This is a genomic window from Neorhizobium sp. SHOUNA12A (assembly GCF_023006505.1).
Taxonomy (GTDB): Bacteria; Pseudomonadota; Alphaproteobacteria; order Rhizobiales; family Rhizobiaceae; genus Neorhizobium.
The window spans coordinates 1-56,469 of the sequence record NZ_JALBGV010000035.1; the positions used below are offsets into that span (position 1 = coordinate 1).

Here is a 56,469-nt window from a genome sequence, read left to right on the forward strand (position 1 = left end):
GGACCAGGCGAAGCCGGGCAGCGAGGGGATCACGACGTCGAACGCGTCCTCAGCGCGAGCGCCGTGTGCGGTTGGGTCGGTCAGCGGCCCGATCACGTCCAAGAACTCGGCGACCGACCCCGGCCAGCCATGCGTCAGGATCATCGGCAGCGCGCCCGGATGCTTCGACCGTACATGTATGAAATGAAACCCGAGCCCATCGATCTCGGTGCGGAACTGCGGGATCGTGTTGATCCGACGCTCAAAGCGCCTCCAGTCGTAATGGTCACGCCAATGGGCGATCAGCGCCTTGGCCTTGGCCAGCGGGACGCCCTGCGACCAGTCGGCCACTGTCTCCCGCTCGGGAAGGCGTGCTGTGACCAAGCGCCGCTTCAGGTCGTCTAGCGCAGCCTGCGGGACGGCCACCCGGAAGGGTATGATCGCGGAGCTGGCAGGAGCGAGAACGGGCGTCGCATCTTCAGCAAACGCTTCGGTCGACAAGTCCCCAAGCGTTGCGACTGTCATGCCTTTGACCAGGCCGCGCAGAACCAGCCTGCGCGACGGCGATTTCAGATTATTGAAAGACGATTGCCGGATCATCGGATGGCTTCTTCGAAATAAAGCAGCGTTCGCGGAACGGTCGGGATTCGGACCATTGGGCTAGCTCGCGATCTGGCCGCCACTCCAACGGAGCTCTTCCGAGTTCTCGTCGAGGAAGACGTAGAGGGCCGTGATCCCGCCATCGCGGACGGTTATCACATCGCATCCCGTGTATGCCGGCGCTTCGCCGCGCGGCCCCGAACCCCAGGCGAGCCGACCTGCGTTGTGGAGCACCTGCGGCGCGCCACGCGGCGTGTAGGCGAAGTGTGGTTGTTTCTTGCGGAGATCGCCAGCAAACTTGTCGATCGCCTCTCGTCCGACGATCACGCCCGGCGGGACATAGAGGACGCCGTCCTTCGCCCAGAGTTCGCCGATCGCCGCGCGGCGGCGCTCATCGTTGTTCTCGCCGAAAACCTCCTGCAGGTTCCGGTCGAGCAGCTCACGAATCCGGTCTGCGGACTCAGATGACTTTTTCATAATGAGATCTCCTCGGAAGATGGCCCAGGGGGCTGGCCGCACCTAGGTTTACCCGGCGGCGAATTCGTCCGTCCGTTGTTGCCTTCAGCGAAGCCCGAGTTGCTGCATGACAACGGTGCCCGAGGGGTAGCAGTTGAACGACTGGATCTTGCCGTCCCGGATTTGGAAGACATCGCAGCAAGGTGCGTCCATTCGCTTGCCCGTCGGCTGAACGGTTCCCGACGGGAGGTCGAGTGGCCCCTTGTGGGTGCCCTGTAGCGCCAGCTCCACAACGATCGTGTCGCCGACCTCGAACATGCGAAACAGTTCGCGATGCATGTCGGGAAAGGCCTTCGCATAGACTGCTACCGTCTTGGCCACATCACGGCCTTGGTAGGTGACAGCGATGGATTGGTCAGTCAGCGTACCATCGGGTGTGAAACAGTTGATAAATGCCTCAAGATCCTGGCGCTCGGCGGTCTCGTAGGCCGCGCGGACAATCTTCTCATTCTCAGTCATGTGCTTATCTCCTCTACTGCTCTTCAGACGAGATAGGACTGCACCAGACTGATGTTCAGGCCTCCAATTGCAATGGATTTTTGCTCCCAGTAGAATAATGACCATCATGCGATCCGTCACCGACCTCAATGATCTCTACTATTTTGCCCGGGTCGTGGACTCGGGTTCCTATACGGCTGCGGCAAAAGCATTGGATCTTCAGACTTCGAAACTCAGCCGGCGGGTTACCCGGCTTGAGGAAGAACTGGGCGTGCGCCTGATCAATCGCACGACCCGTCATTTGTCGCTGACCGAAGCCGGTCAGATCTTCCACCGACACTGTGTGGCACTGCTCCAAGAAGCGCAGGCGGCAAGGGATGCGATCGACCACATCCTTGCCAGGCCTCAGGGGCTGGTGCGGATGTCTTGCCCGATCGGGTTGCTGCAGGGGGGGCTCGGCGCCTTGCTCGGTCGTTTCCTGGGCGATTATCCTGAGGTACGCATTGCGCTTAATGCGACCAACCGGCGCGTGGATGTAATCGAAGAAGGTCTCGACCTTGCCATCCGCGTGAGATTGCCGCCGATCGAGGATACCGAACTGGCCATGCGCCAGTTTGGAATTTCAGAGATGATCCTGGTCGCCACGCCCGACCTGGTTCGCACCTATGGGGAACCTGCGGCTATTGGAGACATGGCGGGCATGCCATTGCTGTCAATGGCGGCGCCGGATGGCAGGACCATGTGGCGGCTGACCCACCTGTCCGGGCAGAAGTCAGAACTCGCCATCATGCCCCGGCTTGCGACAGATGATCTTCTGACCCTAAAGGGCGCGGCTTTGGACGGCCTCGGCGCCGCGCTCATACCGGCCCACCTGGTCGCCATGGAAGTCGAGGCCGGAGCCCTCACTTGGCTGCTGCCAGAATGGAAGACGCCCGGCGGCGTCGTGCATGCGGTATTCCCATCCAGACGTGGGATGATACCGGCCGTCCGCGCCCTGCTCGATTACCTGGTGGCTGGCTTCGCGTTACCAAAAGTCGGGACAAGTCCATGAACCGACCTGGCGCGCATCCGAGCTTCGCTATCAGATGCAGTCAGTTTTGGCCACGGTTCGACGTCGCTGGGTCGCCTTCGGTCAGGCGAACCCAGTTGCCATAGGCGAACGCGGCCTGATCGGTTTCGTCCAGCCCGCAGTCCGCCAGAAATCGCCGCGCATCGCCGCCCGGACGATATTGGTAGGGCAAGTCCGTGGAAAACAGCAGCCGGTCCGCTCCGACGATCGCGGCGGCCCTCGTCAGATAGTCGGGCAGGAACATGCCGCTCGCAGTGACGTATAAGTTGCGGCGCAGGTAAGTCGCAATAGGGTGATTCAGTCCCGAGAAGCGGTCCAATGCCGCCAGCCGTTCCGCATAGAACCGCACGACCTCGCCCCAATGGCCGAGGATCACTTGCAAGCCGGGCAACCGATCGAACGTGCCGCTCAGCACCAGACGCAGGAACTGGATGCCCGCATCATAATGCCAGCCGAGACCGAACATGGCGAATACGGCATCGACCTCTACTGAGAAGCCGGAATAATAGGCGGCTCGAACCTCTGGGGCGGGCGTGCGGGGATGAAGCAGCAAAGGAACGTTCAGCGCGGCTGCGCTCTCGAATACAGGGCGAAGTTCCGGATGGTCGAGATTTCGATGTCCGACCCGACCGCACAGGATAGCTCCCTTGAAGCCAAGGGTTCGGACGCAGCGCTCTAGCTCCAGCGCGGCCTCGTCCGGCATCGCGACCGGCAGCGTCGCCAATGCCTGCAGACGATCGGGTCGCTGCGCGACCGCCTCAGCTGCTGCGTCGTTGGCGCTTCGTGCGAGACCGACGCTTTCCAGCCCCAGATCGTGCAGCGCCGGCGTGGTCAGCGACAGAACCTGAACGTCGAGCCCGGTCTCGTCCATCAGGGCGATGCGTCTGTCGGCAAGATCAAGCAAGCGCCGTTCGAACTCTCCTGAGTGAATGGAAACGCAAGGATCCGCCGAAGCCAGATCAATCGCATTCCAGGCCTCGCGCACTTCCGCCGTCAGATAGTGTTCCTCAATGCCGATTAGCTTCATAGGTCTCTTCCCGTCTCTTGAGCGATCACCACGGCACGGTCTCGCCAAACCGATCGATGAAGCGCAGCCGCGGTTTCCCCCGCTGCGCGAGCAGCGTTTCGACCAGGATTGGAACGGTTTCCTCGATGCTAAACGGTGCGTTTGGTCCGCCCAGCGCGGTGCGAATCCAGCCTGGCGCCATCAACACCATCGCGCGCGGATCGTCGGCATGGCGGGCGGCATAGCTCCGCATGAGTTGATTGAGGGCGGCCTTGCTTGCGCGATAGACCTCGAAGCCGCCATTGGTGTTGTTGGCGATGCTGCCCTGTCCGGACGACATGACTCCGATGAGACCATCGGCGGTTACCAGATCCTGGAGGCTCTCGACGGCGCGCATCACCCCCAGCGCATTGGTCAGCATCACTTGCATGAATTCGTCGGTCGAAGCTTGGGCGATCGGCGCGGATGCGTGTCTATTGGCTATGCCAGAGTTGACAAACAGGATGTCCAAGACGCGGTTTGATAGTTGCTCGTGCAACGCAGAAATCTGCTCAGGCTCGGTGATGTCGAGCGGCGCGATCGTTACCTGATCTGGATGGGCATCGGCGAGCGTGTGTAAATCGGTCCGGCCGCTTTCGCGGACCGTGCCCACGACCTGCCATCCCTTCTTGACGAACTCGATCGCCATCGCGTGTCCGAGGCCGCGCGATGCGCCGACAAGCAGTATTGTCCTGGTATGCTCACCCGAAAATCTGTTCATGTGGCCGGCCTTTCATCGTTGCCACCCAATTATGCGTTTGACCACGGGATGCACCAGGCGCATCAAACACAAACTATCGTTGCACCAAACGCTATACATCATGGGGCGCCGCGGTATGATCCAGCTATGACTCCTATCGACCTGAACTTGCTTACGGCACTGGACGCATTGCTGACGGAGCGCAGCGTGACATCCGCTGCCAGACGTCTCGGCCTCAGCCCTTCCGCTATGAGTCGGACGCTGGCGCGGCTGCGTTCGGCCACGGGCGACCCGCTGTTGGTACAGGCCGGGCGCTCACTCGTCCCCACCCCCTATGCCGAGCAACTGGTAGAGCGCGTTCACGTCCTCGCCCGCGACGCGCGTGCGGTGCTGACTCCAACCGTAGAGTCACTGGACCTGGCTTCGCTCGACCGAACCTTCACGATCCGCGCCAACGAAGGTTTCGTAACGCTATTCGCTGCGGCGATCGTCACGGCGATTACGCGCGAGGCCCCGCTTGTCCGCCTTCGCTTCGCGCCTAAACCCGACAAGGATGCGACCCCGTTACGGGAGGGAACGATCGACGTCGAAGTTGGCACTCAGGGTGTGTCCGCGCCCGAGGTGCGCACCCTGCTGCTCTTTCGCGACCGCTTCATCGGCGTGGCCCGCCTTGGACACCCCTTGCTCGACGGAGCGATGACGCCGCAGCGTTACGCCGCTTGTGGGCATGTCGTCGCATCGCGCCGCGGGGCGTTAACGGGCCCAGTGGACGACGCGCTTCAGGAACTGGGCCTGGAACGCAGGGTCGTCGCGGTTGTCCCGGGTTTCCTCGATGCGTTGACGATCGCGCGTCAGTCCGACCTCATCGCACTGGCGCCGCGCTCCTGTCTTCGCGACGAGGAAGTGGCAGCGCAGGGCCTGGAAGGCTTCGACCTTCCCGTGTCCACGCCCGAACTGGCAATCAGCGTGATGTGGCACCCCCGCCTCGATGCAGACCCGGCCCACCGATGGTTCCGTCAGAAGTTCGCAGCGCTTTGTCAGACGATGCCCTGACGCGAGCCAGACGCAGGCTGCGATTTCAACACGGGCATGGGCATCATCGTCCGGAAAGGCGGAAACCATTTGAGCTTACGAGGGAAGGCGTCTCCGTAGCGATGTTCGTACTAAAACCGACATTGCTTTCGGACCGTACCGCAAGGTAGCAGGCTTCGATAGGCTCTGTTTTTCCGCTGGCCTGGCAGCCTGGGGGTTGGTCCATCAGCTATCCTCACCCAGTACTGTAGACGATGATCCGAATGTCGGGCCTGTCTTCATAAACGAGCACGCTGAGGTGAAAGGTCCGCCAGCCAAAGTTTGCCGAATGCAATTCCTTTCGGCTGTCGCCAATTCGGACGATTTCCGGGTCGCTCCACCATTTCTTCGCAAGCGGAAACGCATCCACTATCTCATCCAGCAAACCGCGAAGGATCGGATCCGAGCCGCCGGTAAGGTAGTCATGACGGGCTTTGAGGAACATAAGTCGGGCTGTCGATTGCCAGTCACGCACGCTTTTCCGGTAAGCGTCGGAAAAAAACACGATGCGAAGAATGTTCGGGTTTTGCTCACCGAACATCGGAAACTGCTCAGACGCCGCCTTGTTGAAGGCCAAGACATCCCACCTTTTGTCGAGAATGTAGGCGGGGTCGGAAAGAGCGTTGATCATGGTCAAAAGCCCGGCGGGCAACTCTGAAACCTGCGCTTGAGACCGCCGGGCCACCCGACCCGCCAAAGCGTAAAGATGCTCCTGCTCGGCACGGTCGAGCCGAAGACCGCGGACCAGGCGATTGAGGAAATCATCGGAAACCTTGATATCGCGCCCTTGCTCGAACCACGTGTACCAAGTGATGCCAACGCCAGCTAAGGTCGCGACCTCCTCGCGGCGAAGACCCTTTGTCCGTCTGCGGGGACCGGGGCTTATGCCAAGTTCTTCGGGTGAGGCTTGCTCGCGACAATACCGAACGAACTCCGACAGCTCGTTTCGCGCCGCTGGTCGTGCCAATCGCTCCGCCGTCATCCAAGCATCCCCAGCTATTGCTTTAGTAACAGGATAAAAGTCATATGGTAACAGCATAGTTCTCCCGATATTGTCTTGGCAACAGGGAGAAGTTCATGTCAGTTTCCGTTGTCGGCCTTGGGAGAATCGGGACGGCCGTTGTCCCCCACCTTCTCATTCTCGGCGAAGAGGTGAGGGTTTGGAACCGGTCGCCTGCCGCCGTCGAAAAGATGGTGGCGTTGGGCGCCACTCCGCTGAATGACGTCCGTGATGCGTTCGCTTCTGAGCTAGTCCTGTCCATCCTGTTCGACGATGCCGCCGTTCGCGAGGTCATCACGCACGAGGCAATTGCTTCGGCGACCGGTCGAGAGACTCTGCACGTCTGCCTGTCAACGCTAAGCCCAAATCTCGCCGATGAGCTTACCTTGGTGCATCAGACTGCAGGCATCGGCTATCTCTCTGCTCCGCTATTCGGCCGACCCGAGGCCGTCGAGCAAAAGGCCGCCAATATATGCGTCGCCGGTGACCCCGGGCTGCTTGAAAAGGCGCGTCCTTATCTCGAGAGTTTTGGTCGCGTCTGGGCACTAGGCAATGAGCCTCGTCAAGCGAACGTAGCAAAGCTCTGCGGCAACTTCCTGATCGGCGCCGCGGTCGCAGCCATGGCGGAAACGACGGGCATCCTGAAGGCTGAGAAAGCAGATGCCGACGCCTTCATGACCCTGATGACAGACACCCTGTTCGCTTCGCCGATCTACAAAAGCTATGCGCCATCGGTCACCGGTGCGCGACCGCTTCCTGCGAGCGGACTTGCGATGCCGATCAAGGATATGGGGCTACTGGCGGCGATCTCCGCAGAAAATCAATTGAGCAACCGAGTTCTGAAGGCCCTCCGCGAAAGCCTGTCTCGAGCGCAAGACATGGGCTTTGGAGCAGAGGACTGGTCTACCGCATTGGGGCGTCCAGCTCGAATGGCCAGCGCGGTTGCATAGATGACAATCCCTAGAAGTGAGTGCACACCATGCTAGCAGCCTACTATGATCGGCAAGGGACCGCCGACGACGTTCTTGTGGTTGGGGAACTTGCCGATCCCGAACCCGGTTTCGGCGAGGTCCGCGTGAAGGTCGCGATCTCCGGTGTCAATCCGACCGATATCAAGGCCAGGACTGGCTTTGCCGGTGCGCCGATGGCGTTCCCCCGCATCGTTCCCCATCACGATGGCGCAGGCACGATCGACAAGATCGGCCCCGGTGTCCCCGAAGCACGGCTCGGAGAACGGGTTTGGCTTTACCGCGCGCAATACGGCCGGCCCTATGGAACCGCTGCAGAGTTCGTGGTGCTTCCAAGCAACCTGGCAGTCCGTTTGCCGGACAACACCTCGTTCGAGACCGGCGCCTGTTTGGGCGTGGCAGCGATTACCGCGCATCGATGCCTGTTTGCCGATGGGGATGTCCGCGGGCGGCGAGTTCTTGTCCAGGGCGGCGGCGGCGCTGTCGGCACTGCCTCGATCCTTCTCGCCAAATGGGCAGGGGCATGGGTGGCGGCGACCGTCAGTCGCCCGGAACAGGAGAAGGTGGCACTCGACGCTGGCGCTGATCTCATCATCAACAGGCATTCTGAACACGTCGCCGCGGCAATCAGGAACGCTACCGGAGATGCCGGCGTCGATCGGATTGTCGACGTTGATCTCGCCAACAATGTCGACGTCGACATCGCATGTCTGGCGCCAGGCGGGGTTGTCACGGCCTATGCGACAGAAGATCCCACAGCCAAGCTGACGATGCCGTTCCGGACAGCGATGTTCGGGAGCTATGTGTTTCGCTTCGTGTTTTTCACCACCATTCCCGACGCGGCCTTTCAGTTGGCCGTTAAGGAGGTGACGGCATGCGTTGCGGCAGGTCGCTATCGGCCTCACATCGGCCTCGAAGTTCCAATGCAGCACATTGCCCAAGCGCATGCAGCCCAGGAATCCGGAAAGATCGTCGGCAAAATTCTTGTCCGGGTCGGTGATTGAAAGTGCGCCGGGCAAGAATGCGCTCATCGGCAGTCAACCGGTCAGGACAATTCCGGTCGGCGTGGTCGCGGTAGGCAGCCCCCGCAATCAAATAACTTCTAAACATCGGGGAGAAAACATGGACCATTCTATCGCTGCCTGGCAGCCCGATCTCGGTCAACCACTTCAGTTGGCCCCCATTGAAGCGCCGCAACCCGGTCCGAACGAAATCCTTGTCCGAAACAGGGCAATCGCCATCAATCCAGTGGACTGGTTGCTGCAGGACACCGCGCTGTTCCCATGGCTGGACTATCCCGCGATCCTCGGCAGCGATGTCGCAGGAGATGTCGTTGCGGTCGGCACCAATGTCGTGAGATTCAAGGTTGGCGACCGCGTCCTTGGGCAAGCGGTTGGGGCGACCACAAATCGGCCTGCGCACGGCGCTTTTCAGAGCTTTACCCTAGTCCTCTCAAACATGGCTTCGAAAATACCGTCGAATATTTCCTATGTGAATGCCGCCGTCCTGCCTCTCGGCCTCGGTACCGCGGCTTGCGGCTTGTTCGAAAAGAACCACCTTGGCTTGGAACACCCGTCGTTGACGCCGAAAGCGACCGGAAAGACCATCTTGGTCTGGGGCGGCTCATCGAGTGTCGGGTGCAATGCAATCCAGCTCGCTGTTGCTGCAGGCTACGAATGCATCACTACAGCATCGCCGCATAACATGGACATGGTGAAGAGCCTGGGCGCTACGCTCATGTTCGACCATGCCGATAAGTACGTGGTAGATCAGGTGGTGGAAGCTCTGCGCGGAAGAGAGTTCGTTGGCGCCCTCCATGCGACAGGAAATATCCAGGATTGCTTTTCTGCAATCAGCGTTTGCGACGGGAGACGGTTCGTGTCGACAACGCTGCCTCCTCCAACGGACTTAGCTGCCGGCGTTGAAACCAGACTGATCTTTGGGACCAGCCTCAAAGATAACGAGGTCAGCAAAATCGTGTATGTCGACTTTCTCGCCGATGCGCTTGCCGGAGGTAAATTCCAGCCCGCGCCACCGGCGCAGATCGCTGGCCACGGCTTGGAAAGCCTCCAGACCGCCCTGCACACTCAGAAAAGTGGGATGTCAGGCGCAAAAGTAGTGGTGAGTCTGGAGGCATAGGCGAACGGCTCCGGCATACGATGGAAATGCCGCGTGAGCTAGTTCCGGCATGGGCGCCATCCCGTTGAATCAGGGCATACTTGAATCGCGGGGCCAACGTCAGACGCAGTTGAAATGATGCAGTAGCTCGTCAGATTTTCCAAACCCGCCGTTCGTGGGCACCTTCATCAAGCCGCATACAAGAGATGTCTCTTTCAAGAACGGGCCGATCAATCGCCCAACAATGAATGAGATTGATCGTGCCACGGATCGAAGCCACGAAAATTGAAAGAACGATCCGGAACCGCCAGCTTCGAGAGATTGTGCCTCTGGCCGGCAGCATATCGAGATGGAGGCACGTGGCGAGTTCCCCGCCGGTCCGTGACCTGTCCAGTTCTGCAGTGCCACGGCCTCAAAATATCAGCTTCCCCCGAGTGATGATCTCGGTAGCCTTCATGACAATTCCCTCAATGAATACCCCCCATTGAGTAGGCGGTGCCGTCCTGGCATTCCTCTTCTCTGCCGCCTCACCAAGGATGCGGGCCTCCTGACCTCGGGTTCTCTGGAATTCCTCCTTGTTATTTTCGGTAAAGCCGTGCGCGATGACGTCGCACAGCGCCCTGGCATCCTTCAGCGCCATGCTGATTCCTTGTCCGCCAGGTCCATAGGGATGTGCGGCATCCCCGCATAAGATAGTCCGGTCGCTGAACCATCGGACCGGGGACGTTCCATTATAGACAGGGCCGTAGGCCAATATGGCGTCGGCGTCCTTGGTGAACTGGTCGAATTTGCTGCGAAGCTCAGGGCTCCATCGTTCAGCGCGTCTCGCCAGTTCTGCCTCGACACCCGCTCGCGTTGCCAGGCCGGCCTCCGCTTCGGGCATGGGAATATGCGTCCACAGGAATACGCTCGGCTTCGTGGCTGTCTCGTGCGCCTTCCCGCAGGAGGCGATTCCGACCTGTTGGCCGGGATAGTGGTAGAGCGTCATTTCGACGTTGGCATCGTCACGGGTAATGAGCCCGACCTCCAGATATCCGGCATAGGTCTTGGTTGACCCCTGGCCGGGGTTCAGGAACTGCCGGACCGTTGAACCCACGCCATCTGCCCCGACGAGCAGGGTGCCAGTAACGGTTTCCCGCGAGTGCGACGTCACTTCGACCCCGCCGTCCCGTTCGGTTAGACTGGCGACCTTGAACCCGGTTGTCACCGGAATGCCGAGGGCCTGTGCGCGCTTCATCAGTTTTTCATGGAGCGCCAGCCGCGTGACGATGATTGCGGAGGGAGCAATCTCCCGAGCGGAGAAGCTGGCGGACAGGCAGCCAAAGCGCATGTCCACTCTCTTTGTGGCCTCGCCCACAGGGGTCAGTTTTATCAGGTTCAGGATGGCGACACCCTCGGCGGATACGCGCACGCCGCTCGTCGGCCCATCGAACCGTTCCCTCGCTTCGAGAACCTGACAATCGATATTCTGTTCGGCAAGCATGATGGCGAGGCTGAGACCAGCCACCCCCGCGCCGATGATGATCACTTTTGGACTGTGCATTTGAATTCCGGACAGGAGGGACGATTTTCGAGGCTATCCAATAGCAGAGCCCGGCCGAAGAATCGATACATTGTATCGTTCGATGCAATGTATCGAAACATACGTCGCATTGGTCCAATTTGGATGCTATCCTGCCGGTATGTCGAAGAATGCATCCAGCATGCCCTGGGAGCGTCCGGAGCCCCGGCCGCGTCCCGCCCCTGTGCCGCTCAGCCGCGACGCCATAGTCCGTACCGCCATCGTGTTGGCCGATGCCGAAGGGCTTTCGGCAGTGACGCTGCGCAACGTGGCAACCGCGCTGGGTGCGGGTCCCATGCGGCTTTATGGCTACATCGCCACCAAGGAGGATCTGCTTGCGCTAATGATCGACGCGGTCTACGCGGAAATGCTCGCCGAAAAAGAGACACCCGCGGATGAATGGCGCCTGCAAATCGCTACACTTGCATGTGCCTTGCGGGGTGCCGCATTCCGCCACCCCTGGTTCATCGCCTTGTTGGGCGGAAGGCCGCATCAAGGCCCCAATGCCCTGGCGTTCACCGAGGCTATGTTGGCAGCAGTCGCAGATGCGCCTGGCCTCGACGGGATTGATGCGATTTTCCAGGCGGCGAAGGTTATCGGCGCCTATGTCCTCGGTGCGGTCCGCGACGAGACTGCCGAAGCGGTCGCAGTTTTGGAAAGCGAGATGACCAAAGCGGAATGGCAAGCCGAAAACTGGCCGTATATGCAAAGAATGATCGCGACTGGACGCTTCCCGATGCTCGCCAGGGTCATCAGTGAAATGGATCATCCCACGCCTGAGGCAGTTTTTTACGAGGGCCTCGAGTGCGTCCTCGACGGGATTGCGCGAAGATCTCCGAACTAGGTCGGATCGACATTCAGGATTCCCAAATCACCTGACCGCTGATTCATGGGACACCGTGTTGAACTACGGGGGTCGTTATGGCGGCTAAGCGTTATGAACTGAGTGATGGGCAGTGGACGAAGATTGTGTCCTTGTTGCCGGGCAGGTGGGCGATCCGGGGCGTACAGGCTCGGATAATCGTTTGTTTATCAATGGTTGCCTCTGGGTTTTGCGCTCCGGCGCACATTGGCGCGATCTGCCGGAGCGGTATGGCAAGTGGAAGACGGTGCATAAGCGCTTCAGCCGCTGGTGCCATGCTGGCATCTGGGAGCAGGTGTTCGAGACGCTGACGGCCGATCGTGACAACCAATACCTGATGATCGCCAGCACGATCGTCCGTGCCCATCAGCAGGCAGCTTCCGGAAAGGGGGGCCAAGGATCAGGCGTTGGGGCGCCGTGCTGGCTGACAAAGCCTATGACAGCAATGCCTTGCGGGAACGATTGCCGACATGGGAGCCGAGGCGGTGATCCCGTCAAACCGCTCGCGCAAGATTATTATTCCGCACGATGAACTCCTCTACAAACAGCGCAACCGCATCGAGCGGCGCTTCAACCGAATGAAGCACTTCCGCCGCTTCGCCACCCGCTACGACCGCAGAACCATTCACTTGTCGCGGATCAGCCGGTCGGCAGCTTTGTACCAATAGTGGCATTTCCAGTCCGGCATCACGGTGGAAGACACCGAGCTGGAATAGGTCTCCCCGCAATATCGACCTGCTTGCCCTCGATCGTTCAGGTCGAGGGCAATTCGCGTCAGATCTGCCGGTTTTGGGGCGGCATCAGCCGTCAGTTTGCAGCGCTGGAATCAACGGCAATGACGGCGAGGTGCATCAACCGATTTTCGCGGCATCGTCCTGGAGAACCGCGCCGCTATCCTCAAGCTCCGGCGGTGCCCCTATCGATTGTCGTTTGATGAGCGTGGTTGCGAGTACCCGGCAGCGTGGCGTATCGCCCATACCGGTAATACGCCGGACAAGGATCTGCGCGCTTTCAAATCCCAGTTCGTAGACCGGCTGAGCGATGACCGTAATCGGCGGGCTGGTCACGCTTGTCCAGTCGGCATCGTGGAAAGCGACGAGCGACAGATCGCCGGGGATGGACATTCCCAATCTGCGGAGGGTTTTGAACACTTCAAGCGCCACCACGGTATCAGACGCCAGTATGGCAGTCGGCCTGTCGGCGCCCTGAAGCAATTCGGCAATGATCTTGTCACCCAGACCGCGACGGTGGGCACCGAGCCGGATATAACGTTCCGGATGCTGGATGCCGGCTGAGCGGCTTGCCGCGACGACGCCCTCTATTCTCTCCATCACCGTGCTGAGGTTGATCTGGTGCGGTCCCCGGTAGATCGGGTCCTCCGATTCCGTGGCAGAGATGTAGGCGATACGGCGATGGCCAGCCTCGATCAAGGCTCGGGTAGCGGCCTCCGCCGCCTGCCGGTCGTCCGTGACGACGGCATCGACCGCAAGATCCGGGATGGTCCGGTCCAGAAGGACGAGAGGTCGGCCGGATCGTTGGACCTCGTGCAGATGCTGGGTCTCGAATACCGAAGCTGGAGTGACGATCAATCCGTCCACCCGCTTGCCCATCAGCACGCGTACGGCAGCCTTTTCCTTGGCGGCATCCTCGCCGGAATTGGACAGGATGACATCGAATCCGGCAGCGTGCGCGGCATCGCTAATTCCGCGCACGGCCTGACCGAAATACGGGTTTTCGATATCGCCGACGACGACGCCTATCGTCTTCGACTTTCCAGTCGTCATGCTGCGCGCAAGCTCGTTGGCCTGATAACCGAGCCTCTTTGCGGCTTCGCGAACCTTCTCCTTCACGACCGGGCTTGCCGTGCCGTAGCTGCCCAGGACACGTGCGGCCGTCGCCTTGGACACGCCCGCGCTCTGGGCAACGTCCGAGATGGTTACCAGCCGCTTTGATGCCGTTCTCTTCATCATAGGTCCGTGACATAGGCTGAGAAAAAAACGGCGTCAAGAAAATCACACCATTGACATGTGAGACCGGTCTCAAATACGGTTGATACCGGTCTCATTTGGAAATACCGGCGCTTTTACGCCTTGGATAGACGAAGCCCTGCGGCAATCAAAGACGAAGGAATATGCATTTGACAGCCCCATCCTCAGCCAAGCGGGTCGCCGTCATCGGCGGCGGTATTTTTGGTGTTTCTTCGGCGTTTCACCTGGCCCGGCTCGGCGTGCACGTCACTCTTGTCACGGAAGGGGCGCTCGCCAGCGGCGCGTCCGGTCGGTCCCTTGCATGGCTCAATTCGGCACGTTTCCGCTCCGCCGAATATCACCGTCTTCGGGTTATCGGCATCGATCGCTACCGGACGCTGGCAAGCCGCAATGAAGGAGCTGCGTGGCTTCGCTTCGACGGCGGCCTGACATGGGATGCGGACGACGCGTCGAACCGGATTGCCGAAGCCTACGCTCACGAGCAGGCAATTGGTTATGACTGCCAGCTTCTTGACGCAGCAGACGTGGCGAAGGTCACGCCCGGCATCAACGCGGCCGCGATTTCGCGTCAGGGCGCGATTTTCAATCCGGGTGAGGGCTGGGTGGATCTACCTTCCCTGATCGACATCCTGGTGCAGGAATTCAAAACCCTCGGCGGCCAGGTGGTAACCCATGCCGGCAAAGCCGTCGTCGATACCAAAGCCGGACGTGCGGCAGGAGTCTTGACTGCAAACGGCATGCATATGGAGGCGGATGCGGTTCTCGTCGCCACCGGCGCAGCCGTGCCTGACATGGCAAAACAGGCAGGCCATATCATTGCCGATGACACGCCGATCGCGCTTCTTGTCAAATCGAAGCCTTTCAAGCTCGCAGTTCGCGCGGTTCTCAATACACCGAACGTGGCGCTGCGCCCCACGCCGGACGGCGCCATCGTCTGCGATTCCGCATGGTCGGAGGAGGAACTCAACCGTGGGTCCGACGGGACTTGCGAGGTGAAGGATGAGACGCTTCGTCGCCTTCTTTCGGAAGCCTCGAACGTGCTCGAAGGCAATCCCGCACTGGAATTGGAAAGCTATCATTGCGGACCAAAGCCGGTGCCTGGGGACGGGGAATCGGTGATCGGCCCGCTCGAGGGCATCCCGGGCTATTTCGTCGCATTCAGCCATAGCGGCGCGACGCTGGGGCTGATTACCGGCGAGCTCGTCGCCCGTGAAATCGTGACCGGTGAGATGAGCCCTCTGCTGGCAAATTTCCGGCCGGCCCGTTTCGCACAGAAAAGTCAGGCCTTGGCCTCGTAAGCCGAGCGTTAAGGAGGGGATCGCAGATGACGGCGAAGGAGAAGACTGCGGAGATGACCGATCCGGAAATTGCCGTCGAATTGTCCGGCGTCGACAAATGGTTTTCCATTCTCCAGGTGTTGCATGACGTCAACCTCACCGTCAGGCGTGGCGAAAAAGTGGTGGTTTGTGGTCCCTCGGGTTCTGGCAAGTCCACCATGATCCGGTGCATCAACTATCTGGAAAGGCACCAGAAAGGCCGCATCATCGTCAACGGTACGGAGCTGACCGACAACAAGAAGATCATCGACCGCATCCGGCAGGATGTCGGCATGGTGTTTCAGAACTTCAATCTCTATCCGCATCTTACCGTGCTCGAGAACTGCACGCTGGCTCCCCGCTGGGTAAAGGGCGTTGGGAGAAAGGATGCCGAGGCTGTGGCGCGCGCCTATCTGGAACGGGTGCGAATTCCCGACAAAGCCGATTTCTATCCAAACCAGTTGTCCGGCGGGCAACAGCAGCGCGCAGCTATCGCCCGATCGCTCTGCATGAACCCGAAGATCATGCTGTTCGACGAACCGACCTCGGCACTTGATCCGGAACTCGTGCGCGAGGTGCTGGACACGATGGCGCAGCTGGCGAGCGACGGCATGACCATGGTGTGCGTCACGCATGAAATGGGTTTCGCGCGGCAGGTGGCGGACCGGGTCGTCTTCATGGATGCGGGACGGATCGTCGAAACCGCGCCTCCAGAGGAGTTCTTCAGCAATCCACGGGAAAGCCGGACAAAGGCGTTTCTCAACCAGATACTGCACTAGCAGGTTATTTCTGCAGCCGGCGCGGTTTGCGGCAAAAAGCATACGGACGGGAAAACGTTCGGTGGACAAAACAATGATACAAAGGGAACAACAGCCATGTACATATCCATCAGCATGCTTCGCCGTTCGGCCATAGCGCTCGGCACTCTTGCCTTCGTGGTTCCGGCGCTGTCCGCCTCGGCTCAGGCCCTGCCGAAGGCGATCAAGGACGCCGGCGTGGTCCGGATCGGCGTCAAATGCGATTCTCCTCCGTTCGGAGCATCCGGCACGGACGGCAAGCCGGCCGGTATAGAGATCGAAATGGCAAAGCAAATCGGCATTGCCGCCTTCGGGGTCGCCGAAAAGGCGGAACTGAGCTGCGTAGCGACGGACGCCCGCATTCCTTCCCTGACTGGTGGGAAGATCGACCTGATCATTGCCACGCTCGGCAAGACTCCGTCTCGCGAACAGGTGATCGATTACTCCGATATCTACTATTGGGGCAGCAGCCGGGTGATCGTACCGAAGGACAGCAAGGTTCAGAAGCTGGCCGACCTCGACGGCAAGTCGATGCTCATCATCAAGGGCGGGTCGCAGCTGAAGTGGCTGAAGGAGCGCATTCCGAGCCTGGAATTCGTCCAACTCAACACCAATGCCGACAATCTGCAGGCCCTGCAGCAGGGCCGTGCCGACGGATATGTGGGCGATGCGATCACCATCGCGACGCTTGCGGCCAACTATCCTGAATTCCGAACGCTGGAAGAGCCTGTCGATCTCGGCTTCAATGGTGTTGGCGTCCGCAAGGGTGAAGACGAGCTCAAGGCTTTCGTCAATGGCGTCCTCAAGAAACTGAAGAACGAGAAATTTTACTCAAAGACTGTGCCGACCTTCGTCAAGGATCCGATTGTCGCGGCGGAAATGGTAAAATCCTTCGAAACGGATCCGCCGGCCGCAAAGTGAACGAACATGGGTCCTGACGGTTCGACCGTCAGGACCCATGTTCACCGGTATTTTCGAGCAGGATGACGGCCATGGATTTTGCTTATATTCTCGAGGCCCTGCCGGATCTGATGACCGGCCTGAAAACGACGCTGATCGTCAGCTTTCTCGCAATATTCCTGTCTTGCCTTATCGGCCTGTTAGGCGCGGTTTTGCGGACAAGCGGGGTCAAACCGCTGCAATATGCTGTCACGGCCTATGTCGAATTCATCCGAGGCACGCCTTACCTCGTGCAGATATTCTTCATATTCTATGGCCTTCCAAGCCTGGGGATGCGGTTCAGCATCTTCTGGTCCGGGGTCATTGCGCTGACGGCCTGGGCAAGTGCCTTTCAGATCGAAAATTTCCGGGCCGGTCTCGCGGCTGTCGGCAGAGGAATGTATGATGCGTCGGCGTCGCTCGGCCTCAAGCGATGGCAACATTCGGTATTCGTCATCCTGCCTCTGGCGACCCGCGCCGCTCTGCCGTCGGCTATGAATACGATCGTGGCAACGGTGAAGAATTCCGCATACCTGCAGGCGATCGGCCTGGTGGAACTGACTTTTGTCGCTGTCGACCGGATCGCCTACGATTTCCGGGCGATCGAGATGTTCGCTTCGATTTGCGTGATTTATCTGCTCTGCGTCTTCACCATCTCTGGCCTCGGCTACGTGGTCGAACGGCGTCTCAGCCGACCATTCGGCGGGAGGTAGACAATGCTGCTTCTGGAATTCCAGTCCTTCCTGTTGGGCGGTCTCTTGAATACCCTGTTTCTCTCGTCGGTCATGATCGCAGGCGGTACGCTTTTCGCGGTGATCTTCGCAGCCGGCCTTTCCGCCCAATCGGCGTGGTTGAGACGACCTGTCTACGGTCTCGTCGAATGCCTTCGCGACATTCCGCTGATGGTCACGGTCCTGATGGTCTATTTCGTGCTGCCGCATGCGGGGCTATCGTTCAATCCGTTCTGGTCGAGCGCCCTCAGCGTGTCGGTCTGGGGCGGGGCGAACGGCGCGCATATTATTCGCGCCGGCTTGCTGTCCGTGCCGAGCGGCCAGCGGGAAGCTGCGCTGTCATCCGGCCTGCGCGGCTGGAAAGGACTGTTTCTGGTCATCCTCCCACAGGCGATGCCTGTCATCCTGCCCCCTTACGTCAGCCTTATCACCAGCCTCACCCAGGCGAGTTCTCTGGGTGCGGTCCTCGGTGTCAATGAACTGCTGCGCTCGGCGCAGATCCTGATCGAGCAGACAACCATCGCGCGCGGAGGAAGCCCGGCCTATCTGATCTATGGTTCCATTCTGATCGCGTATTTCGCTCTCTGCTGGTCGATATCTGCCTTGGGCGCGAAGTTCGAGCGACATTTCGCGAAACCATACCTGCGTGCGAATGGCAGGACTCAGCCAGCGGCGCCTACGGTTGCCCTGCAAGCCACCATGACCTGAGCTGCAGTCCGAACGATATCGAGCGGGCCGGTTCGCCCTCGCTCACGCAATTGCTGCAGGAGCGGCAGCCGTCACAGCTGCCGCACGATTTTACTCGCCTTTAGAACTTGTATCCGACTGCCAGCATTGCAAAGGGTTGAACGTCGTCCTTGACGATCGGGCTGTCCTTGGCATCCCCGAGCAGGAAACCCGCGCCGCCGGCGCCCGTGACGCTCCAGTTCTCGGTCATCATGTAGGTGATCGAGCCCTTGAGATCGACGCGCTTGATCCCCGCCTTCGCTTCGTATTCCGCCAGGCCGGACCGAGCTGACTGGATCGACGTCACCCCGAAATACGACTCCATGTGTTTGTCGTCGGCCCATGTGCCGGACACATCGGCGGAGAAGATGAAGCGTTCGTAGCGATGGGAAACTTTCGCGCCGAAAGTGCCGGTCAGTCCCTCGCTGCCGCCTATGGTCTTGTCCAACTTGGCGTAGACGCCGAATGGACCGACGTCATAGCTGACGATCCCTCCGATGACGCCGCCCATGTCGATGTCGCCCAGACCACGCAGATGGTCCGAGTCGTCCTCCTTGCGCCCCATCTCGACGCCACCGGTAACACCTACCCTGAAACCGTTTGTTTCGAAAAGATCGACAGTGAGGCCACTGGTATCGAGGTGCACCCGCTCCCCGAATTGGGCGGAGATAAGCGGAAACGGCTGCACCTCGAATTCGTCGGATCCCTCGTATTCGGGCATATAAATTGCTCCGACGCCGATCGTCACCTTCCAGTCATGCAGTTTGCCGCGAATTCCGCCGTAGCGTCCGGTATCGAACTGCTGGGGAGGGGCAATCGCCGCGTCCGTTGCTTCAAGGTCGGCAGCAAACGCCGTGACCGAGAAGAGTGCCGAGGCTGCGGCCAATGCCGCGATCGAGATTTTTATCGTCCACCTTCGCTGAATGATGTCGGAAGCCCCAACTCCGCTAAAGACCGTATTGCGGTGCCGATCTTCCGGATGATGTTGATCGTGCTGGCTCACCAAATTAACTCCTGATTATAAAAGCTAAAGAAACCGGGGTATGGTTTCGGGGAGAAGTTGCGGTTGAAGAATTGCCGCAGCATTACAAGTCGAGATGAAAATCAGCCGGCGATGTCGGTGCGCCAGGGCCAAGCGATAGCCACTAATCCTGCTGCGAATGCCGGCGAGCAGCGGACGAACGGAGCAAGGCTTTGGGGGTGCTGGCCATTGCTCCGTCCGTCCATGCCGCCTTACGGAGCCGCCGGTCGCTGGAGGGCTCGACCGCCGTTCCTCCGTAAAAAGTGCAACGGCTTCGCTGACGCGTATGCCGCCCCCCTTGGATGATATGTCAGTGTGTAATGATCGGTTTTGGCTTCTTGTCGATCCATTCCGGCGGCGCGCCATACTTGGCCGCCACGACGCCCACCAATCCCGGCGCTCGCCCGAAGGCATCACACGCCGGGTATTTCGGTTTTCCGCCGAGCCAGGACCGCATCCTTTGCCCTGAAGGAAGGGAGACGTTCAATCCTTTCGGCTCCTTGCCGGAAATGAGCATTCGCGAAAAGTCGGACGCGAACTTCGAGGCGAGGCCGTATGCGTCCCCGACTTCAGAAACGCGGGGCTTGTCCTGGATCGAATTTGCGCCGCGGGCCCACACCATCGCCGCGCTCTGAATGCCGCCGCCATCGACAGCCTCCGCTTCGACGGCCAATCCTCCGAGGCCGAAGGGCAGGCGTGGCACGCTGACGGGCAGGACAAAGCCGGTGCCGACGGTGACGGCGGTCGCGACCCCGGCCATCGTCTTGTTCGTCGGGACAATATCGGTGACGACGGACCGTATTGTCAGATCCGCGGGTTGGCCGGCCGAGACCATCTGGTACTTGTCGCTGAGGGCGACGCAGAGCGCCCGGTCCAGAACGTTAGACACCAGCGAGCGGTCGGCTTCCGTTTTGATGCGGGATGCGGCGCTGAAAGAGAAAGTCGTCGGCATGATGCTGACGGTCTTCACCGTGGCCATATGTCCACCATCAATGTAGAGACGTTTCTTGGCCAGCGTTCCTTTCGGTGCGCCGAGATTGCCGTAGGAGGTCAAGGTGCCTCCTTCCTTCAGAGGCACCGAAGTGCATCCACTTGCCGCAAGGGTCAGAGACAAAGCGAGACCCAGAGATCTGAAAGCAGGAATTGGTGAAGGGCCGAGACGTCGGGGAAACAATTGAATGGATGGATTGCTGCGCACGCTTTCTGGCCTCCGTCAGGGATGTTCTGGGATGACAGTGAGGGCAAAGGATTGCGGCGGCATTACAGAGGAGCGGTCACGGGCGAGCACGGTGCCGTCTGTCAGAGTTCGATTGCAACCTGCGTTCCGGTCGAGCCGCTTTGGAGACTGACTTGTCCGCGATGGTTTGCGACGATCTGTTTCACCAGGCTCAAACCAAGCCCTGCGCCTCTGCTTTTGGGGGTAACGCGGTAGAAGGGCTCGAAAACCAGCTCCTGATGTTCGGCCGGTATGCCTGACCCTTCGTCGGCCACGGTGATCCGCCCGCCGGCCGAGACCGAAACAGTGATCATTCCCCTATCGCCACCGTGGTCGATCGCATTGCGGACCAGATTGCTGACCGCCCTTGGCAGAGCGGAAGGGCTGCCGCGCCGCTCAACGCTTTCCACCTCGCTTTGAAAAGAGATCTGGTAGCCGGCGGCGATCGCCTGAGGGGCCAGATCGGCAACCACCGTCCGTGCGATCTCGACGAGATCGACCGCTTCATGGAGATCGGTCGCCTGGTCGTTGCGCTCAAAGTCGAGCAGCTGTTCGGCGGTCTCGGCCAAACGCGCAACGTCGTTCAGCAATCGCCTGCGTTCTTGACCCTCGGGCATCCCGTCGATCCGGGTCTGCATGATGGCGATCGGCGTTCTGAGCTCATGCGCCGCGTCGATCAGGAAGCGCTGGCGTTTCTTCAATTCGTTCTCAAGCCGCTCCAGCGTACCGTTGAATGCAATCACCAGCGGAGCAACTTCTTTGGGAATACCTTCGACCGGCAGGCGTGCTCCATACTGGCGCGGTTGGATCTGCGATGCTTTGCCAGCGACATCGCTCATTCTTGCAAGCGCACGGCCGACGATTCGCGGGACGGCGAGGAAGATCGCAGGCAAGGCGACCGCGAGCAGAGAGACGTAGATCGGGTAGGCCTTTGCCAGAAGGGCGAAGACCGGCGAGCCTTTGTCAGCCACGCCGCCAGACAGAATCCGAACCTCGCCGACGGCTGCTTCGGCATTGTCAATCGTCGCGGCCTCCTTCGTCGCAGCGGATCCCCGTATGTCCGCGTCGTCGAACAGATGGACCAGATGGGCGAGCTCAGCATAAGGTCGAGGGATGGTGCCATAGGACACGGACGCACCATCTATCGTGGCCACCACATACCAAAGCGAGCTGTTCTGTTCCTTGAGTGCCCTTAGCCTCGGCGTTTCTCGTAGCTCCAAACGTCCTTGGCTGTCGCGTGTCGCGGCCGCGGCTATCGCAGAACCGATCTTCTCCTCCATGGCAATGTTAGGCGACATGATCGTAGCAGCCCATACGCAAAGCCCGAGGATTACCGCAGCAATAACTGCGACGATGACCAGGCTGAGTTGCCAACTCAGCTTCCACCAAAGCGAAGGGGTAGCCTTGTCGTGCATCATTCCTCCCTCAGGAGATACCCGACGCCGCGGATATTGTGGATCGCGACACCGGCACCGGCATCCAGCAGTCGTTTGCGCAATCTTGAAATATGCGCGTCGAGCGCGTTCGACTGGATTTCTTCTTCGTAATTGTAGACTGCGGCCTCCAGGGTCGATCGAAGGACGGTTTTGTCTTTCCGCTTGGCCAGCGCCACTAGGACGAGAAGTTCGCGCCGGGGCAGGTCGAGCGGGGTCGACGCCACGGTTACGCTCAAATGCAGGGGATCGATCACCATCCGGCCCACCGTGATTTGAAGTTCCGCCAGACTTGGCGGTCGGCGCAAAACCGCCCGCAATCGCGCCATCAGCTCGTCCACAAGAAACGGCTTGCCCAGATAATCGTCCGCGCCGACATCCAGCCCTTCGACACGCTCCAACGGCTCATTGCGCGCCGTCAGCACGATGACCGGCGCGTCGGTGCCTGTCCGCCTCAACATCGGAATGAAGGTCAGCCCTTCGCCATCAGGCAGCCGTCGATCGAGAAGGATTGCATCGTAGGTATTCTGGCGCGTCAATTCGAAAGCGTCCGCAAGATGCGTGGTGTGATCGGTGACAATGCCGTGTTTGCTCAGCGCCGCTGAAAGAGCGTCAGCCAGCTCTCTCTCGTCCTCTATCAATAGAAGTCTCATCGTCCCTTGGCTCTCCTGTCCCGTTGTTCTCTGCCGCGAAGATTGCGGCAGCATGACGGGGACAAAGGAACCATCAGGTAATGTTGCTGCAATTCTCAAAGCCTAGCAACCGGAACCATCCAGTCGCGAAAACGCGAGGCGCCGCCCGCAGGTGGCCGTGCTTTAAATCCAGGGAATGTCGCTATGGCTTTGAAATGGACAATGAGATTGACCAAGGCGGGGATGCTTCTGGGAGGCGTCTACCTCGCCGTCGTGTTTATCGATCCCGCACGCGGAACGGTCGATGCGAATGAACGGGTGAAAGAGGTTGTCGCGGCGGTCGCGGCGAACCAACGCGATAAACCGCTGGAACTGGCTCCTTCGGAAATTGCCGACATCCGGCCCACTTCCGTGGTGGAACGGCTGCGCGTCAGCGGGGACCTCGAGCCGATCAATCGCGCCGTCCTACACGCCAAGGATGGAGGCAGGATCATCGAGGTTCGCGCCGTTGCGGGACAGGCGGTCAAGGCAGGGGACGTGCTGGCTCGTTTCGAGACGGACGATCTCCAGTCATTCCTCAATCAGCGTGAAGGGGATCGCGATGTCGCGGCGGCGGAGATGCTGCTTGCCTTGCAGTCGCTCAACAGGATCGAACAACTCGCGGATAAGAACATCGCGAGCCAGGAGCAGCTCGACAAGGCACGAAGCGAAGTTGCCGCTTCGACTGCCAGACAGAAAAGCCTTTCAGCCCAGGCGGATATCGCACGCACCGCTTTGCGGGAGGCCGAAGTTCTGGCGCCGTTCGACGGGGTCGTCTCAAGCCGGGCGATCAATCAGGGCTCCCGCGTCGGCGCCGGCGCCGAACTTTTCACGATCGTCGATACGAGCATTCTGGAAGCAAAAGTCCTGGTCTCGACGCGCGACGTGCACCGCGTTGCGATCGCCCAACGGGCAGAATTGCACATCGACGGGCTTGACGGGCAAACCGTTGTCGGAAGCGTGGATCGTATCGGTCCCGTCGCCGACCAGAGCACGCGCTTCATTGCGGTCTATATCCGGCTCTCCAACGGTTGCGCCCGCCTGCGAGGCGGATCGTTCGCGACGGGCGCGATCCTGGTCCGGCAAAATGAAGACGCGATCGTGATACCGGCTATCTCGCTGCGCAAGGACGAGACGGGAGACTATGTCCTCAAGCTGAAAAAAGGCCGTCTCGTCCGCCAACCCGTGACTGTCGGATCGGGATCAGGCGGGAGTGACAGCCTGGAGATATCCGAAGGCCTGGCCTACGGCGACACGATCGTGACCGTACCGCTGCCTGAGTTGCGACCGGACGTCACCGTCACGATCCCGAAGGCGGGCTGACATGTTTCTCACCCGCATTTCGATCGGTCATCCCGTCTTCGCCACCATGATGATGGTGGTGCTGCTTGTGCTTGGCGCGTTTTCCTACGAGCGCCTCGGCGTCGACCAGTTTCCGAATGTCGACGTCCCGGTTGTCGTGGTCACGACGACCTATCCAGGTGCGACGCCCGAAACCATCGAGACGGAGGTGACCAGGCCCGTCGAGGAGGCGCTCAATACGATCAGCGGCCTCGATGAGATCACGTCGACCTCCTACGAAGGGCGGTCGGTCGTCATCGCCCAGTTCAAGCTGGAGGTGGAGAGCACGACGGCAGCGCAGGATGTCCGCGACAAGATAGCAGCCCTCGAAGCAGAGCTTCCGGAGGAAGCCGACAAGCCGGTCGTGGCGCGGTTCAATCCATCGGACGAACCGATACTTTCGGTGGCGATCAGTTCACCTTCTCTCGGCATGCCGGAACTAACAACGATCGCCGACCAGCGCGTGCTGCGCCAACTGACGACGATAGCCGGGGTCGGGCAGGCGACGCTGATCGGCGGGCAGAAACGGCAGGTCGACATCAGCATCGATGAGACGCGGCTGCGCGCATTGGGTATCGGCGTTGACGAAGTCATCAAGGCCCTCCGGGCTGCCAATCAGAACAAGCCTGCCGGAAGCGTGATCAGTGGTCTGACGGACCGCACTATTCAGGTGCAAGGGCGGATTGCGGAACCCAAGGATCTTCTGGATATGATCGTCGCTCGCCGCGGCGGCGGAGCTGTCTATCTCCGCGATGTTGCCACCGTAAAGGATGGCGCCGCGGATCAGGAAAGTCGTGCGATCTATAACGGAGAAGCCGCGCTCGCTGTCGCCATCGTCAAAGTCCGGGATGCGAATACCGTGCAGGTGGTGAGCGATGTTCGCAAGCGGCTAGATCAGCTGAATGCCGAACTCAGTGCCCAAAACATGCGGCTTCAAATCATCATGGATGCCTCGACCTCCATTCAGGAGTCGCTTAGCCAGGTGCAATCGACATTGATCGAGGGAGCGGCATTGGCGGTCGTCATCGTTTTCCTGTTCCTCAACTCATGGCGAAGCACGGTGATCACGGGGCTGACGCTTCCAATCGCCATGATCGGCACGCTCGCTGTCATCGATTTTCTGGGCTTTACGCTCAATATGCTCAGCCTGCTGGCATTGACGCTCTCGATCGGCATTCTTGTCGATGATGCGATCATGGTGCGCGAGAACATCATGCGCCATCTTCACATGGGCAAATCGCATTTCAAGGCGGCTCTCGATGGCACGAGCGAAATCGGCCTCGCGGTGACGGCGACGACCGCCACGATCGTCGCCGTATTCCTGCCTGTCGCGTTCATGGAAGGCATGGTTGGGCGCTTCTTCTACGAGTTCGGGGTTACAGTTTCCGCTGCCGTGCTGATCTCGCTGTTCGTCGCCTTCACCCTCGACCCTATGCTTTCCAGCGTCTGGCATGATCCCGACGCCGAGCCCGGCGCAAGGCGCGGACCGGTTGGACGATCGATCGCTCACTTCGATGCCGGGTTCGAAAAGCTCGCCGAGCGCTATCAGCAGATCATCCGCTGGACCCTGCGACATCGTTTGATCACGCTCGCACTGACTGGCGGCATCCTCGTCGGCAGCATTTTGATGGTTCCCCTGGTGGGTGTCGAATTCGTTCCCAATGCGGACGAAGGTCGATTCCAGATCAACGTGACGACGCCGGCAGGTTCTTCGTTGGACTACACGCGCACCAAGGTTGGGCAGATCGAGAAGGCGCTGCATGAGTTTCCGGAAGTTGCTTCGATCTACTCGACGATCAACACCGGCAGCACCATGGGCAAACATAAAGCCGCCATTCTCGTCAGCCTCGTGCCGTTGGAGCAACGCAAACGGACGCCTGCCACCATCGCGGGTCCCATCCGAGAACGCCTTTCCGTCATACCGGGAACAAAGATCGCCATCATCCAGGAGGGCTTAGGCGGAGACGCCAGTCCGATCCAACTAAGCGTTCTGGGTGACGATCAGCGGGTACTGGAAAAGATCGCGGCGGATCTGACCACAGGCATGCGCGGGATGCCTGGCATGGTGGACATCAATTCAAGCGCTGGCGAGGAAAATTCCATCCTTTCCGTTCGGCTCAAGCGTGAGCAGGCGAGTGATTTGGGCATCGGTATCTCCGAGTTGGCCGGAATGCTCTCGCCGCTGATCGGCGGCGAAGACGTTTCCACCTGGACCGATACGCGCGGACAGACCTACGATGTTGTCGTCCGGCTTCCCCGCGACCAGCGCTCCAATGCCGCCGCTCTCGGGGAGTTGATGATCAAAGTCGCAGGCGACGACGCAAGCGGCAGCCCGCGCATGGTCCGACTGGATCAGGTCGCGGACATCGCGGTCGTCCCGGCGGCCTCCGAAATCCGTCGTCTCGACATGTCCAGAGAGATCCTGATCTCGGCGGATATATCTGGCCGAGCCGCGGGGGATGTCACAGCCGAACTGGAGGCCATGGTAGCCAAGCAGGATCTTCCGACGGGCTACCGCATAAAATTCGGTGGCGATTCCGAGGACATAGAGAAAGCGACAGGCGGCATGTTCAAGGCGCTGACGATGGCGGTGATCTTCATCTATGTCGTGTTGGCGTCGCAGTTTGGAAGCTTCACCCAGCCGATCGCGATCATGGCTGCACTTCCGCTGTCGCTGGTCGGCGTGCTTATTGGCCTCATGGTCGCGGGAAGCACCATCAACATGTTCTCGATGATCGGCTTCATCATGCTGATGGGGCTTGTTACCAAGAACGGCATCCTGTTGGTCGATTTCGCCAACCGGGAGCGCCGGCAGGGTTCGACCCTCAGCGAGGCGCTCGTCAATGCAGGCGCGGTACGGTTCCGGCCGATCATCATGACATCGCTCGCGATGATCGCCGGCATGATCCCGCTCGCGATGGCGGCCGGCGGCGGTGGCGCGCAACGGGCTCCGATGGCGCATGCCGTCATCGGCGGCCTTGTCAGCTATACCCTCCTGACCTTGATCGTGGTGCCTGTCATCCTCTCCTGCATCGACAGTCTGACGCAGTGGATTGCGGGGAGGGTGCGGACGCATTCGACCAGCGAAAACGAACTCCAATCGCCGAAATCGGCAAAGCAATGACCCGTAAAACCGTTCTCCGCCTCTTCGGCAGGTTTCTCTTCTCCGCCATCATGATGGCGGCCCTTTTTGGAGGGCCGCTTGTACTCCTGGTTCTTCTCTCCAGGCGGTTCACCATGTAGCGGACTTGCTCGGTTAGAGGTAGGTCGGCTGGCAGGCCAAGGGATTGTGCCGACCCCTTTTAGGCGGGATTGAGGGCGGCAAATATGTTGTCATAAGTCCCGTCGCGTTCAGCCCAGCGGCGGGCCTGATCGCGTTCGAGGAGCAACTCGCCGCGAGGGTGGTTGCCTTGCTCGAGCATCGCAATCACCTCCGAAATATAAGAGCCCAGAGGCATCGCGCGAGGATCGGCAGCCTGTGCCGTACCGGTCAATTCGGTCTGGACATAGGGCGGCGACAATTCGAGAACCTCGACAGGCAAGGTGCGAAGCTGGTGGCGCAGCGAGACCAGCCATGAATGCAGGAACGCTTTGCTCGCGCAATATGTGGCAAAGTCGGCGCGAGGCACGAAGGCGAGCGCCGAACTGGTCGCCATGATAGTTGCGTGACGTTGCTTCCTCAATGTCGGCAGGAAGGCGGCAATCACGCGCAGCACTCCGAGGATATTCGTCTGCACAATCGTTTCGGCCTCGGCCACCTTCCAATCACCAGACGCGATATCCTCAGTTCGAGAAATCCCGGCGTTGGCTATCAATACATTAAGGTCGGGGAACCGCACGCGGACGTCGCTCGCCAGGCGCGTCAGGGAGTGGGGATCGTCCAAGTCGAGGTGCATCCCGACAATGCCGGGGCGACCGGCCGCGATGCTTTCAAGCAGGTCCTGCCGCCGTCCCGTTACGATGACGCGGTTGCCTCGATCATGAAGAGCTTTGGCAAGCGCACGGCCAATCCCGCTCGTGCCGCCAGTGAACAGTATAGTGTTGTCGGTCATTCTCATTGTTGGAACCTTTCCGAAGTTCTGCTTTCAGGGAAAGGCCACGGCGTAGTCATCGAAACCCATACGGGCACCCCTCATCGAAGACCAGGTTTCCTTAGTCTTGGCGAAAGATCGGCCTTGGGTGATGATATAAATCCATACCGCGCGCCTTCAAAGTCGAGCTCTCCCTGCTGGGACCTTCTCGACAAAGGACGCGTTGGATGACGGTAACGCCTACGACAGCGCGGGTTTCATCGCTGCAGCCAAACAACTAACCGAGCCAGCACCCGCGGTCAACGCCGTTGCCCGAGCGGTGTTTGCCTTTGGGAATATTAAAAAGCCCCATAGCCGGTAGGGGTTATGGGGCTTGAGGCAACGAAATGTCGCGAAATCGGGATCAGCACGAGTTTGCCCGGTTCGTCGGGCTGTTCGGGTCGGACGTAGACGCGTTGGTGCCATTTGCCCCCGCAGTGGTCGGGCTCTGGCCGCAATTAGCATTCGTGCTGCCCGCATTACCCGCGCCTTGCGCGTTGGTGCTGCCCGTCGTTGTCGTGTCGGGCACTATCGCGCCTCCGGCTCCAGTTCCCGGGGTTCCAGTGCCGGTGGCGTCGGTCGATGTGCCGGTGCCTGAAGTGCCGGTCGAGCCCGAACCGGCCGAACCGGTGCCGCCGCCAGTACCCTGTGCAAATGCAGAAGTAGCAAGACCAAGTGCAAGAGCGCTCACAGTGAGAAGCTTTACGATCATGAAGTGTTTCCTCTCAGTTATCTCAACGACATCCAAACCGCGGGTAGCATCTAAAGTTCCCGCTGTATTAAAAACAATCGAAACCGCCGAATGTTGAACGACCGCCACGTCGCCGCTGCTCATTGCGGCATTGGTCATGCCGTCGTGACAACCCGAATATCGCCTTTGCGATCGACAACGAGGACGACGACCTCTCGTCCCGAGCGCCGGACAGTCACGTCGACCGAACCATGTCCGACCAGCAGATGCCGTAGGGTGACCTCGTCGAGGAAAGGCGGGAGCCGAGGCTCGTTGAAGCTGACCTGCAACGCGTTCGGATCGAAGTCGAGGCCGAGGCACGATTGCAACAGCGAGAGTGGCGCTGCCGCGGCCCAGGCCTGCGGCGAGCATGCGACCGGATAGAAAGTCGGCCCTTGTGCTCGCTGGCGCGCCAGTCCGCAGAAAAGTTCGGGAAGCCGGCGCAGATCGATATAGGTCGAAGCCGTAAACAGCCCTTCGAATATTCGAGCCGCCTCCACTCTAAACCCGTAACGAGCGAGGCCGCTGGCGATCAGGGCATTGTCATGTGGCCAAATCGAGCCGTTGTGGTAACTCATTGGATTGTAACGCGCCTCGGTCGATGGAATGGTGCGGATGCCCCAACCGCAGAAGGATGAGGCGCTCATCATCGTGCGGACGACCCGTTCGGCCCGGTCCGGATAGGCGAGCCCGGTAAAGAGCGCGTGGCCGGCGTTCGAGGACCGGACCCGGCAAGGCCGCTTGTCCCGGTCGAGTGCCAGCACGTAGGTGCCAAGCTCTTCGTCGAAGAAGGTGGAATCGAACGCCCGGCGAAAGCCCTCCGCTCTTGCCATAAAGCTTGTTGCCTGTTCCGGCCGGTCCAGCCGGCGGAAGATCTCCGCTGCCGCTTGCCAGGCGCCGTAAACGTAGGCCTGCACTTCAGCGATCGCGATTGGCCCGTTGGCCAGTGTACCGTCGGTGTGGAAAACGGAGTCGTGGCTGTCCTTCCATGCCTGGTTGATCAAGCCTTCTTCCGTCTGCCGCCCATATTCAACGAAGCCGTCGCCGTCGCGGTCTCCGTGCTCGTCGATCCATGTCAACGCCGCCTCTATGTGCGGCAGGAGGGGATAGATGGTCGCGAGATCACCGGTTCGCTTCAGGTATTCCCCGGCCAGCATCACGAAAAGCGGAGTCGAGTCGATACTGCCGTAGTACTGCCGGAAAGGCACTTCGCCCAGTTCAGCCATCTCTCCGGAACGGATTTCGTGCAGGATTTTCCCCGGTTCGGCGTCCGATGCCGGGTCAATCTCCGTCGCCTGGTTGGCCGCAAGGTGTCCGAGGACGCCGCGGGCGATGTTCGGATCGAGCCAGAGCGTTTCAAGCGCGGTGATAAGGGCGTCGCGGCCAAAGACGGTGCTGAACCAAGGTATGCCGGCGTAGGGATAAGGGCCTTCCGGTTTATCGGTCATCAGCATGTAGAGATCTGAAACACTGCGGCGTGCAGCCTCGTTGAAGATCTCGTTCGACGTCGTGATCGACGCCGCGCGCGAAGACGCGGCGCGCAAGGCCCGGCGGGCATCCCGCAAGGCAAAAAAGAAGGAACGGTAGCCGGGCTTGTCGGTTTGCGCCGCCGGGTCACAGCCGATCTCGATGAACAGCGAGCGGATTTCATGCTGCGCCAGCTCGAGGTCATAGACGACAAGGTCACTGCCAAACTTATCCGGCTGCGGGTCGAAGGAAAGCCGTGTCAGTCGTTTCTTGCTGTCCAGACCGACATAGGAGAGGAGGATGGAACCCTGCTCGATGACAGCCGGAAGATGGCGCCCTTTTCTTCCCCTCACGGTACCGCGGACCTCGAAAAGATCGGCAAAGTCTGCTGCGAATGCGATCTCTATGCGAATGTGCTGCGGCCGTTCGTCATAATTTTTGACGGTCAGCCGCTCGTAGCAGGTTGCCTTCCACAGGAAGCGCGACCTGCGCAGATGGATGAGGTCATGCTCCAGAATGAGCTTGCCCTTCTCGTCGAAGAGATCGGGGTTGGTTAGGTCGCAGGTGAGCGTTGCGTTGTCGTCCCGCAATGTCGACGACAACAACATCGGGCGCCGGCCGTTGATCGACAGGTAGAGGTGAGAAAGATAGCGCGTGTCGCGGTGGAAGAGGCCTTCGGGGCTGCCCGGGCCGCAGAGCGCGTCGCCGTTGTGATCGAAGACGGCGAAGGTATCGCCGTGTTTCAGGGTGCGTGGCCGCCGCTCCTGCAGCGATGCGGCAGCGGGAATGAAGAATTGCGCGACCGGTGCGCCTGGGCCGGCCAGCACCCCGGTCGGGTTGTCCGCAGAGGTGATCGACATGGCTTCTCCTCAAGATTCAGGCGACCACCTGGAGGTCGAGCGCCTGGCCGGTTGACCGACGGATACGTGCGGCCTTGGTGCGGACGCCGGGCAGATTGCGATAGAGCTCAAGATAGTCCCGCGCCATTCTTTCTGAGGTGAAACGCTTCTCGAATGTGCCGCGCACTTGTCTCCGATCCATCCGCAACGCCCATTCGACATTTTCGGCCGCCTCGGTCACGCTCTCGACCAGAACGCCGGAGACCCGGTCGTCGATCACCTCCGGAACGGAGCCGCAGCGGAAGGCGATCACCGGTGTGCCGCAGGCCATGGCCTCGATCATGACGAGTCCAAAGGGCTCGGGCCAGTCGATCGGGAAAAGCAGCGCGCCGGCATTGCCGAGGAAACCGGCCTTCTGGTGCTCGTTTATCTCGCCGATGAATTCGACATTCGGATGGCTCTTGACCATCGGCTCGATCACCGTCTCCCAATAGGCCTTGTCGGCATTGTCGATCTTGGCCGCGATTTTCAGCGGCATGCCGACCTTTGCCGCGATCGCGATTGCGCGATCCGGCCGCTTCTCCGGCGAAATACGTCCGAGGAAGGCAAGGTAATTGCCTTTCGGCGTTGCAGTGAAGGGGAGGAGATCGGCGGGCAGACCATGGTAGACGGTTCCGGACCAGTTGACCGGCGGCATCGGGCGGCGCTGGTCGTTGGAGATCGAGACCAGCGGAATTTCGGGAAAGGCCTGATAAAAGGGATGCAGGTCCGGCAGGTCGAGGCGACCATGCAAGGTGGTCACCGTGCGGTCGGCAAAATCTCGGACCAGCGGGAAATGCAACAGGTCGATATGGAAATGCAGGACATCGAATTCGTGCGCCCGGCGGCGGATTTCCTCCAGCATGACGATCTGATGCGGCAGGTGGTCCCTGACGGCCGGGTTGAGCCGCAATGCGACCTGCGAACACGCCACCAGCTTGGCATCGGTGACGGAATCACCGCTTGCAAAGAGAGTGACGTCATGGCCCTGGGCGACAAGCTCTTCGGTGAGATAAGAAACAATGCGTTCGGTTCCCCCGTAGAGCTTGGGCGGAACACTTTCAGCAAGCGGTGCGATCTGAGCGATCTTCATCGGCAAAACCTCCTCGTGAGAGCAAAGAGTCGTCGGCAAAAATCATGTCCGCGCCCGTCAGGACAGCACGCGGGGTCGAAGTCCTCAGGTTTCAAACAACTGGCGGCGACGTCCGTTCCAGTAGCTGCACAGGCCGAAACGGTCGCGAAGCCGTCGGTTTCGTCGCTTTCTGCGGTCGCTTCTGCCCGTTTCCACTAAAACTGGCAGGGTCGGCGCGGGGAGAGGATCGCTGCCGCCGTCGAGCGCTTTCAGAGCCTCCAGGATTTCGTCATAAGTGACGATGTTGTCCATGCCCGGATAACGGCGCAAGGCCGGCATGGATTCAATAGCGGATATGTCGGAAGCCCATGAGGCGAGGATCGCCCGCTTCTCGTCCCTGCCGATATGTTCGGCCGCCAGCACGTCCCGCGGGTGATTAAAATGCGAAGCCGGGTGCAGCAGATGCGCGGCGCTGATTGCTTCTACGGCCTGCTCTGGTGCGGTATTGTCGATATTTTCCTTTCTCATCCTGTGACCCCATTGCTGGAGATGGACATTTCGCCCGGTTGTCGATTTGTTGGTTGAACGGGTTGGCCCGCCCTTTGAAAAGGGCGGGCCGGACCATCACTCAGAAATCCATGCCCGCCCCTGCGGGCATGGCAGGAGCGGTTTCCTTCTTCGGCTTTTCCGCAATCATGGCTTCCGTCGTCACGAGCAGGCCAGCCACGGAGGCGGCGTCCTGCAGTGCAGCACGGACGACCTTGGCCGGATCGATGACGCCCTGCGCATAAAGGTCGCCATATTCGCCGGTCTGAGCGTTCCAGCCGTAGGAGAACTCGCTCTTCTCGCGCAGCTTGCCGACGATTACCGAACCTTCGGCGCCGGCGTTTTGGGCGATCTGGCGAACGGGAGCCTCGATGGCACGGCGGACGATCTCGACGCCGACCCGCTGATCCTGATTGGCCGTGCCGAGGTTATCGAGTGCCTTGACGGAGCGCAGCAGCGCGACACCGCCGCCGGGCAGGATGCCTTCTTCGACGGCGGCCCGCGTCGCATGCAGTGCGTCGTCAACCCGGTCCTTCTTTTCCTTCACCTCCACGTCCGTCGAGCCGCCGACGCGGATCACGGCAACGCCGCCGGCCAGCTTGGCCAGACGTTCCTGCAGCTTTTCTCGGTCGTAATCGGAGATCGTCTCGTCGATCTGGGCGCGGATCTGGGTGGTCCGACCGTCGATCTCTGCCTTGGAACCGGCGCCGTCGATGATGGTGGTATTCTCCTTCTCGATCGACACTTTCTTCGCCCGTCCCAGCATGTTCAGTGTGACGTTCTCCAGTTTGATGCCGAGATCCTCGGAGATGACGGTGCCGCCCGTCAGGATGGCGATGTCTTCGAGCATGGCCTTGCGGCGGTCGCCGAAACCCGGGGCCTTGACGGCTGCGATCTTGAGGCCGCCACGCAGCTTGTTAACGACGAGGGTAGCGAGAGCTTCGCCTTCGACGTCTTCAGCGATGATCAGCAGCGGCTTGCCGGACTGCACGACGGCTTCCAGCACCGGCAGCATGGATTGCAGGTTGGAGAGCTTCTTCTCGTGGATCAGGATATAGGGCTCTTCGAGCTCCACTCGCATCTTGTCCTGGTTGGTGACGAAATAGGGGCTGAGATAACCGCGGTCGAACTGCATGCCTTCGACGACTTCGAGTTCGGTTTCGGCGGTCTTGGCTTCCTCGACGGTGATCACGCCTTCGTTGCCGACCTTTTCCATGGCTTCGGCAAGATAGCGGCCGATCTCGGCATCGCCATTGGCCGAAATGGTGCCCACCTGGGCGATTTCGGAATTGTTCGAGATCTTGCGGGCATTGGCTTTCAGCTCCTTGACGACCGCATCGACGGCAAGGTCGATTCCGCGCTTCAGGTCCATCGGGTTCATGCCGGAAGCGACGGCCTTTGCGCCCTCCTTGACGATCGCCTGGGCAAGCACGGTGGCGGTCGTCGTGCCGTCGCCGGCTAGATCGTTGGTCTTCGATGCCACCTCACGCAGCATTTGGGCGCCCATGTTTTCGAACTTGTCGTCCAGTTCGATCTCCTTGGCGACCGACACGCCGTCCTTGGTGATGCGGGGCGCTCCGAAGGACTTGTCGATGACGACGTTGCGGCCCTTGGGCCCAAGCGTTACCTTCACGGCATTGGCCAGGATATCGACCCCACGCAGCATGCGTTCACGGGCATCGGTGTTGAACTTGACTTCTTTCGCAGCCATTTTTCACTCCTCGATTAGGCAGCTTGCTTGATTGATGGATGGTGTTCTCAGGCGGCTTTCTTCTGCTCGGCCTGGGCCTCGATGATGCCCATGACGTCGCTTTCCTTCATGATCAGCAGGTCCTCGCCGTTGATCTTGATCTCGGTGCCGGACCACTTGCCAAACAGGATGCGGTCGCCAACCTTGACATCGAGGGCCTGGACCTGGCCGGCGTCGTTGCGCGCGCCAGGGCCGACGGCGATGACCTCGCCTTCCTGTGGCTTTTCCTTGGCAGTGTCGGGAATGATGATGCCACCCTTGGTCTTTTCCTCGGATTCGACCCGGCGGACGAGAATGCGATCGTGAAGCGGTCGGAACGACATGTTTTCCTCCAATGGACAAACAATGATGACGTTGTTCCCCCTGGCCGGACCGGATGACCAGTCCGGGCGGGTGCAAAACCTCGCGCGAGCGTTTTGCGCGAAATGATCTGGTTTGCAGATTTCGGGATTTCAAGAGAGCCCGCGCAAAAAATCAGCACTCTTTCAAGCTGGCTGCCAAGGCGCTGGAAAGGAACAACAAACGTGGGCTTGGCGTTTTGAAAATGTTGATGGGCCGCAAAAAAAAAGCACCCGCTTCAGACGGCATGAAACGGAGACGAAGCATGCGATTTTCATCAGATATGGAACGTCAGCTCCACGGCTACGGCCTTACCACTGCTCACATCCTCTACCATATCCCCGATTTCGAATCCGTCCTGCAGACATATGTTTGGCAGGACTACGATCTGGCACCTGATTTCCCGGAGATGCACAGGTTTCTTGATTTCTGGCAGGTCAACCTTGACGGCCCGCTTCACTCCGTGCGTTACACCCACCAGCGCCTGATCGGCCCGCACGAATGGCGCCGCGTGGACGGCGAGTTCAAGCTGCACTAACGACAGCACTTGAACAGAGATTTTTCGCTTCCTAACTCATCGCCAGCCGAGGCTCTCATGAGCTCGTCACCGTCACATTGGCTTTTGAGTGAGTGGCAAAACGGAAGCACAACAAGAAACGATCCGTGATCTCCACGTCGAGGAGCGCGAGGAGATTTTCATCAACCTTGCGCAGGCTCTCCAAGGAACGGCGCGGGAGGCCTGGGCCGAGGGCATCAGGCATTTCGCGATGCTGTCAAACAATATGGCCGAGGCAATCCGGACGAATGCCGATGAGCTCGCGCGTGATGATCCTGACGGCGCGGAGCGCGTGCTCAAGCAGGCAAAGGCGATGATTTCGCAGTTCAATGCCCAACATCCCTATAGAATGTCAAGCATGGCAGTCCACTGAGCGTGCCGCGATCGGCGACGGGTTCAAATCCTGAAACGGTGGACGGGTGTGCCGCGGACGCCGGCTTCGAAGGCAAAGAGCGTCCCGTGTTCGAACGTGCCGTTGTTGTCGGTGGAGAGGGTGGTGACGTAGATCGTCGCGAGATCCGGCCCGCCGAAACAGGGCATGGTCGGTGATTTCGCCGGCATTCTGTAAATCTCGACGACGTCGCCCTCCGGCGACATCCGGTTGACACCACCCGAGAGGATGCCGGCGATCCAGTAGAAACCATTCGCATCCATGGCGGCGCCATCCGGCCGGCCTTCTTCCGGGGCGAAATCGTGCAGCCGGCGAGGAGGACCGGTGATGCCCTTCTGCGGATCGAAATCGAAGACCTGAGCAAAAAGGCCGCTGCTGTCCGAGTGATACATGGTTCGGCCGTCAGGGCTCCAGGCAAGGCCATTGGAGGTCAGGAGCCCGCCATCGATGATCGTGGTGAAGGAGCAGTCGGGCATGACGCGATAAAGGCGAGCATTGCCGGTCTGCGGGATAGCCTCGTCACGGGTGCCGACCCAGAAGCAGCCGTCGGGCCCGACCTTGCCGTCGTTGAGCCGGCTGTCGGGGCGCCCGCCATCAGGATCGCAGAGCAGCTTCATGGTCCCGGTTTTCGGGTTCAGGAGGTGAACGCCATTTTCGAGCGCCACGGCGATATCGCCGCTTTCGCAGAGGGCCAGGCAGCCGATCTTGTGCGGCATGTCGTACCGGTCGATATGTCCATTGGCGCGCAGGCAGATCGCTGCCGGCGCCAGGATGTCGACCAGCCAGAGATCTCCGGTGCGGTCGTCCCAGGTGGGCGATTCGCCGACCTTCAGCGGAAAGTTGATGACCCGTCGCACCTTCGGGGTGATGATGTCCGGTTTGCTCATGCCCCAGCCTTTCCAGGAACGATCAGGCCATTTCTGTCGCGCTGCCTGACTTGCCCGTCGTGTTCGGTTTCGCAGAAGCTGCCGCCATGAAAGAATGCGGCCACTGCACTTTCGGTTGCCGGTTCTATACGCAGGTGATCGCGGCTATGGTCCTGCGGGCGATAACCGAGGCGCTCGGCAGTTTCGTCGCGCCACCAGCCGGAATCGTTGCCCGAAACGCCGTAGACGACAGCGGCAGCGATTTCCGGGTGGGTAAGGCCGATCCAGACGAGCTGGTAGAGGTCGCGAGGACTGATCCAGATGGCAGCCGTGCGTTCGCTGTTCGGATAGGCGGCAGCGTTGCCGATGCGGATCGACAGTGTCGAGATGCCGGCCTTGTCGTAATAAAAGCCTGCCACCATCTCGCCCCAGCATTTTGACAGGCCGTAACGCGTGTCGGGGCGGGGAATGTCGAATGGAGTAATCGTTTCGGACCGCGGATAAAAGCCGGTTGCGTGATTGCTGGAGGCAAAAACAACGCGGTTCACGCCGGTTGCGCGGGCTGCATCGTAGAGATTGTAGGTACCGAGGATATTTGTCTGAAGCATGTCGTCGATGCCTGCCTCGTTAGGCAGACCGCCAAGATGGATGACGCCGTCCATCCCGTCGAGGGCGGCGCGCATCGCATCTGCATCCGCGAGATTGCCTTCGAAAAAACTTTCGCTCGATGCCAGCTCTTTCGCCGGTCTGACATCGATCAGCCTGACATGCTGCACGACAGGGCGCAGAAAATCCCTGAGCTGGGTGGCAATGCGGCCTGCCCCGCCGGTTATTGCGATCCGTTTCAAAATGCGTCTCCCTGCGGCCGCCATCAGGCGTCGATAGATTGAGCCTCGACGCCTTGGAACATGCGGGCGCGCGCATTCAGGATATGCGTTTTCATGGCGTTGTGCGCATCCGTTTCCCGACGGGCGAGGATGGCTTCGACGATTGCCGCATGTTCGTCCTGCACATGGCGGACATGCAGCGGCGTCCGCTTGAGGCTGAGGCTACGCGTCACCGACATGCCGATCGAAAAATGCGGCTTGAACCACTCCCGGACGATCGTGTGGAACTGGTTGCCGGTCGCCATGGCGATGGCATCATGCAGCCTTTGATCCTCCTCGGCGCCCAGTTCTCCGACCTCCAGACAGTGTTCGAGTGCCGCGAGCGCCGCCATGATGCGGACCTTGTCGTTAACCTGCCAGTTGCGCGCCGCGAGTGCCGCGGCTTCCGCCTCGAGGCCTGCCCGGAACTCAAAAAACCGCTGCACGTCGGCCAGTGAACCGACCGGGACCTGGTTGAGGACTGAAGAGTCCGGCCGCTGTCGCACATATGAACCGGAGCCTTTGCGCGAGACGATCAGCTGATCGGCGCGCAGACGCTCCAGGGCCTCGCGCACGACCGGCCGTGACGCACCGAACATCACGGAGAGATTGGGCTCCGACGGGAGCCTTTCATTGACTGGAAAGCGGCCATCAGCAATCATTTCCACGATCCTCTCGTAGATGATGTCGCTGAAGCGAGGCTCTGCCTTGGCTGCCGCTATCACGCCGGCCTGGTTCATCAACGTCCCTTTTCACGTCCCCATTCGGGGAACTCGGGCTGCGCTTCCTGTTCCGGAGAATAGAGACCAGAAATCCTGCAGCCCGCCGTGAGCCTTTGATCGACGAAGGCTTCCTCCGCCACGTCTTGAGGATTGGCCACGTCTTGAGGATTGTAAGTCATGCGTCTCCTCCCGTTCGGCATGCTTTTGGGAGGTAGGACTATTGAGCCTGTCAAAATCTGTCAATACTTGTAATCATCTGAAAACCGGTTATGGTCCCGTTTGCCGATGGGATGGAGGTCCATGGCGGTCTGTTGGCTGGGAACCCGGCCAGATCGCCAACCAGGTCGGCACGGTCTGAATTGGGAGGAGATCTATGCGCGACGATGAAATCATGTCTTCCGGCGTAACCCGCCGGACATTCCTGGCGGGTGTCAGCGGGGCAGTGGCCCTGTCCATGGCGGGCGGCAGCGCGAGCGCTGCCGGGGCCAAGGAAGCACCGCAACTGGCAGCCCTGGTGAAGGACGGAAAGCTTCCGCCGCTGGCCGAACGGCTGCCGCAAACCCCCATGGTGGTGAAGCCCTGGGAAAAGATCGGCACGTATGGCGGCACGTTGCGGCGCGGCCTGCGCGGCTCGTCCGACCACAACGGCATTCTGCGCATGGTCGGTAACCAGGGCCTTGTCCGCTGGAATATGGACTTTACCGCAGTCCTGCCGAACCTTGCCGAAAAGTGGGAAGTCAATGCCGACGCCTCGCAGTTCACCTTTCATCTGCTGAAGGGTGCGAAATGGTCGGACGGTCATCCGTTCACGGCCGACGACGTGGTGTTCGCGATCGAGGATGTCGTCAAGAACAAGGAGCTTTACAGCTCCACGCCGGCCCAGCTTGCCGTCGCCGGCAAGCCGGTGATCGTCGAGAAAATTGACGACTACACCGTCAAGTTCACGTTCGCTGCTGCCAACGCGCTCTATCTGGAAAACCTGGCGACCCCGCTCGGCCAGCATCCGACGCTGTTTGCCAAGCACTACTGCAGCAAGTTCCTTCCGAAATATAACCCTAACCTCGATGCGGACGCGAAGGCGGCCGGAGCGGCAGGATGGACGGAACTTTTCCGTTCCAAGTGCGGCGATATCGAAATCCCTTCTCGCTGGTCGAATGTCGAAAAGCCGACAATGGACCCCTGGGTCGTCAAGGAGCCCTATTCGGGCGGTGCAACCCGCGTCGTTATGACCCGCAATCCCTACTTCTGGCAGGTCGATACGGAAGGCAACCAGCTTCCCTATATCGACGAGTTGAATTTCGGCATCTCTCAGGACGTCGAATCCCTGATGCTGAACGTCATCTCCGGCAAGATCGACATTCAGGAGCGCCATATCAGCGTGCTCGCCAACAAGCCGACCCTATCGCAGAACATGAAGAAGGGCGATTATCGCCTGATGACGCTGGTGCCGTCCGCAGCACAGCAATGCTCGCTCTATCTGAACATGACCCACAAAGACCCGGTGTTGCGCAAGATCTTCGCCGACAAGTCCTTCCGTCAGGCTCTGTCGACGGGCATCAATCGCCAGGAAATCATCGACATCGTCTATTTCGGCCAGAGCGAAGGTTACCAGACCGGTCCGCGGCCCGGTCATCCCTGGTACCATGAGAAGCTTGCCCGCCAGTTCACCGAATACGCCCCGGACAAAGCCAATGCCCTCCTGGACAAGGCGGGCCTGGACAAGAAGAATGCCAACGGGATCCGCCTGCGGCCGGATGGCCAGCCGATCTTCTTTGCGGTGGACGTCATCCCGACGCTTTATCCGGACCTCGTGGATACGCTGGAACTGGTGAAGGCGCATTGGGCCAAGATCGGCATCGACATGAAGGTCAATACGATCGAGCGCGCGCTCTACTACACCCGCGGCGACGACAATGCGCACGACGCGCAGGTCTGGCCGGGCCCGGGCGGTCTCGATCCGATGCTCGATCCGCGCGACTACTTCGCGTTCCACCCACAGGGTTCGCGCTACGCGATCCCGTGGACGCTCTGGTACACGTCGAACGGCCAGAAGGGCGAGGAACCGCCGGAAAGCCAGAAGAAGCGTATGAAGCTCTTCGACGCCGCCCGCTCGACGGCCGATCTCGCCAAGCGCGGGGAAGTCATGAAGCAGATCTTCGATCTGGCTGCCGAGGACTTCGAAGTGATGGGGATCTGCCTTGCCGTCGGTGGCTTCGGCATCATCCGCAACAATCTGCGCAACGTGCCTGAGAAGGAGCCGGACAGCTGGTCCTGGCCGAATCCGGGTCCCGCTCTGCCACAGCAGTTCACCTTCACGAGCTGATCTGGGTTTATCTCGCCGGTGCCGCCGTCTGATCGGCGGCGGCACTCCTCCAGCCCCGTTGCATGGACGTTGAAGCGACAGCCTTTGGCCTCGCGTCGGCATGCCGTGCAATCCGTATTGCGAGCGTTCGATGCTGAAATTCATCGTCAAGCGACTTTTCTGGATGATCCCATCGCTGTTTGCGGTGAGTTTCCTGGCCTTCGTCCTGATCCAGCTCCCGCCCGGCGACTTCGTCACCACCTACATTGCCACTCTCGCGTCTTCCAACGAGGTGGTCGACCAGAATACCGCTGCACAGCTGCGCGAGCGGTTCGGCCTCGACCAGCCGATGTTGATACAATATTTGAAATGGATCTGGGGCATTCTCACCCGCGGTGATTTCGGCATCTCGTTCGAATGGCAACAGCCAGTCTCCGGTCTGATCTGGGAGCGTATGGCGCTCACTCTTGTGCTGGCCCTCGTAAGCCTGATCGCCACCTGGGCGCTGGCGCTGCCGATCGGCGTCTATTCCGCGGTGAAGAAGTACTCGATCGGCGACTATGCCTTCACGGCATTCACCTTCTTCGGCCTGTCTATCCCGTCCTTCCTGCTGGCGCTGGTGCTGATGTATGTCGCGGCGGTCGAATTCGGCGCGGACGTCGGCGGGCTTTTCTCTCCGGAATACGAGATGGCTTCCTGGAGCCTTGCCAAGATGTACGACCTGCTGACGCATCTGTGGCTGCCGGTTGCGATCCTGGCGATCTCTTCCACCGCAAGCCTGATCCGCGTCATGCGCGCCAATATGCTGGACGAGTTGCCGAAGCCCTATGTGACGACGGCGCGTGCAAAAGGACTTTCCGAGTTCCGGCTGCTGATCAAATATCCGCTGCGCATCGCACTCAACCCATTCATCTCGACGATCGCCTGGCTGCTGCCGAACCTGATTTCCGGCTCCGTCGTGGTTGCGATCGTCCTCAACCTGCCGACCGCCGCCCCGCTGCTTCTGCAGTCACTGATGGCACAGGACATGTATCTCGCCGGCGCCTTCGTGCTTTTGATCTGCGCGCTCACCCTGATCGGCTCGCTGATCAGCGACATCCTGCTTGCGCTGGTCGATCCGCGCATTCGGCTAGAATAGGAGAACACCCATGGTCGATGTCTCCATCACCAATGTCAGGCCGGACCGCGCCGCCGTTGCCTCGCAATGGCAGCTCATCTGGTGGGCTTTCAAGCGGCATAAGCTCGCCATGGCGGCGCTCGTCGTCACGCTTGCCATGTATATCGTTGCGCTCGTGCCGGGCTTCTTCGCGATCAACGATCCGTTCATGCAGAATGCCCGCTCGACGTTTCACCCGCCGCAGAGCCTTCACCTGTTCGATACCACCAACGGCTTCCAGATCGGACCGCATTATTATGGGATGAAGCTGACGCGGGACCCGAACACGCTGGCAGCCGTCTTCGTGGAGGATACGGGCGTGAAGGTGCCGATCGCCTTTTTTGGTCGAGGCTACACCTATTCGGTACTCGGTCTTTTCGAGACCGACATTCACCTGATCGCCACCACGGACAAGACCAAGCCGCTTTATCTGTTCGGCGCCGATCGCCTCGGCCGCGACGTCTATAGCCGCACGGTGCAAGGTGCCCAGATATCGCTGTCGATCGGTCTGGTCGGGGTCTTCCTGTCGCTGCTGCTCGGCATCGTTCTCGGCGGCATCTCCGGTTATTATGGCGGCCGGATCGATTTCGTCATGCAGCGCGTCATCGATTTCGTGCTGTCGCTGCCGACGATTCCGATCTGGCTGGCGCTGGCGGCCGCATTGCCGCAGGGCTGGCCGGCAACGCTCCAGTACATGATGATCACCATCATCCTATCGTTCACCGGTTGGGCGCAGCTTGCCCGCGTCGTGCGCGGTCGCTTTCTGTCGCTTCGCACCGAAGAATTCGTCGCCGCAGCACGCCTCGACGGCGTCTCGGAAGGCCGCATCATCTTCCGCCATATGTTGCCAAGCTTCTCGAGCCACATCATCGCCTCGATGACATTGGCGGTGCCTGCGATGATCCTCGCGGAGACCTCGCTGTCGTTCCTCGGTCTCGGCCTGCAGCCGCCGACAATTTCCTGGGGTGTGCTGCTGCGTGAAGCGCAGAACATCCGCTCCATCGCCACCGCTCCATGGCTCTTCATGCCGGGGCTTGCGGTCGTCGTCGCCGTCATGGCGCTCAACCTCTTCGGCGACGGCCTGCGTGATGCGGCCGATCCCTACAACAAGTGAGGCGCCGATGACCGATGTCCTTTCCATCGTCCCCCGCCCCTCGATTGCAGCGGGCAAGCCGTTGCTCGAAGTCAAGAACCTGGTGACCGAGTTTGCGCTCCGCACCGGCGTCTTCAGGGCCGTGGATGATCTTTCCTTCTCGATCGAGCCTGGCAAAACGCTCTGCGTCGTCGGCGAGAGCGGATCGGGGAAATCCGTGACCGCGCGCTCGATCCTGCAGATCGTGGACTCGCCCGGCGAGATTGCCTCCGGATCGATTTTACTGCACCGCCCGGACGGCACGTCGCTCGACCTCGCCAAGCTCAACCCGCGCAGCCGGGCGATCCGTTCGGTGCGCGGCCGCGACATCGCGATGATCTTCCAGGAGCCGATGTCGTCGCTCTCGCCGGTGCACACGGTTGGCGACCAGATCACCGAAGTGCTGCGGTTGCACCTCAACATGAGCAAGGCGCAGGCAAGGACTGAGGCAATCTCGCTACTGCGGCAGGTGGAAATTCCCGATCCGGAAAAGGCGCTCGACCGCTACGCCTTCCAGTATTCCGGCGGCATGCGCCAGCGCGCCATGATCGCCATGGCGCTTGCCTGCAAGCCGCAGTTGCTGATTGCCGACGAGCCGACCACGGCGCTCGACGTGACGACCCAGGCCGAAATCCTCGACCTGATCAAACGGCTGCAGCAGTCGACCGGCATGGCCGTGCTGTTCATCACCCACGACATGGGCGTCGTCGCCCAGATCGCCGACGACGTGCTGGTCATGCATCATGGCGTCGCCAAGGAATACGGGCCGGTCGAGCAGATCTTCCATGCGCCGCAGGATCCATACACACGCATGCTGATCGGCTCTGTGCTGAAGCTGGAGCAGAAGGCCGAGATCAGGCTTGCCCGTCCGCCGCTCGACACGACAGCCGAACCGATCCTCACCATCCGCAACCTCTCCATGCATTTCGGTGACATGAAGGCGCTAAACGACGTCTCGATCGCGCTGCTTCCCGGCGAGACGCTCGGCATCGTGGGAGAGAGCGGCTCCGGCAAGACGACAATGGGGCGCTCGATCATGCGTCTCTATGATCCGACGGGTGGCGAGATGCTCTATCGCCGCGCCGACGGCAAGGTCGTCGATCTTGCCAAACTCGAAGGTGCCGAGCTGAAGGCCGCACGGCGCGAACTGCGCATGGTTTTCCAGGACCCGTTCGGGTCGCTCAATCCGCGCATGACCGTCGCACAGGTGATCGGCGAACCCCTGCTGGTCAACGGCATCGCCCGTGGCAAGGAACTCGACGAGCGGGTCTGCCACCTGATGGATCAGGTCGGCCTCGATCCGGCCGGACGTGAGCGTTACCCGCATGCGTTTTCGGGCGGCCAGCGCCAGCGCATCGGCATCGCCCGGGCGATCACGCTCAATCCGCGCATCATCGTCGCCGACGAGGCGACCTCGGCGCTCGACGTTTCCGTGCGCTTCCAGGTGCTCGATCTTCTGATGCGGCTGCAGGACGAACTTGGTCTCGCCTATATCTTCATCAGCCACGACATCGGGGTCATTCGCTACATGTGCGACCGGGTAGGCGTCATGTATCGCGGCAAGCTTGTCGAAGTGGGCGAGGCCGACAAGGTCTGCAACGCGCCGGACCACCCTTATACGCAAGCGCTCATCTCGGCCATTCCGCGACCGGATCCGCGCGACCGCGATCGCTCCAGGCGATTCCGTTATACCGAACCCAGCCAGGTCAAGAATGGGAGCACGGCAGGATGAAGATCACCGGTATTCGCACCTTCCTTATGCAGGTCGGCTCACCCGACCTTGAGGCGCGGCAGACGGCGCCGGTGCCAAAATCGGCCCAGCCTTTCGGCGGAACCCGCAACTGGCTCTTCCTGAAAATCGATACCGACGAGGGCATTACCGGCATCGGCGAATGCTCCGGCTGGCCGCGTGTCGTCGAAACCGCGATCAGGGACCTCGCCCCGCTTCTGATCGGGGAAGATCCGACTCATATCGAAAAGCTGTGGCAAAAGATGGCGATCGCCATGATGGGCCACGGCATGCTCGGCACGGTCGGTGGCGGCGCTGCGACCGGCATCGACATGGCGCTGTGGGACATCAAGGGCAAGGTGCTGGGCGTGCCGGTATGGAACCTGCTCGGAGGCAAGCTGCGTGACCGAATTCCGATCTATTCGCATGCCAACACGGTCGAGAAGGCGCTTTCCCTCAAGAACCGCGGCATCAAGGCTCTCAAATGCGGCGGCGTTTCCGATCCGGTTCGCAAGGTCGCCATGCTGCGCGATGCCGTCGGCGACGAGATGGACATCGCGATCGATCTGCACGGCCCGCCGTGGATGACGCCGGCCGATGCCTGCCGCCTGGTGCGCAAGCTCGAACCCTACGAACTGCTTTGGGTTGAAGACCCGATCGCACCGGACAATGTCGAAGGGTACCGGCGTATCCGCGACGCGGCCCATATCCCGCTCGCAGCCGGCGAACGCACTGCGACCATCTTCGGCGAACGGCAGTTGATCGAGGAAGAACTGGTCGACGTGATCCAGCCGGATACGGGACGCGCCGGCGGCATTACCCAAATGAAGAAGATCGCCGCGATGGCGGAAGCGCATCACATCCAGATGGCGCCGCATTCCGGCTCGCTCGGTCCGGTCGCGGAATATGCGGCGCTTCATCTGCTCGCCTCGATCCCGAACGCACTCATCCTCGAACGGATCGACGACGACTGGGAGGGCCGTAAGCACACGATCGTGCCGCACCCTGTCCAGCAAGGCGGTTCGCTTGCGGTCCCGAATGGGCCGGGTCTCGGCTGCGATATCGACGAGGAATTCGTCGCCCGCTTCCCGAGCGACGGCAATGTTTCGATCCCGGTGCAGGAAAGCGGCGGTGCCTACGCGCCGGGGACTCACGGCGAACGCCTCTATGTGCAGACGCGCCTGTCGCGCCGGCATTACTTCAACACCTGAGGGCGGCCCAGCCATGAAAAATTGATCGGGACATCGTTCGCGGCGGCGAATAGACGCTGTCCATCATTGCCGAGGCGATATAGGAAGGCTGCTCCAGCAACAGGCAGACCGCAATGGATGACTCGATCAACATAAACAATCGCGGCGACTTCGGGCTGTGGGCTATCGAAGTGGCCAAGCAGATCGTCGCTGAAGAGGGTTTTGAACTGGCCAAAGCCTCACGAGACGGCACCGAGGACGACGTCCGAAGAGCCGGCAATGCGCTGGGACAGGCGATCACCAATGCACTCATCGAAGTGTATGACGGCCTGCTCGACGGTGTGCCTGAAGAATAGAGCCGCGCTGATTCCTCGACAAGAGCACGTCCGTTCTGCGGAAACGGCAAAGGCCGCCGGCTGGCCGGCGGCCTTTGTTCGGCTGCGATAGAAGCAGACGATTATTCGGCAGGCTGGGCTGAGGGTATCAGCACAGCGTTTTCGGCGTCGACATTGCCTGCCATGGCGGCAGCGAACTGTGTCGGGTCCAGCTCGTTTTCCCAGCGGGCGACGACGACCGTCGCGACCGCATTGCCGACCAGGTTGGTGAGCGCCCGGCATTCCGACATGAAGCGATCGATGCCGAGGATCAGCGCCATGCCGGCGACCGGCACGGATGGAACCACCGAAAGAGTCGCCGCCAGGGTGATGAAGCCGGCTCCGGTAATGCCTGCAGCTCCCTTCGAGCTCAACATCGCGACAAGCAGCAGCAGGATCTGGTCGCCAAGCGTGATCGGCGTGTCGGTCGCCTGGGCGATGAAGAGTGCGGCCAGCGTCATGTAGATGTTGGTGCCGTCGAGATTGAAGGAATAGCCGGTCGGAATGACAAGACCGACCACCGAGCGCTTGCAGCCGGCGCGTTCCATTTTTGCCATCAGGCCGGGCAATGCCGCTTCCGACGAGGACGTGCCGAGCACAAGAAGCAGTTCTTCCTTGATGTAGCGGATGAGCGAGATGATCGAAAAGCCGTTGTAGCGTGCGACGGCACCGAGGACGACCAGAACGAAGAGGAGCGAGGTGAGATAGAAAGTGCCGATCAGCATCGCAAGATTGGCAATCGAACCGATGCCGTATTTGCCGATGGTAAAGGCCATGGCGCCGAAGGCGCCGATCGGGGCAGCCTTCATCAGGATCGTCACGAGACGGAAGATCGGCGCGGTCAATGCCTGCAGGAAATCGAGGACCGGACGGCCGCGTTCGCCGACCATGCCAAGAGCGATGCCGAAGAGAACCGAGAAGAACAGCACCTGCAGGATATCGCCCTGTGCAAAGGCACCGACGATCGTATCCGGAATGATGTTCATCAAGAAGCCGGTGATCGTGGTGTCATGCGCCTTCGCCGTATAGGTCGCGACCGCCTTGGCGTCGAGCGTGGCCGGATCGATGTGCATGCCGGCACCCGGCTGAACGATATTCGAGACGAGCAGGCCAACGGCGAGCGCGAGCGTCGAAAACACCAGAAAGTAGATCATCGCCTTGCCGGCGACTCGCCCGACCTTTTGCAGATCGGCCATGCCGGCAATGCCGGTTGCGACGGTCAGGAAGATCACCGGCGCGATGATCATCTTCACCAGCTTGATGAAGGCATCGCCGAGCGGCTTCAGGGACGCGCCGGTATCCGGATAGAAGTGACCGAGCAGGATGCCGGCGGCGATCGCCACGAGAACCTGAAAGTAAAGGTGGCGGTAGAAAGGAAGCTTGCCGTGCGTTGGCGCATCGGAAATCGTTGCGTTCATCATATCCTCCATGGCGCCCCAACCAAATTGGCCTCCCGGGGCGCGGCGTTACTGTTGCTGCAGGCTTTCCCGGAGCAACATGCGTGCCAAAGAGGCGGATATCGCTAGCTATTTGATTCATCTCGTTTAAATTTGGATGTGGAAGGCGAGCTACAGGATAGGTCGTGCGGATTTCCGCATCGGCCTTTGCATTTCATGCGGATTTATGCACACATTCACCGATGCTTGAGCAGCGTCATCGAGAGAAATCGGTCAAGGTTCCCCCGTTCGCACGGTCAACCTGGCCCGTCTTTGGCCTGGCAGCCACCGCGCTCCTGATATCCGCTCTTTATGCGGCCGGTCACTACGGCCGCAGTTCCGCAGTCGCAGCGCTCATTGCACAGGGCCACGCCGATGCAAATCTGAAGGTTGCGCTGTTGCGTGCGGTGCTCGAAAGACCGCGCGCGCTTCCCCTGCTTCTGGCCGAGGATCAACAGGTGGTCGGCGCACTCGCATCGAGAGACGCAGAAGCGGTCGATGCCCTGGACCGAAAACTGGAAGGGCTCGTGGCCGGCACCCACGCCTCCGTTCTCTACGTCACCGGCAGGGACGGCATCGCGGTCGCATCCAGCAACTGGCGCGAACCCTTGAGCTTTGTCGGCAACGATTATTCGTTCCGCGAATATTTTCAACGGGCGATGGAGAACGGAACGGCAGAGCACTTCGCTTTGGGCAGCGTCAGCAAACGCCCCGGACTCTATATCTCGCGGCGCGCCGAAAACCAGGCCGGCGCCCTCGGTGTCGTTGTGGTGAAGATGGAATTCGACCAGCTTGAAAGCGATTGGCGGGATGCAAACCGTCCCGTCTATGTCACCGACGCCAGTGGTGTCGTTTTGATCACCAGCGTTCCCTCCTGGCGTTTTACCACCACTGCGCCATTGCCGGCAGAGCGGCTTGGCGCCATCCGCCAGAGCCTGCAATTCGGCGACGCCCCTTTGACGCCTCTTCCCATCGTGCGGCAGCAACCTCTCTCCGACGACGCATCGATCGTTTCGGCGGTTTTGCCGGGAACAAGCGAAGGTGAGTATCTTCGCCTTCTGACGCCGGTCCCCTCGACATCCTGGCGCCTTGAATATCTGGTGCCGACCGAGCCGTCCGTGGCAGCCGCGGTACGCGAGGCGCGGCTGCTTGCACTTGCCGTGCTCGTTCCGATCCTGGCGCTGATCGCATTCCTTCTGAGGCGGCGGCAGATGATCACCATTCGCATCGCCGCGGAGAAAACCCTTCGCGAAGAGCTCGAACGTCGTGTCACGGAACGAACCGTCGATCTGAGCCGCGCCCGGGACCTCCTGCAGGAGGAGATTGCCGATCACCGCAGTACTGAGTCAAAACTGCAGGTGGTGCAGCAGGAACTCGTGCAGGCAAACCGCCTGGCGATCCTTGGCCAGGTTGCGGCCGGGGTTGCCCATGAAATCAACCAACCGGTCGCAACAATCCGCGCCTATGCAGACAATGCCCGTATCTTCCTGCAGCGGAACCGGAAAGCCTCGGCGGAGGAAAATCTCGGCGAGATCGCAGCGCTGACGGAGCGGATCGGCATGATCACCGAGGAACTCAAGGCCTTCGGACGCAAGGGACGAACGCCGCCCGAAGCCGTCGATCTGCGGGGTGCCATCGAAGGCGCGGTCGTTCTTTTGCGGAGCCGCTTCGCCGGACGGCTCGACATACTCGCGATCGATCTGCCGCCGCCCGGCCTTGCCGTCACCGGCAATCGCGTCCGGCTCGAACAGGTGCTGATCAATCTGTTCCAGAATGCCTTGGAAGCGCTGGAAGGCCGGACCGATGCAAGCGTCAAAGTCTCCGTGGAGACGTTGTCGGACGAGATCGTGATCCGCGTCTCGGACAATGGCCCCGGCATTGATCCGGCAATCAGAAGCTCGCTCTTTTCGCCGTTCAACACGTCCAAGGAAAAGGGTCTTGGACTTGGCCTGGTCATTTCGAAGGATATCGTCGCCGATTACGGCGGTCGTATCGAAGTCGAAAGCGGCGAAACCGGCACGACTTTTATTGTCTATCTGCGCAAGGCGGTATCATGAGCAATCCAACGCCTGTCATTCTGGTTGACGACGATGCCGATCTTCTCAAGGCTACCGCCCAGACGATCGAGCTTGCGGGCTTTGCAGTCTTTCGATTTTCCAAGGCTTCCGCCGCGCTGGTCCGGATCGACGATAGTTTCGCTGGCGTCATCGTTTCCGACATCCGCATGCCCGAGATCGACGGGCTGCAGCTCTTCGATCGCGTCCGCAAGCTCGATCCCGACCTTCCCGTCATCCTGATGACCGGCCATGGTGACATACCGATGGCCGTCAAGGCGATGCAGGATGGCGCTTACGACTTCATCACCAAACCCTTCCCCGCGGACCGTCTGGTGCAGGCCATCCGCCGCGCTGCCGAAAAACGGCGGCTGATACTGGAGAACAGGACGCTCCGCGATGTGGCGGAACAGGCACGCGACGACCTGCCGCTCATCGGCCAGACCGTCGCCATGGAGCGACTGCGCAGAACGCTTCGCCAGATTGCCGATACCGACGTCGACGTTCTGGTGACCGGAGAGACAGGCAGCGGCAAGGAGGTCGTTGCCAATCTGATCCATCGATGGAGCCGGCGCTCGAAGGGCAGTTTCGTCGCGCTCAATTGCGGGGCGCTTCCCGAAACGATTATCGAAAGCGAATTGTTCGGCCACGAGCCCGGCGCTTTTACCGGCGCGCAAAAGAAGCGGGTCGGCAGGATCGAATATTCGAGCGGCGGCACGCTTTTCCTCGACGAGATCGAAAGCATGCCGCCCGCCACGCAGATCCACATGCTGCGCGTCCTGGAAGCGCGTGAAGTGGCACCTCTCGGCACCAATGAGACTCGGCCGATCGACCTGAGGGTCGTGGCCGCCGCCAAGGTCGATCTCGGCGATCCCTCGCAACGCGGCGCATTTCGCGAAGACCTCTATTACCGGCTCAACGTCGTCACCATCTCCATCCCGCCGCTGCGTGAACGGCGCGACGACATCCTCCTCCTGTTCGGATTCTTTTGCGAACGGGCCGCCAAGCGGTTCAACCGTCAAACGCCCGCTCTGTCATCCTTTACCCGCCAATATCTCGAAACCCACCATTGGCCCGGCAATGTCCGCGAACTGTCTCACTTCGCGGAGCGTTTCGTCCTCGGGCTTGCAGGTGACGACGACAGGGCGACGGCGTCACCAGAGGCGGCCACCTTGACGTTACCCCAGCGCCTCAACCAGCATGAAGCGGAAATCCTCCGGGAGACGCTGGCCAGCAACGGAGGCGATGTCCGCCGTACGATCGACGCGCTCGGAATTCCGCGAAAGACCTTCTACGACAAGCTCCAACGGCACGGGATAGAGCGCGCCTCCTTCGACCAGGGTGTCAAGCCGGCCCGATAGGGTTCAAGCCGCAGGCAGGCTCTATCGGTTCGCGCGGTACGCACGGGGCCACGTCAGCGATAGACCGCGGCACAAAAATAGGCCAACTTGCTGCCATCAAGCAGAAGCATGGCCATCCTTCATCAGCCGGAGAACAAGAGGCGCGAAAGAGCCCTACTCAGCTACTGATCGGCGGTCATCAACGATGGTGGAGGATGAATGGCTGGTCGTCTGGACGGTAAGGTCGCGCTCATCAGTGGCGGCGCGGGCGGATGCGGGCTTGCCGCGACCGAACTTTTTGCCCGGGAAGGTGCTGCGGTCGGGATCGTTGATCTCCCGCATAGCCAGGGGGCGGCTGTGGCCGCTCGCCTGCGTGAACAGGGTATGAAGGTTGCGTTTGCACCCGCCGACGTTTCCGACGAATTGCAGGTGAAACAGGCGGTAGACGCGATTTCCGGCGAACTCGGACCGATCACGGTTCTGTTCAATCATGCCGGAACGATCATCGTCCGGCCGTTCCTCGAAACCTCGGTGGAGGACTGGGATCGGCTGATGGCCATCAATGTCCGCAGCATGTTCCTGATGACGCGTGCCGTCCTGCCGCAGATGATCAAGGCTGGCGGCGGGTCCATCGTCTGCACGTCGTCGATCTCGGCGGTCGCCGCCACACCGATGGAAGTTCTCTACGATACGACCAAGGGCGCGTGCCACATGTTTGCCCGGGCGATTGCGGTCGAATTCCGCAACCGCAACATCCGCTGCAACGCCGTCTGCCCCGGCTTCATTCAGACGCCGCATGGCCAAAAGGAGGTCGAGGAACTGACCCGCTACGGGGTCGACGTCTCGGATGCGGCGATCGCGGCCCAACAGGGCCGGATGTGCCGGCCGGACGAGGTGGCCAAGGCGGCTCTCTACCTGGCGAGCGACGATGCCAGCTTCGTCAGCGGTACCCATCTGTTTGTCGACAATTGTTTTACAGCGATGTGAGGGGAGGGGGAGACATGGCTTTGGAAAAAGGCGGTCTGTGGCGCAACTGGGTCGGCAATCAATATTGTGTTTCACAATTCAAGGCATCGCCGGAAACGGAAGCCGAAGTGGCAGAGCTTGTCCACGAAGCCGATCGGCGTGACCTGGCGGTGCGTGTTTCGGGCTCGGGACATTCCTTCACGCCCGTCGTCGGCACCAACGGCCTGCTGCTGTCGCTCGCAAACCTGCGCGGCGTGCAGAATATCGACCGCGAGCGAAAGCAGATCACCGTCGCCGGCGGCACGCGCATCAACGAAATCGGTAGGACGCTGAAGGAGCACGGTCTTTCGCTGGTCAACCAGGGCGACATCGACAGCCAGGCTGTCGCCGGCGCGTTTACGACCGGAACCCACGGTACCGGGATCAAGCTCGGAAATCTGGCCTCGTCGATTGCCGGCATGCGTATCGTCACCGCCACCGGAGACATTCTCGATATCGACGGTCGCGACAAGGACAGGCTGCATGCGGCCCAGGTTTCGGTTGGTACGCTCGGCGTTATCTCCTCGCTGACGCTCAACGTCATGGACACCTATAATCTGCACGAACGTCTCTGGCGGGACGATTTCGAGACCTGTATGGAACGCCACGATGAGCTGGCTTCCAGACATCGCCATTTCGGTTTCTTCTGGTGCCCGACGCCCGAAAGCCGCCATCTCTATTGCCTTGCCGACACGTCTGCGGTGTCGAGCACCAACAAGCTGGCCGATGTCTGCGAGATGAAGGTCATGGACATGACCGACGCAGCACCGATGGAAAGCGAATTCGAGAAAATTGCCTATAGTTCGGAAGTTTATCCCATCGAATACGTGCCGAATTTCGTCGAGCTGGAATACGCTGTTCCGCTCGAGCACGGCAAGGCCGCGGTGAGGGCTGTCCGGGATCTGATGCTCAACAAGCACACCAACTGCATCTATCCGATCGAATACCGGTTTACCGCGGGCGATCCGGCCTGGATGAGCCCCTTTCATCACCAGGACAGTATCACCCTGTCGGTGTCGGGTGGTCCGGGTATCGACTACTGGCCCTTCCTGAGGGACGTCGACCAAATTCTTGGCAGGTACAATTCTCGGCCGCATTGGGGAAAGATGCATTTCCTCGACACGGACGACGTCACAAGGCTTTACCCTCGCGCCAAAGAGTTTCGAGCGCTCAGACGGGATTTGGATCCGAAAGGCCGGTTCCTGAACGACCACTTGAAGATGTTGTTTGGATAAGGATCAAGCTTCTATCAATCGCGTCTAGGCAGCGGCGGCCTTGGACGGTTTGAGGCCGAGAATGCGCACCGCGTTATCGTGGAAGATCTTCTGCTTGGTGGCGGCGCTCATCTCGATCTCGTCGAGAAGCTTCAGGCAGACGGCCGGGTCCCAGCAGGGATAGTCCGTACCGTACATGACGTTATCGGCGCCGAAATATTCGATCGCGAACCTCTGGCCGGCGGAATGCGGCGAAACCGTATCGGTGAACATCTGGTGCAGGTAATGGCTGACCGGCTTGGTCAGGCCGGCGGTCTTTGAATTTTTGTCCATGCGGCCGGATTGGTATGGCAGCGCGCCGCCCGTATGTGACATGACGATCTTGAGGCCCGGGTGACGCTCCATCATGCCGGAAAGGATGAGCCGCGACGCTGCCGCGCTCACTTCGACCACGCGGCCGAGGCTCAGGTGCAGGGCATCATTATAGCCCTGCATCACGTCGGCGAAAACCGCATCGGTCGGATGCAGGAACATCGGCAGGCCAAGTTCCGCGACCCGCTGGTAGAAGGGTTCCAGCCGGACATCGTCGATCATGCCCTCCTTGCCGACGCTGCCGGGCAGGTTGACCCCCATCAGACCAAGCCGGTTGACCGCATCGTCGAGCACTTCGATCGCAACTCGCGTATCGACCAGCGGAATCGCCGCAGAGGCCCAGACGCGGCCGGGATAACGCCGCTGCGCCCAGGCCATTTCCTCGTTCCAGGCCAGCGCCGCGTCGCGGCCTTCCTCGACCGGCAGTTCCGAAAAGTAGATCGACAGCGGGCCGATCGAGCAGACCACCGAAATGTCATGGCCGAGACTGTCCATATAGCCGAGCTGCTCGTCGAGATCGAACCATTCCTTCCAGCTCGCCACCGTGCCGCGGCGCCCATTGGCGCCGTGATAGGTGTAGCCGCCGCGCGCATTGACGACCGCCCTTGGAAAACCTTCGCGCTTCAGAAGCGGTTCGAAAATCGACCGCGGCCACCAGTGGAAATGGGAATCGATGATTTTCATGCGCCTGTCCTCAAGATGTTCTTCAGCGGTTGTTATCGACGCGCCAGGAATCGGTCCTGGTTTCCAGGAACGACAGGATCTGGGTCAGCAGCACACCGAGCACGACGACGATGACGATCGACACCATCATCTTGGTCGTCTGCATCAACTGCCCATAGTAGGTGATGGCGTAGCCAAGGCCGGCATTGGCGCCGAAGAGTTCTGCGACCACGACACCGGTCAGCGCCCGGCCGACGCCGAGGCGAAGGCCGGCCATCATCACCGGCACCGATCCCGGCAATGCAACACGCAGGAAGATGTCGAGCGGCTTCGCCCCGAAGGAACGCGCCGCGCGGGCAAGGTCGCGATCGGTATTCTTGATGCCGGACAGGGTGTTGGCATAGATCGGCGTCAGTGCGAAAAGGAAGGCGATCGCAATAATCGTCGGCCGGCCGTATCCGAGCCAGGCGACGAAAAGCGGATAGAAGGCGACGGTCGGCGCCGAATATTTGAACCAGATGAACGGTTCGAGCGCCGATTCCACATCCGCAAACCAGCCGGCCAGCATGCCGAGGACAATACCGACCACAGCGGCAAGACCGAGCGACCAGGCGAAGCAATAAAGCGTCGCCGCCACATTGGTGGCGACCGAACCATCTTCGAACTGAGCCATGAATTCCACGGCGACCTGGCTCGGCGTCGAGATGAAGAACGGATTGATGAAACCGGTGTCGACGGCGATCTGCCAGAAAGCCACGATGCCGATCATCGACAGGGTGCCGAGCACCAGCGCCTGGCGGCGATAGAAAAGTTCGGCGATCATTTCGACCTCCAGTCGCGGACCTTGTTCTCCACGGAGCGGACCATGACGGTCAGCGTGTAGCCGAAGGCGCTGACGATCAATGCATAGACGAGCAGCCGGTCGATGCGCATGGCGGAGCCATAGAGATTGAGCTGATAGCCGATGCCCGCCTGCGACACGAACAGCTCGCCGACGATCACGCCAAGCACGGCACGGCCGACGGCAAGCCTGAGACCGGTCAGCAGCGCCGGCAGCGAACCGGGCACCAGGACGCGGGTGAAGATATCGAACCTGGTCGCTCCGAAGGAACGCGCCATCCGGAGAAACCGCGGATCGGCTTCGCTCATGCCGGCCATGGTGTTGAGAACGATCGGGAAGACAGCGCCGAGGAAAACCACGGCGATCTTCGGCGCCATGTCGATGCCGAGCCAGATCACCATGATTGGCAGCAGCACCAGCGTCGGGGCGATATAAAGCGCCATCAGCGGCGGATCGATCAGGTAGCGGGCGATCTTCGAGGTGCCGAGCAGCACGCCGAGCGGAATGGACACCACGATCGCCAGCGCGAAACCGGCGACGAACTCCGTCAGGCTGATGCGGGCGTGATAGAGGAAATTGTCATTCCGGAAGATATCGATCGCCGCGAAGAAAACCTCCGTCGGGCGGCTGGTGAAACGGCCATTCACCCAGCCCATGGTCGGGGCGATCTGCCACAGCACAAGAAATGCAAGGACCGCAAGCGTCCCGATGATCGCCGAGCGGGACGGACGCAGGAAGGAGAGGGAAAGCTGCCGGGTTTCCGCTGGTCCAGCGGTTATTTCTGCCGATCTCATGCGACCTCCTGCACCAGCTGCATGCTGGACATGTCTTCCGCCAGATGGGCGCGCAGGCGCTTGCGCAATTCGTGGAACTCCTCGCTGTCGAGGATTGCCTCGTTGCGCGGGCGCGGCAGGTCGACCTTGATCACTTCCTTGATATGACCCGGGTTTCGGCCCATGACGACGATCTTGTCGGCAAGGAATATCGCTTCGTCGATATCGTGGGTGACGAACAAAGCCGTTTTCTTGGCGCGCTCCCAGATGCGCAGAAGCTCGGTGCCCATGATCTCGCGGGTCTGGGCGTCGAGTGCCCCGAACGGCTCGTCCATGAGCAGCACTTCAGGATCGACGGCAAGCGCGCGGGCGATGTTGACACGCTGGCGCATGCCACCGGAAAGCTGGTGGGGATGATAGTCGGAGAAGCGGCCGAGGCCGACGAGGCGGATCATCTGCATGGCCCGCTCGTTGAGGTCGCCGCCGCTCCAGCGCTGCATTTCGAGCCCGAACTTGACGTTGCCGCGCA

At 60.5% G+C, this 56,469-nt stretch carries 53 protein-coding genes and 1 pseudogene (1 of these 54 only partly in view); 26 read left to right on the plus strand and 28 right to left on the minus strand.

Features of this window, described 5'->3' with window-relative positions; all coding sequences use genetic code 11:
- From MOV63_RS16795 to MOV63_RS16805, 3 genes are all read right to left on the minus strand, one after another.
- Positions 1-579, minus strand: a 579-nt coding sequence (locus tag MOV63_RS16795; RefSeq protein ID WP_247035041.1) for an epoxide hydrolase family protein, incomplete at its 3' end; no start/stop codon positions are given.
- A 60-nt stretch (positions 580-639) separates the two neighbouring features.
- Positions 640-1,056, minus strand: a complete 417-nt coding sequence (locus MOV63_RS16800; protein WP_247035043.1) for a nuclear transport factor 2 family protein — start codon at positions 1,054-1,056, stop codon at positions 640-642.
- 84 nt (positions 1,057-1,140) lie between these two features.
- A complete protein-coding gene (locus MOV63_RS16805) occupies positions 1,141-1,554 on the minus strand; it encodes a nuclear transport factor 2 family protein (protein ID WP_040125202.1) in 414 nt (137 codons plus the stop codon).
- 106 nt (positions 1,555-1,660) lie between these two features.
- On the opposite strand from MOV63_RS16805, the gene MOV63_RS16810 reads away from it, so the two are divergent.
- Positions 1,661-2,584, plus strand: a complete 924-nt coding sequence (locus tag MOV63_RS16810; protein WP_247035048.1) for a LysR substrate-binding domain-containing protein — start codon at positions 1,661-1,663, stop codon at positions 2,582-2,584.
- A 40-nt stretch (positions 2,585-2,624) separates the two neighbouring features.
- Here MOV63_RS16810 and MOV63_RS16815 read toward each other — a convergent pair whose 3' ends face one another.
- The gene (locus tag MOV63_RS16815; RefSeq protein ID WP_247035052.1) at positions 2,625-3,629 is read right to left on the minus strand and encodes an amidohydrolase family protein; all 1,005 of its coding nucleotides are present in this window, start codon (positions 3,627-3,629) and stop codon (positions 2,625-2,627) included.
- Between the two features lie 25 nt (positions 3,630-3,654).
- On the minus strand, positions 3,655-4,368 hold the full coding sequence (locus tag MOV63_RS16820) for an SDR family NAD(P)-dependent oxidoreductase (protein WP_258719220.1): 714 nt from the start codon (positions 4,366-4,368) through the stop codon (positions 3,655-3,657).
- A 126-nt stretch (positions 4,369-4,494) separates the two neighbouring features.
- Between MOV63_RS16820 and MOV63_RS16825 the strand changes: the two genes are divergently transcribed.
- Complete coding sequence (locus tag MOV63_RS16825) at positions 4,495-5,400, plus strand: LysR family transcriptional regulator (protein WP_247035056.1); 906 nt, start codon at positions 4,495-4,497, stop codon at positions 5,398-5,400.
- Between the two features lie 214 nt (positions 5,401-5,614).
- On the opposite strand, the gene MOV63_RS16830 is transcribed toward MOV63_RS16825, so the two are convergent.
- Positions 5,615-6,400, minus strand: a complete 786-nt coding sequence (locus MOV63_RS16830; protein WP_247035058.1) for a helix-turn-helix transcriptional regulator — start codon at positions 6,398-6,400, stop codon at positions 5,615-5,617.
- Between the two features lie 95 nt (positions 6,401-6,495).
- Here MOV63_RS16830 and MOV63_RS16835 point away from each other — a divergent pair, with 95 nt between their 5' ends.
- The 3 genes from MOV63_RS16835 to MOV63_RS16845 are packed head-to-tail and all read left to right on the plus strand — an operon-like array spanning position 6,496 to position 9,525.
- Positions 6,496-7,368, plus strand: coding sequence for an NAD(P)-dependent oxidoreductase (locus MOV63_RS16835; protein WP_247035060.1), 873 nt, complete (start codon positions 6,496-6,498; stop codon positions 7,366-7,368).
- Between the two features lie 29 nt (positions 7,369-7,397).
- Entirely contained in the window at positions 7,398-8,390 is a 993-nt protein-coding gene (locus MOV63_RS16840) for an NADPH:quinone reductase (protein WP_247035062.1), read from the plus strand.
- Positions 8,371-9,525, plus strand: coding sequence for a zinc-binding alcohol dehydrogenase family protein (locus MOV63_RS16845; RefSeq protein WP_247035064.1), 1,155 nt, complete (start codon positions 8,371-8,373; stop codon positions 9,523-9,525). Before MOV63_RS16840 ends, MOV63_RS16845 begins: the two co-directional genes overlap by 20 nt.
- Positions 9,526-9,916: 391 nt before the next feature.
- On the opposite strand, the gene MOV63_RS16850 is transcribed toward MOV63_RS16845, so the two are convergent.
- On the minus strand, positions 9,917-11,047 hold the full coding sequence (locus MOV63_RS16850) for an NAD(P)/FAD-dependent oxidoreductase (protein WP_247035066.1): 1,131 nt from the start codon (positions 11,045-11,047) through the stop codon (positions 9,917-9,919).
- Between the two features lie 139 nt (positions 11,048-11,186).
- Here MOV63_RS16850 and MOV63_RS16855 point away from each other — a divergent pair, with 139 nt between their 5' ends.
- Both MOV63_RS16855 and MOV63_RS16860 read left to right on the plus strand, forming a co-directional pair.
- Positions 11,187-11,909 carry a TetR/AcrR family transcriptional regulator C-terminal domain-containing protein gene (locus MOV63_RS16855; protein ID WP_247035069.1) on the plus strand — a complete coding sequence of 241 codons (723 nt, stop codon included), beginning with the start codon at positions 11,187-11,189 and terminating at the stop codon, positions 11,907-11,909.
- 77 nt (positions 11,910-11,986) lie between these two features.
- Positions 11,987-12,595, plus strand: a pseudogene (locus MOV63_RS16860) (IS5 family transposase).
- Positions 12,596-12,778: 183 nt separating this feature from the next.
- On the opposite strand, the gene MOV63_RS16865 reads toward MOV63_RS16860, so the two are convergent.
- The gene (locus MOV63_RS16865; protein ID WP_247035071.1) at positions 12,779-13,897 is read right to left on the minus strand and encodes a LacI family DNA-binding transcriptional regulator; all 1,119 of its coding nucleotides are present in this window, start codon (positions 13,895-13,897) and stop codon (positions 12,779-12,781) included.
- 167 nt (positions 13,898-14,064) lie between these two features.
- On the opposite strand from MOV63_RS16865, the gene MOV63_RS16870 reads away from it, so the two are divergent.
- The 5 genes from MOV63_RS16870 to MOV63_RS16890 all read left to right on the plus strand — a co-directional run bounded on the left by MOV63_RS16870 (position 14,065) and on the right by MOV63_RS16890 (position 18,406).
- Positions 14,065-15,213, plus strand: a complete 1,149-nt coding sequence (locus MOV63_RS16870; RefSeq protein ID WP_405029341.1) for an NAD(P)/FAD-dependent oxidoreductase — start codon at positions 14,065-14,067, stop codon at positions 15,211-15,213.
- Between the two features lie 26 nt (positions 15,214-15,239).
- Positions 15,240-16,010 carry an amino acid ABC transporter ATP-binding protein gene (locus tag MOV63_RS16875; protein ID WP_293404506.1) on the plus strand — a complete coding sequence of 257 codons (771 nt, stop codon included), beginning with the start codon at positions 15,240-15,242 and terminating at the stop codon, positions 16,008-16,010.
- Positions 16,011-16,106: 96 nt separating this feature from the next.
- Positions 16,107-16,949, plus strand: a complete 843-nt coding sequence (locus MOV63_RS16880) for a transporter substrate-binding domain-containing protein (RefSeq protein WP_247035075.1) — start codon at positions 16,107-16,109, stop codon at positions 16,947-16,949.
- 71 nt (positions 16,950-17,020) lie between these two features.
- A complete protein-coding gene (locus MOV63_RS16885) occupies positions 17,021-17,680 on the plus strand; it encodes an amino acid ABC transporter permease (RefSeq protein WP_247035076.1) in 660 nt (219 codons plus the stop codon).
- Between the two features lie 3 nt (positions 17,681-17,683).
- The gene (locus MOV63_RS16890) at positions 17,684-18,406 is read left to right on the plus strand and encodes an amino acid ABC transporter permease (RefSeq protein WP_247035077.1); all 723 of its coding nucleotides are present in this window, start codon (positions 17,684-17,686) and stop codon (positions 18,404-18,406) included.
- 100 nt (positions 18,407-18,506) lie between these two features.
- Here the strand turns inward: MOV63_RS16890 and MOV63_RS16895 are convergent, their stop codons facing one another.
- The 4 genes from MOV63_RS16895 to MOV63_RS16910 all read right to left on the minus strand — a co-directional run bounded on the left by MOV63_RS16895 (position 18,507) and on the right by MOV63_RS16910 (position 22,747).
- Entirely contained in the window at positions 18,507-19,331 is an 825-nt protein-coding gene (locus tag MOV63_RS16895) for a MipA/OmpV family protein (RefSeq protein WP_247035123.1), read from the minus strand.
- Between the two features lie 424 nt (positions 19,332-19,755).
- Positions 19,756-20,643, minus strand: a complete 888-nt coding sequence (locus tag MOV63_RS16900) for a DUF3313 domain-containing protein (RefSeq protein WP_405029342.1) — start codon at positions 20,641-20,643, stop codon at positions 19,756-19,758.
- 101 nt (positions 20,644-20,744) lie between these two features.
- Positions 20,745-22,076, minus strand: a complete 1,332-nt coding sequence (locus tag MOV63_RS16905; protein WP_247035127.1) for a HAMP domain-containing sensor histidine kinase — start codon at positions 22,074-22,076, stop codon at positions 20,745-20,747.
- Positions 22,076-22,747, minus strand: coding sequence for a response regulator transcription factor (locus tag MOV63_RS16910; protein ID WP_247035129.1), 672 nt, complete (start codon positions 22,745-22,747; stop codon positions 22,076-22,078). Before MOV63_RS16910 ends, MOV63_RS16905 begins: the two co-directional genes overlap by 1 nt.
- A gap of 201 nt (positions 22,748-22,948) precedes the next feature.
- Between MOV63_RS16910 and MOV63_RS16915 the strand changes: the two genes are divergently transcribed.
- Positions 22,949-24,088: an efflux RND transporter periplasmic adaptor subunit gene (locus MOV63_RS16915; RefSeq protein ID WP_247035079.1), complete on the plus strand. Its 1,140-nt coding sequence runs from the start codon at positions 22,949-22,951 to the stop codon at positions 24,086-24,088.
- A 1-nt stretch (position 24,089) separates the two neighbouring features.
- A complete protein-coding gene (locus MOV63_RS16920) occupies positions 24,090-27,230 on the plus strand; it encodes an efflux RND transporter permease subunit (RefSeq protein ID WP_247035081.1) in 3,141 nt (1,046 codons plus the stop codon).
- Positions 27,231-27,408: 178 nt separating this feature from the next.
- Here MOV63_RS16920 and MOV63_RS16925 read toward each other — a convergent pair whose 3' ends face one another.
- The 7 genes from MOV63_RS16925 to groES form a co-directional block, all read right to left on the minus strand.
- Entirely contained in the window at positions 27,409-28,164 is a 756-nt protein-coding gene (locus tag MOV63_RS16925) for an SDR family oxidoreductase (RefSeq protein ID WP_247035085.1), read from the minus strand.
- Between the two features lie 376 nt (positions 28,165-28,540).
- Entirely contained in the window at positions 28,541-29,026 is a 486-nt protein-coding gene (locus MOV63_RS16930; protein ID WP_247035086.1) for a hypothetical protein, read from the minus strand.
- Complete coding sequence (locus MOV63_RS16935) at positions 29,023-31,233, minus strand: amylo-alpha-1,6-glucosidase (RefSeq protein ID WP_040125137.1); 2,211 nt, start codon at positions 31,231-31,233, stop codon at positions 29,023-29,025. Before MOV63_RS16935 ends, MOV63_RS16930 begins: the two co-directional genes overlap by 4 nt.
- A 16-nt stretch (positions 31,234-31,249) precedes the next feature.
- Complete coding sequence (locus tag MOV63_RS16940) at positions 31,250-32,344, minus strand: glycosyltransferase family 4 protein (protein WP_040125136.1); 1,095 nt, start codon at positions 32,342-32,344, stop codon at positions 31,250-31,252.
- Between the two features lie 84 nt (positions 32,345-32,428).
- The gene (locus MOV63_RS16945; RefSeq protein WP_247035088.1) at positions 32,429-32,851 is read right to left on the minus strand and encodes a hypothetical protein; all 423 of its coding nucleotides are present in this window, start codon (positions 32,849-32,851) and stop codon (positions 32,429-32,431) included.
- A gap of 100 nt (positions 32,852-32,951) precedes the next feature.
- The gene (gene groL / locus MOV63_RS16950; protein ID WP_040125132.1) at positions 32,952-34,580 is read right to left on the minus strand and encodes a chaperonin GroEL; all 1,629 of its coding nucleotides are present in this window, start codon (positions 34,578-34,580) and stop codon (positions 32,952-32,954) included.
- 47 nt (positions 34,581-34,627) lie between these two features.
- Positions 34,628-34,942, minus strand: a complete 315-nt coding sequence (gene groES, locus MOV63_RS16955; protein WP_040125129.1) for a co-chaperone GroES — start codon at positions 34,940-34,942, stop codon at positions 34,628-34,630.
- A gap of 281 nt (positions 34,943-35,223) precedes the next feature.
- Between groES and MOV63_RS16960 the strand changes: the two genes are divergently transcribed.
- Both MOV63_RS16960 and MOV63_RS16965 read left to right on the plus strand, forming a co-directional pair.
- Entirely contained in the window at positions 35,224-35,496 is a 273-nt protein-coding gene (locus tag MOV63_RS16960) for an usg protein (RefSeq protein WP_040125127.1), read from the plus strand.
- A gap of 88 nt (positions 35,497-35,584) precedes the next feature.
- Entirely contained in the window at positions 35,585-35,887 is a 303-nt protein-coding gene (locus MOV63_RS16965) for a hypothetical protein (RefSeq protein ID WP_157885319.1), read from the plus strand.
- A gap of 23 nt (positions 35,888-35,910) precedes the next feature.
- On the opposite strand, the gene MOV63_RS16970 is transcribed toward MOV63_RS16965, so the two are convergent.
- The 4 genes from MOV63_RS16970 to MOV63_RS16985 are packed head-to-tail and all read right to left on the minus strand — an operon-like array spanning position 35,911 to position 38,538.
- Positions 35,911-36,792, minus strand: a complete 882-nt coding sequence (locus MOV63_RS16970) for an SMP-30/gluconolactonase/LRE family protein (protein ID WP_247035090.1) — start codon at positions 36,790-36,792, stop codon at positions 35,911-35,913.
- Complete coding sequence (locus tag MOV63_RS16975) at positions 36,789-37,619, minus strand: NAD(P)-dependent oxidoreductase (protein WP_247035092.1); 831 nt, start codon at positions 37,617-37,619, stop codon at positions 36,789-36,791. Before MOV63_RS16975 ends, MOV63_RS16970 begins: the two co-directional genes overlap by 4 nt.
- 23 nt (positions 37,620-37,642) lie before the next feature.
- Positions 37,643-38,377: a FadR/GntR family transcriptional regulator gene (locus MOV63_RS16980; RefSeq protein ID WP_040125121.1), complete on the minus strand. Its 735-nt coding sequence runs from the start codon at positions 38,375-38,377 to the stop codon at positions 37,643-37,645.
- A complete protein-coding gene (locus MOV63_RS16985; protein ID WP_247035093.1) occupies positions 38,377-38,538 on the minus strand; it encodes a hypothetical protein in 162 nt (53 codons plus the stop codon). Before MOV63_RS16985 ends, MOV63_RS16980 begins: the two co-directional genes overlap by 1 nt.
- A gap of 194 nt (positions 38,539-38,732) precedes the next feature.
- Here MOV63_RS16985 and MOV63_RS16990 point away from each other — a divergent pair, with 194 nt between their 5' ends.
- The 6 genes from MOV63_RS16990 to MOV63_RS17015 all read left to right on the plus strand — a co-directional run bounded on the left by MOV63_RS16990 (position 38,733) and on the right by MOV63_RS17015 (position 46,224).
- Positions 38,733-40,682 carry an ABC transporter substrate-binding protein gene (locus MOV63_RS16990; protein WP_247035094.1) on the plus strand — a complete coding sequence of 650 codons (1,950 nt, stop codon included), beginning with the start codon at positions 38,733-38,735 and terminating at the stop codon, positions 40,680-40,682.
- Positions 40,683-40,812: 130 nt separating this feature from the next.
- Positions 40,813-41,799, plus strand: coding sequence for an ABC transporter permease (locus MOV63_RS16995; protein WP_040125117.1), 987 nt, complete (start codon positions 40,813-40,815; stop codon positions 41,797-41,799).
- 10 nt (positions 41,800-41,809) lie between these two features.
- Positions 41,810-42,931, plus strand: a complete 1,122-nt coding sequence (locus MOV63_RS17000) for an ABC transporter permease (protein WP_247035099.1) — start codon at positions 41,810-41,812, stop codon at positions 42,929-42,931.
- A gap of 7 nt (positions 42,932-42,938) precedes the next feature.
- Positions 42,939-44,681: an ABC transporter ATP-binding protein gene (locus MOV63_RS17005; RefSeq protein ID WP_247035100.1), complete on the plus strand. Its 1,743-nt coding sequence runs from the start codon at positions 42,939-42,941 to the stop codon at positions 44,679-44,681.
- Positions 44,678-45,889 carry a mandelate racemase/muconate lactonizing enzyme family protein gene (locus MOV63_RS17010; RefSeq protein ID WP_247035101.1) on the plus strand — a complete coding sequence of 404 codons (1,212 nt, stop codon included), beginning with the start codon at positions 44,678-44,680 and terminating at the stop codon, positions 45,887-45,889. The genes MOV63_RS17005 and MOV63_RS17010 overlap by 4 nt, the downstream gene beginning before the upstream one ends.
- Before the next feature lie 113 nt (positions 45,890-46,002).
- Entirely contained in the window at positions 46,003-46,224 is a 222-nt protein-coding gene (locus MOV63_RS17015) for a hypothetical protein (protein WP_247035102.1), read from the plus strand.
- Positions 46,225-46,325: 101 nt separating this feature from the next.
- Here the strand turns inward: MOV63_RS17015 and MOV63_RS17020 are convergent, their stop codons facing one another.
- The gene (locus tag MOV63_RS17020) at positions 46,326-47,660 is read right to left on the minus strand and encodes a dicarboxylate/amino acid:cation symporter (protein WP_247035103.1); all 1,335 of its coding nucleotides are present in this window, start codon (positions 47,658-47,660) and stop codon (positions 46,326-46,328) included.
- 221 nt (positions 47,661-47,881) lie between these two features.
- Here MOV63_RS17020 and MOV63_RS17025 point away from each other — a divergent pair, with 221 nt between their 5' ends.
- The 4 genes from MOV63_RS17025 to MOV63_RS17040 all read left to right on the plus strand — a co-directional run bounded on the left by MOV63_RS17025 (position 47,882) and on the right by MOV63_RS17040 (position 53,312).
- Positions 47,882-49,735: an ATP-binding protein gene (locus MOV63_RS17025; protein ID WP_247035105.1), complete on the plus strand. Its 1,854-nt coding sequence runs from the start codon at positions 47,882-47,884 to the stop codon at positions 49,733-49,735.
- Positions 49,732-51,093: a sigma-54 dependent transcriptional regulator gene (locus MOV63_RS17030; RefSeq protein ID WP_247035107.1), complete on the plus strand. Its 1,362-nt coding sequence runs from the start codon at positions 49,732-49,734 to the stop codon at positions 51,091-51,093. Before MOV63_RS17025 ends, MOV63_RS17030 begins: the two co-directional genes overlap by 4 nt.
- A 198-nt stretch (positions 51,094-51,291) precedes the next feature.
- Positions 51,292-52,059 (plus strand): SDR family NAD(P)-dependent oxidoreductase, encoded by a 768-nt coding sequence (locus tag MOV63_RS17035; protein WP_247035108.1) that lies wholly within the window; start codon positions 51,292-51,294, stop codon positions 52,057-52,059.
- Positions 52,060-52,073: 14 nt separating this feature from the next.
- Positions 52,074-53,312, plus strand: a complete 1,239-nt coding sequence (locus MOV63_RS17040; RefSeq protein WP_247035110.1) for a D-arabinono-1,4-lactone oxidase — start codon at positions 52,074-52,076, stop codon at positions 53,310-53,312.
- Positions 53,313-53,336: 24 nt separating this feature from the next.
- Here MOV63_RS17040 and MOV63_RS17045 read toward each other — a convergent pair whose 3' ends face one another.
- The 4 genes in view from MOV63_RS17045 to MOV63_RS17060 are tightly spaced (at most 22 nt apart) and all read right to left on the minus strand, a layout consistent with a single transcriptional unit that may run on beyond the window.
- Positions 53,337-54,347 (minus strand): amidohydrolase family protein, encoded by a 1,011-nt coding sequence (locus tag MOV63_RS17045; protein WP_247035112.1) that lies wholly within the window; start codon positions 54,345-54,347, stop codon positions 53,337-53,339.
- A gap of 22 nt (positions 54,348-54,369) precedes the next feature.
- On the minus strand, positions 54,370-55,149 hold the full coding sequence (locus MOV63_RS17050; RefSeq protein ID WP_247035114.1) for an ABC transporter permease: 780 nt from the start codon (positions 55,147-55,149) through the stop codon (positions 54,370-54,372).
- Positions 55,146-55,961: an ABC transporter permease gene (locus tag MOV63_RS17055; protein WP_247035116.1), complete on the minus strand. Its 816-nt coding sequence runs from the start codon at positions 55,959-55,961 to the stop codon at positions 55,146-55,148. The genes MOV63_RS17050 and MOV63_RS17055 overlap by 4 nt, the downstream gene beginning before the upstream one ends.
- Positions 55,958-56,469 carry the 3' portion of an ABC transporter ATP-binding protein gene (locus MOV63_RS17060; protein WP_247035118.1) on the minus strand. The gene runs 283 nt beyond the window's last position, so 512 of the gene's 795 nt are visible here — the last part of the coding sequence; its start codon lies beyond the right edge, outside the window; the stop codon is at positions 55,958-55,960. The genes MOV63_RS17055 and MOV63_RS17060 overlap by 4 nt, the downstream gene beginning before the upstream one ends.

What these genes read in the sequence shown, in the direction of transcription:
- MOV63_RS16800 (WP_247035043.1), bottom strand. Translation starts at nt 1,056, where the DNA reads ATGAAAAAGTCATCTGAGTCCGCAGACCGGATTCGTGAGCTGCTCGAC.
- MOV63_RS16805 (WP_040125202.1), bottom strand. Translation starts at nt 1,554, where the DNA reads ATGACTGAGAATGAGAAGATTGTCCGCGCGGCCTACGAGACCGCCGAG.
- MOV63_RS16810 (WP_247035048.1), top strand. Translation starts at nt 1,661, where the DNA reads ATGCGATCCGTCACCGACCTCAATGATCTCTACTATTTTGCCCGGGTC.
- MOV63_RS16815 (WP_247035052.1), bottom strand. Translation starts at nt 3,629, where the DNA reads ATGAAGCTAATCGGCATTGAGGAACACTATCTGACGGCGGAAGTGCGC.
- MOV63_RS16820 (WP_258719220.1), bottom strand. Translation starts at nt 4,368, where the DNA reads ATGAACAGATTTTCGGGTGAGCATACCAGGACAATACTGCTTGTCGGC.
- MOV63_RS16825 (WP_247035056.1), top strand. Translation starts at nt 4,495, where the DNA reads ATGACTCCTATCGACCTGAACTTGCTTACGGCACTGGACGCATTGCTG.
- MOV63_RS16830 (WP_247035058.1), bottom strand. Translation starts at nt 6,400, where the DNA reads ATGACGGCGGAGCGATTGGCACGACCAGCGGCGCGAAACGAGCTGTCG.
- MOV63_RS16835 (WP_247035060.1), top strand. Translation starts at nt 6,496, where the DNA reads ATGTCAGTTTCCGTTGTCGGCCTTGGGAGAATCGGGACGGCCGTTGTC.
- MOV63_RS16840 (WP_247035062.1), top strand. Translation starts at nt 7,398, where the DNA reads ATGCTAGCAGCCTACTATGATCGGCAAGGGACCGCCGACGACGTTCTT.
- MOV63_RS16850 (WP_247035066.1), bottom strand. Translation starts at nt 11,047, where the DNA reads ATGCACAGTCCAAAAGTGATCATCATCGGCGCGGGGGTGGCTGGTCTC.
- MOV63_RS16855 (WP_247035069.1), top strand. Translation starts at nt 11,187, where the DNA reads ATGTCGAAGAATGCATCCAGCATGCCCTGGGAGCGTCCGGAGCCCCGG.
- MOV63_RS16865 (WP_247035071.1), bottom strand. Translation starts at nt 13,897, where the DNA reads ATGATGAAGAGAACGGCATCAAAGCGGCTGGTAACCATCTCGGACGTT.
- MOV63_RS16875 (WP_293404506.1), top strand. Translation starts at nt 15,240, where the DNA reads ATGACGGCGAAGGAGAAGACTGCGGAGATGACCGATCCGGAAATTGCC.
- MOV63_RS16880 (WP_247035075.1), top strand. Translation starts at nt 16,107, where the DNA reads ATGTACATATCCATCAGCATGCTTCGCCGTTCGGCCATAGCGCTCGGC.
- MOV63_RS16885 (WP_247035076.1), top strand. Translation starts at nt 17,021, where the DNA reads ATGGATTTTGCTTATATTCTCGAGGCCCTGCCGGATCTGATGACCGGC.
- MOV63_RS16890 (WP_247035077.1), top strand. Translation starts at nt 17,684, where the DNA reads ATGCTGCTTCTGGAATTCCAGTCCTTCCTGTTGGGCGGTCTCTTGAAT.
- MOV63_RS16905 (WP_247035127.1), bottom strand. Translation starts at nt 22,076, where the DNA reads ATGCACGACAAGGCTACCCCTTCGCTTTGGTGGAAGCTGAGTTGGCAA.
- MOV63_RS16910 (WP_247035129.1), bottom strand. Translation starts at nt 22,747, where the DNA reads ATGAGACTTCTATTGATAGAGGACGAGAGAGAGCTGGCTGACGCTCTT.
- MOV63_RS16915 (WP_247035079.1), top strand. Translation starts at nt 22,949, where the DNA reads ATGAGATTGACCAAGGCGGGGATGCTTCTGGGAGGCGTCTACCTCGCC.
- MOV63_RS16920 (WP_247035081.1), top strand. Translation starts at nt 24,090, where the DNA reads ATGTTTCTCACCCGCATTTCGATCGGTCATCCCGTCTTCGCCACCATG.
- MOV63_RS16925 (WP_247035085.1), bottom strand. Translation starts at nt 28,164, where the DNA reads ATGAGAATGACCGACAACACTATACTGTTCACTGGCGGCACGAGCGGG.
- MOV63_RS16930 (WP_247035086.1), bottom strand. Translation starts at nt 29,026, where the DNA reads ATGACCAATGCCGCAATGAGCAGCGGCGACGTGGCGGTCGTTCAACAT.
- MOV63_RS16935 (WP_040125137.1), bottom strand. Translation starts at nt 31,233, where the DNA reads ATGTCGATCACCTCTGCGGACAACCCGACCGGGGTGCTGGCCGGCCCA.
- MOV63_RS16940 (WP_040125136.1), bottom strand. Translation starts at nt 32,344, where the DNA reads ATGAAGATCGCTCAGATCGCACCGCTTGCTGAAAGTGTTCCGCCCAAG.
- MOV63_RS16945 (WP_247035088.1), bottom strand. Translation starts at nt 32,851, where the DNA reads ATGAGAAAGGAAAATATCGACAATACCGCACCAGAGCAGGCCGTAGAA.
- groL (WP_040125132.1), bottom strand. Translation starts at nt 34,580, where the DNA reads ATGGCTGCGAAAGAAGTCAAGTTCAACACCGATGCCCGTGAACGCATG.
- groES (WP_040125129.1), bottom strand. Translation starts at nt 34,942, where the DNA reads ATGTCGTTCCGACCGCTTCACGATCGCATTCTCGTCCGCCGGGTCGAA.
- MOV63_RS16960 (WP_040125127.1), top strand. Translation starts at nt 35,224, where the DNA reads ATGCGATTTTCATCAGATATGGAACGTCAGCTCCACGGCTACGGCCTT.
- MOV63_RS16970 (WP_247035090.1), bottom strand. Translation starts at nt 36,792, where the DNA reads ATGAGCAAACCGGACATCATCACCCCGAAGGTGCGACGGGTCATCAAC.
- MOV63_RS16980 (WP_040125121.1), bottom strand. Translation starts at nt 38,377, where the DNA reads ATGAACCAGGCCGGCGTGATAGCGGCAGCCAAGGCAGAGCCTCGCTTC.
- MOV63_RS16985 (WP_247035093.1), bottom strand. Translation starts at nt 38,538, where the DNA reads ATGACTTACAATCCTCAAGACGTGGCCAATCCTCAAGACGTGGCGGAG.
- MOV63_RS16990 (WP_247035094.1), top strand. Translation starts at nt 38,733, where the DNA reads ATGCGCGACGATGAAATCATGTCTTCCGGCGTAACCCGCCGGACATTC.
- MOV63_RS16995 (WP_040125117.1), top strand. Translation starts at nt 40,813, where the DNA reads ATGCTGAAATTCATCGTCAAGCGACTTTTCTGGATGATCCCATCGCTG.
- MOV63_RS17000 (WP_247035099.1), top strand. Translation starts at nt 41,810, where the DNA reads ATGGTCGATGTCTCCATCACCAATGTCAGGCCGGACCGCGCCGCCGTT.
- MOV63_RS17005 (WP_247035100.1), top strand. Translation starts at nt 42,939, where the DNA reads ATGACCGATGTCCTTTCCATCGTCCCCCGCCCCTCGATTGCAGCGGGC.
- MOV63_RS17010 (WP_247035101.1), top strand. Translation starts at nt 44,678, where the DNA reads ATGAAGATCACCGGTATTCGCACCTTCCTTATGCAGGTCGGCTCACCC.
- MOV63_RS17015 (WP_247035102.1), top strand. Translation starts at nt 46,003, where the DNA reads ATGGATGACTCGATCAACATAAACAATCGCGGCGACTTCGGGCTGTGG.
- MOV63_RS17020 (WP_247035103.1), bottom strand. Translation starts at nt 47,660, where the DNA reads ATGAACGCAACGATTTCCGATGCGCCAACGCACGGCAAGCTTCCTTTC.
- MOV63_RS17025 (WP_247035105.1), top strand. Translation starts at nt 47,882, where the DNA reads ATGCTTGAGCAGCGTCATCGAGAGAAATCGGTCAAGGTTCCCCCGTTC.
- MOV63_RS17030 (WP_247035107.1), top strand. Translation starts at nt 49,732, where the DNA reads ATGAGCAATCCAACGCCTGTCATTCTGGTTGACGACGATGCCGATCTT.
- MOV63_RS17035 (WP_247035108.1), top strand. Translation starts at nt 51,292, where the DNA reads ATGGCTGGTCGTCTGGACGGTAAGGTCGCGCTCATCAGTGGCGGCGCG.
- MOV63_RS17040 (WP_247035110.1), top strand. Translation starts at nt 52,074, where the DNA reads ATGGCTTTGGAAAAAGGCGGTCTGTGGCGCAACTGGGTCGGCAATCAA.
- MOV63_RS17045 (WP_247035112.1), bottom strand. Translation starts at nt 54,347, where the DNA reads ATGAAAATCATCGATTCCCATTTCCACTGGTGGCCGCGGTCGATTTTC.
- MOV63_RS17050 (WP_247035114.1), bottom strand. Translation starts at nt 55,149, where the DNA reads ATGATCGCCGAACTTTTCTATCGCCGCCAGGCGCTGGTGCTCGGCACC.
- MOV63_RS17055 (WP_247035116.1), bottom strand. Translation starts at nt 55,961, where the DNA reads ATGAGATCGGCAGAAATAACCGCTGGACCAGCGGAAACCCGGCAGCTT.